A 57,671-nucleotide genomic window follows, 5' to 3' on the forward strand; every position below is an offset into this window, starting at 1 on the left:
AGCAGAATTGCACGGCGTGCCCTGTGTGGCAATCCCCTTGCTGCGTGGGCCGGTTGGTCGTACATATGTGCCTGCACGAAAAACGCGAAAGACGTGAAGGGCTGACAAACGGTCAGTCTTTCGTGCGCGGGCGACAGAAACTCAGCCTTTCGGGCATGCCTTGGCGAGCGCGCTACGAACCCGAACCGCTCAATCGCGCTTGGATTTCGCCGACCTCCGCCAGCGTCTGAGCGCCAGGATCGTCATTACGGCCACTGTCAGCCAGGCAGCGACCACGACGGCTGCGTGCGCAATCGAAGGTTCCGCGATGAACGCGCCGATCGCCACGAGGGAAACCTGCCCGGGGATCGTCGCAACTCCACTGGCGATCAAGTAGTCGCGCTGGGATACGCCGAAGGCGCCGCTGCCGTAGTTCACGGGCCAGTAGGGGAGCCCCGGCATCAACCGCAGTACGAAGACTGCGCTGAGTCCGGAGTCCTCCAAGTGCTTCTCGACCGTGGTTGCGTGGCGACCGAGCAGTCGCTTCACCGTCGCCGTTCCGAGCCCGCGCGCGAGCCAATAGGCGATCCAGCATCCGATCAGTGCGCCGATGACCGACAGGATGCTGCCTTCGACAATGCCGAACAGGATGCCGGCTGTTACGGCCATGATCGTGACCGGAATGGGCGTGATCGCAACGACTGCATAGAGCGCGACGAACACGATCCAGGCGGCGCCTCCCCATCCAACGAGACGTTCCTGCAGCTCGTCGATCGACGGCAGTTTGACGTTGAACACCAGCCACACCATGCCGAGCACAACGAGGCCGAGCAGCGTGTTGCGCAGGAGTGTGCCCCAGCGCGGCCCGTGCGAGGAGTGCTGTTCGGCCGCCGTTCGATCCTCGGCGGCGCTGTGTTCTTCGGTCACCTGACCATTCTAGGTTCGCAAGGTCAGACCAACCGTGATGGCCAGCAGCACCACGCTCTGCCAGACTGACGGGGTCATGACGAAAGAACAGCGGCCGGACTACGAAACTCACACGTTGATCGAGGCTGCCGCTGCCGCAGACGTTACGGGCTGGGGCTTCTCCTGGCTCGATGGGCGGGCGACAGAGGAGCGACCGCCGTGGGGCTATGCGAAGTTGCTCGCGAAGCGCCTACGCACTGCACGGGTCGCCCTCGACCTCGATACGGGCGGAGGGGAAGTCCTGAACGAGGCGCCGGTGCTGGCCGTCGAGCAGCACGCGACAGAGGGATGGCCACCGAATTTCGAGGTCGCGTGTGCAACGCTCGGCCCGCGCGGAGTGCAGATACATGCCACTGACCGCCATCAGCCGCTGCCGTTCGCCGATGCAACGTTCGATCTGGTCACCTCGCGGCATCCCGTCACGCCTCGGTGGTCGGAGATCGCGCGCGTCCTGGCACCGGGTGGCGAGTACTTCGCACAGCACGTCGGCCCCGCCTCAGCCGATGAACTCACCGAGTTCTTCTACGGTCGGACGAGCTCCCGCGATCGCAATAGTCGTGCTCCCGACGTCGAGACTCGCGCGGCGAATGCTGCCGGCCTGGTCATTGACGAGTTGCAGACGGCACGACTGCGCATGGAGTTCTTCGACGTCGGCGCCGTCGTTTGGATTCTCCGCAAATGCGTGTGGTGGGTACCCGACTTCGACGTGGTCACCCACACGGGCCGATTGCTGGCAATGGATGCCCATATCCGGCGCGAAAGAAGCTTCGTCGCGTACTCGAGCCGGCACCTCGTGCGCGCCCGCAAGCCCTGCAATCTTCAGCCTCGAAACGAGGACGCGAGCGGATCCGATGTCCGCCGCTAGTCAGCGCTTGCCGACTGCATCGTCTGCTGCCACCGATCAAGTAGGCTGCCCAGCTGATCGACTTCCGCGTCTGTCAGTCCGGCAACGAGACTTTCGTCGGTTGCCAGTACATGAGCTGCGCTCTCTTCAACCAGCCGATGACCCCTTGCGGTCAGTTCAACTTCAACACGCCGATTGGCGAGCGAGCGACGAGTGACGAGCCCCGCGCCTTCCGCCTTCGCAACGCGTTGCGAGATCGCGCCGGCGGTCACGAGGCACACGTCCGTCAGCTCGCGTGTTGTCAGCGTGTATGGCGTTCCTGCTCTGCGTAGGGAGCTGAGAAGATCGAGGGTCGCGGCATCGATGCGGTGTTTCGAGAGCGCTTCTTCTCTTGCCTGCCGCAGGCTCCGGCCGATGACTTTGACGGATGTGATCAAAGCGATGGATCTGGTCGGGACACCCGGAAGCTCGCGCTGCCAAGCGTCGGAGATATCGCGCGGTGTCGCGCGGGGAAGTTGATTCTGCATGGAGCTCCTTGTTTAGCGCTAAACAAAACTGTACCGTTTAGTGCTAAACAATATAGGAGGGGTTATGAACCGTACAGTGTTGATTACGGGCGGAAGCGGCGGGATCGGTCGTGCCATTGCCGAGCAGTTCATCAGGGCCGGAGACGATGTCCTGATTACCGGCAGAAGCGACGACATCGCGTCTTCGGCTTCCGGACTGGGAGCAACCGGTGTGAGACTCGATCTCGAAGACATCGCGTCGATTGACGAGTTACCGACGATCCTCGCTTCAGGGGTCGACGTCATCGTCAATAACGCTGGAGGGTTCGCGGCCCCTGCTCCCGCAGCTGACGCTGACCTTACTGCCTTTGCCGAGTACTGGCACCGGAACCTGCGCGTCAACGTGGTCGGTGCAGCTCTAGTCACGCGGGCGCTCGAGGACCACATCAGCCCCGGTGGGGCAGTCATCAGCATTGGTTCGATCGGCGCGGAGTATGCGGGAAACCCCTACTCGGCGTCGAAAGCGGCGTTGCAGGCTTGGAACGCCGGAGTATCCGAGCGGCTCGGCGCGAGAGGCATCACGGCGAATGTGGTCGCTCCCGGATATGTCGAGGGCACCAACCTTTTCGGCGGCCCTCTCGGCGCGGGCCGTCGCACGGCGCTCGTTGAACGTACGCACACGAAGTGTGTCGGCAAGCCAGAGGACATCGGCTCGATCGTCTCTTTCCTCGCATCACCGAAAGCGAGACACATCACCGGTCAGACGATGCACGTGAACGGAGGCGCACACACGACCCGTTAGACCCCCGCCCACGGGTCCGGAAGGGGACGGTGCTGTCAAGGCCTCTGCGACGGGTGCGGTGCGCAAGTAGGCTTTGAGCGCGGTGGCAGTTCGACGCAACCGAGCGATGGGAGCAGAGATGTCGATCGACTTCGCGCTGCGCAGCGAGTACGCGACAGCGCTTGAAGAGCTGACCGTCCCTTGGCAGGCGGTGCGCCCGGAAGAACCGAAGCTGCGGGTACTCAACGAAGAACTCGCAGCCGAGTTCGGGCTGGACCCCAGCGTGCTGCGAACCGAATCGGGCATCCGGTTCCTGCTCGGCAATGAGCTGCCCGAGCAGGCGAAACCGGTAGCGCAGGCGTACGCGGGACATCAGTTCGGGTTCTACGCCCCGAGACTCGGGGACGGCCGAGCGCTGCTGCTGGGGGAGCTCACCGACGTGCACGGACGCACGCGCGACATCCACTTGAAGGGTTCCGGCAGAACGCCGTTCGCACGCGCCGATGGCTTTGCGACGATCGGGCCGATGCTGCGCGAGTACCTCATGGGCGAAGCGATGCACGCCCTCGGCATAGCGACGACGCGCGCGCTCGCTGTCGTCGAAACGGGGACCTCGGTTCGTCGCGAAGCGGAGTTCTTCCCAGGTGCAGTGCTCGCACGCGTTGCGAGCAGTCACATCAGGGTCGGAACATTTCAGTACGCACGATCAACCGGGGACGAGGCGCTGCTGGAGAAGCTCGCAGATTTCACGATTCAGCGTCACTACCCGCAGCTCGAAGGGAATCCGAAACGCTACGAGGAGCTCGTGGAAGCCGTCGCAACGGAGCAGGCGAAGCTGCTCGCTTCGTGGATGCTCGTCGGATTCGTGCACGGCGTCATGAACACCGACAACACCTCACTCGCCGGTGAAACCATCGATTACGGTCCCTGCGCCTTCATCGACGACTACGATCCGGGTGCCGTTTTCAGCTCGATCGATCACCAGGGTCGCTACGCCTTCGCGAATCAGCCCGGCATCGCTCTCTGGAATCTGTCTCGTTTCGCCGACAGCCTGTTGCCGTTGCTCGCCGACGACCAGGATGCCGCTGTCGAAATCGCCGAGGGCCGCGTGCGAGTGTTCACGAGCGTCTACGAGGCCGAGCTCCTCGCAGGGATGCGCCGCAAGCTCGGTATCGCGGATGCCACCGACGCGGAGATGGGGGAGGCCGCACGGCCGATGCTCGCTCGGTTGGAGGCCGAAAGCGTCGACTACCACCGGTTCTTCCGGGCCCTCGCTCACGCCGCGCGCGGCGAATCGGCAGCCCTCCATGCACTGTTCACGGGGGAAGAAGGCATTGGCGAATGGTTCCAGACGTGGCTCGGTCTGAGCCCGGACGGGGATGCGATGGACCGTGTGAACCCCGTCTATGTGCCGCGGAACCACATCGTGGACGAAGCCCTCGTCGCGGCGACGGAAGGCGACTTCGAACCCTTCTCCCGGCTCCTCGAAGTCCTCGAGCATCCCTTCGAGGAGCGGCCCGGCCTCGATCGGTACGCGGCTCCGGCACCCGAAGGCTCATGGCCGCACGTGACGTACTGCGGCACATGAGCCGACGAGATTACTCCGCTCGCAGGATGATGCTGCCGACCGACACCTCTGCATCGACCACGTGTGGGCTGCTGGGGTCGGTTCGTAGCGTCGAGTCGATGCTGCCCACCGAGGCGTCGCGACTGAGGCTGTAGAGCGCGTCGGGGAGCGTGACCGTCGCATCGCCGACGGAAACATCGACATCCACCAGCGCGGGCGTGCTGCCGGTCAGCGCAACGTCGGCAGTTCCGACCGAGACCGAGATATCGGCGGTCTCGACATCGCGCAGCGAGACATCGGCCCTCCCTGTCTCAACCGTCACGTTCAGCGTCTCTGCTTCGCCGAAGGCGATGGCTTCTCCTGCTCCGACGCGCACATCGAGGGAGCGAAATGCACCGTCGATACGAAGGGCCCCTGCTCCGACTTCGGCTTCCGCATCCAGTGACCCGTTCAGCGTGTCGGGCAGTGTCAGGACCGCGGAGTCCGACCCCGCGTTGCAGAAGATGAAACACCAGCCTCCGAAGGGGCCGCGCCGCTGGTCGACAACGAGGGTTTCGCCGTTTCGATCGAACTGCCAATTCGTGCCGTGAGCCTCGAGGGTCGCCTCGCTGACGTTACCGAACTCGACGGTCAGCTGCGTTGCGGATGCGTTGACATCGAGTTCCGTAATCCCGCTCGTATCGAGCGACTGTGCCGAGTCTCCGCCGTCGGCAACGCTCCAGACACTGCCGGCCGTCGCCACAGCGGCCGAACCGCCCACGCCCACGAGCGTGAAGGCACCGATTACGGCCGTCGTGATTGCGACCGTCTTCGCAGCCGTTGACCGTTCTTGTCGTGTGTCCGCAGACGGTGTCGAGATCTTGGAGGAGTCGTTGTCGTTCATGATTGCTGTCCTGTCTGGTGCGCAGAGCCCTGCGTGCCGTGGGTTTCGATGTGTACGAGTGCCGCCAGCACCCGCCGGTTCCCGGCTTCCGGCTCGAGCTCGAGTTTCTGGAAGATGGCGGTGACATGCTTTTCGACACTGGCCGCAGAGAGGAAGAGCATATCCGCGATGGTCTGATTAGACTTCCCCTCGGCAAGTGCCGCGAGAACCGTGCGCTCGCGATCGCTGAGTCGCTGCATGCGCTGATCCTGATTGCGACGAGTGAGCAGCTGGGAGACGACTTCCGGATCCAACACGGTTGCACCGGCCGCGATCTGCTCCACCGAACCGATGAATTCCGTGACGTCGGCGACGCGATCTTTGAGGAGGTAGCCGAAGGCGCCGCCCGATGCAGAGATCAAATCGCTTGCGTACCGCTCCTCGACGTACTGCGAGAGCACCAGGATGGGCAGCTCCGGACGCGTCCGTCGAAGCAGCAGAGCGGCTCGAATGCCTTCGTCGGTGAAGGTCGGAGGCAGACGAACATCGAGGATGCAGAGCTGAGGGGCTGTCCTCTCGACCTCTTCTGCCAGCGTTTCCGTGTCCGAGAGTGCGGCAACGACTTCGTGTCCGGAATGCTCGAGCAGTCGGGCAATACCTTCGCGGAGGAGTACGGAGTCTTCACAGATCAGGATGCGCATGGAACGGTCACCTCCAGTGCCGTCGGGCCGCCGTTCGGGCTGTCGAGTCGCGCGGTGCCGCCTGCAGCCTGCACACGATTGGATATGCCGTCGAGTCCGCCACCGGGTTGGACGACTGCGCCGCCGACGCCGTTATCTTCGACTCGAGCCCAGAGCGTTGCGTCATCTCGCAGGCGGACGGTCACTCTGCACGAGCTCGCTCTCGAGTGTTTGGCTGCGTTCGTGAGTGCCTCGGAAACCGCGAAGTAGACGGCGGCTTCTGCATCCCTCCCGACCCTGTGCGGCATTTGCACATCGAGTTGAATGGGGACGTGCGATCGTCCTGCGAGCGCCGAAAGTGCGGCATCCAACCCGCGGTCGTCCAGCACGGAAGCGTGGATGCCGCGAGCGAGTTGTCGCAGCTCCGTTATGGCGGCCTTCGTGGAGGTGTGTGCTTCGTCGATCAATTGCTTGGCCGCCGTCGGGTCCTGTTCGACCTGCTGGCTGGCCAGCCCGAGCGTCATTCCAACCGAAACGAGGCGGGGTTGGACCCCGTCGTGCAAGTCGCGTTCGATGCGGGTGCGCTCGACATCCGCGGCACGAACCGCACCTTCTCGCTGCCTTGCCGATGTGCGTGCGCTCTGCTCGAGCGTGCTGACCCTGGCCACGGAACCGATGATGCCTATCGAAATCGACCGGTGCAGCAGCGACGTAACGACGACCAGCACGGGAGCGAGGATGGCGCCGATAATGCCCAGCACGAGCAGGGTCGTGGAGGTTGCAGCCGACGAGCCGAAGAACACGCCCCAGACCGACGAGAGCGACCAGGTTTCCGGTACGCCCATCAGGCCCAGCACGATCGCCCCGATCGAGACGATGAACAGATGCACCATGGCGATGAGGAAGACACCGAGCGTACTCGCGATGAGGAAGTTCGCGAGCGCAGCCCACATTCGTCCGTCGATCGTCTGCCGCAGGAAGGTCATGACGTATGCCTTGAACCCCGGCTCGCTCTGCTTTCGGAGGCGCAGGGGAGGCGCACCGAGTAGGTATAGGCCGTCGACGCGCGTGGTCTCGAGCCAGGCGACGCCGAAGATGGCGTAGACCAGGCCGACCAGTAGCAGCAGCCCGATACCGAGCACGAGGATCAAGCTGACACCGGCGGAAAAGATGCCGATGAGGATGCTCAGGACGGCCCATCCGAGGGCGCCCATCGCGGCGAGATGAAGAATCGTGGTTGGGATTCTGAGCGGCGAGCGCACGGCTTTCCGTGGCGCGACGTCGGTCTTGGTCGTTGTCATGGTTCCAAGCTACGGCTGACGCAGGTTTGGGGCTACAGGGGAAGCCAGACAACTCCTTCGGGTTTTCCCGAATCGGATGACAGCATCCGACGAGCGCGGGTGAACCGCTACCGTTGGCAGCTATGGAGAGAACACGGATGCTCGGGGACGCTCGTGCCGAGTCGTGACGCTCTTGAACGGCACCAGGTCTGGATCTATCTCGCCGCCGTGGCCGTCGGGTTGGTCGTCGGCGTCGCCGTGACGTCGTTCGGTGACCTTGGCGAAGCGCTGGTCTGGCCGGTGCTGGCGGCGCTGCTGTACGCGACGTTTACGCAGACGCCGCTCGCTTCGATTCCGGCGGCGTTCAAAGATGTCCGCTTCCTCATGACTGCGCTCCTGGGTAACTTCGTGTTCGTACCGCTGCTGGTCTGGGCGATCGTTGGGTTCATGCCGGATGATCAGCCGCTGCGCCTTGGATTGTTCCTGGTACTGCTCGTGCCCTGCACCGACTGGTTCATCACCTTCAGTCAGCTCGGGGGCGGGGATGTGGCGAGGGCGACAGCACTGACCCCGGTGACCCTGCTCCTCCAGCTGCTCCTCCTGCCGCTCTATCTCGTGCTGCTGACGGGGATCGATGTCTCGTCGATCTTCGCACCGGCCGATGTCTGGCCCGGGTTGCTCATCGTGCTGGTTCCGCTCGTGCTCGCGGCCGCCACCGAGCAGCTCGCGAAACGGTTCCCGATACGCAGTGGCATCGATCGACTCGGATGGTTGCCGGTGCCGTTGCTGGCCGTGGTGATCTTCCTGGTTTCCTCATCACACGCCGACATCCTCGGCGACGTCATCGGGCTGCTGCCGGCAGCGGGGGCCGCACTCGTCTTCCTTGCGGTGAGCCTCGTACTGGCCAAAGCGCTCGCGTTGGCTGCCCGGCTGCCCGTGCAGCACGGACGGACGCTGGCATTCTCCTTAGGCACCAGGAACTCGTTCCTCGTGCTGCCGTTCGCCCTCGCGCTGCCCGCTGGGTGGGAGGTGAGCGCGATCGTCGTGGTCATGCAGTCGATCATCGAGCTGCTCGGGATGCTGTTCTTCCTCTGGTTCGTTCCCCGCGTACTGTTCCGCGAGCGTTCAGGCTGATCCAGCTATTCGCCGCGCTCCGGTGCCGTCAGCACGCGCAGCAGCACCGGTCGCGTAATGCTCACGCCGGTCAGCAGCATCAGGATGCCCGCAGCCAGGAGCAGAACAAGTGTCGCGGAGGAGATGGGAGACATGATCAGCATCATCAGGACGAGCACGAAACTGAGCAGCGACGCCGCAGCGGCCGAGCCGGCCACTGCGACGAACGCGGGCATCATGACCTCTTCTCTGCGCATCCGCATCAGGGCGCCGCGCGGGATTCCGAGTCTGTCGAGGGCGACGAAGAGTTCTCGACGCTCCAACACGGCCGCCGACTGAGTGATCGCCACCTGACACCCCGCGACCAGGAAGGCGATGACGATCGCCGAGAGCAGCATCGTCCTGGCATCGGCGAACATCAGCAGCTGGTCGTCGGTCATGATCTCCCGGCTATCGCTGGCTCGGATCACATCGAGGTACCCCATCATGGCCACCGCGGGAACCATGATGAAACTCGTCAGCGCGATCGCGGAGACCTGGCGCCAACTCGCCTTCGGATCGTCGGCGATGCTGCGCATGGCGATCAGCCGAGCACCGTCGGACGTGCGTCTTGCGCGGATGCGGGCTGTCGTCGCCACGATCCACGGTCCGACGAGTCCGAGCACGCCCATGACGGCGAGCACGGCCAGCGCGAGCACGACGAAGACCACGGCGAGACCCCACTCGGGAGACACGACCTGCGTGAGCAGTGCCGCACCGACGATGACGGCAGCGCCGAGCACGATGCGCAGCCAGCTCAGTCTCGGAGCGTCGCGTCGGATCCGGACGCCGAGCGGGGAGATGGTTACCCGGCGCAGACCGGCCATCGCACTGCCCATGGCGATCACCGTGAGCGCGATCGGGATCACCGCCCGGACGGCGATCGGCAACGCGAAAGCAGAAGGTGTCGAGGGCTGCCCGTAGATCGTCAGCGCAGAAAGTGCGAACGGCAGCGCGAGCGATACGGCGGTGCCGGCCGCGATGCCTATTGCGGCGATGAGCGTCGCCTCGGCCAGCGCCGTCCTCCTCACCCGTGCCGCGGACACGCCCAGCAGGCGCAACGTCGCGAGCCGATCGTCGCGGCTGCGGGCCGTGAGACGGGCGGTCGCCGTGCCGAGCGTCGCGAGCGGAACGAAGACGAACCCCACGAGCACGATCGCGAGAACCGGGTAGCCGATTTCATCCGACGGCACCCGCAGGAACGCTGCCGTGAGCATCGCGACGCCGAAACTCAGCACCGTTGTCACCGCAGATGCCGTCAGTTGCAGCCACGCGAGCGACGGATCCCTGCGGGTCGCCGCGGCGAGCATCCACATGGCCGTCATACCGGCCGCTCGATTCGGCCATCGCTGAGGCGCACGATCCGGTCGCAGCGGGAGGCCACCCGGTCGTCGTGCGTGACGATCACGAGCGCCCTGTTCTTCGCTCTGCCCAACTCCAGCAGCACGGTCAGCACGTCGTGGGCCGTGAGCGAATCGAGAGCGCCGGTGGGTTCATCCGCGAAGACGATGGACGGATCGGTCACGATCGCTCTCGCGATCGCGACACGGCTCGCCTGACCCCCGGAGAGCTGCCCGATCCGGCGATTGCCGAGACCCTGCAGTCCCAGATCGCGCAATGCTTCTTCCGCCGTTCGGTGAGCTTCACGTCGCTGCACACCCTGGAACAGCAGCGGCAGAACGATGTTCTCCATCGCTGTCAGCTCGGGCAGCAGCAGACCCTGCTGGAAGACGAAGCCGAACCGTCGCAGACGCAGGGCGGAACGATCGTCATCGTGCATACCCGTGAGATCGACTGCCTCCGTGTCGGGTCCGGGCCGCATCAGGACACGCCCCTCTTCGGCCGCGAGCACACCCGCGAGAACGTGGAGCAGTGTCGATTTACCGGAGCCGCTCGGCCCCATGATCGCGACGGCCTCGCCCCGATCCAGCGTCAGCCGCGCATCCGAGAGCGCGAGCGTAGTGCCGAATCGCCTGCTCACGCCGTCGGCGCGGAGCATCCAAGCCTGATCCGAGATCCCTGACTGATCCATGTGCCGCCTTCCTTCGATGACGACGTTACGGATGCCGGTGACGCGGTCACTACCAACCAGGGGTGGAATCTCGTACGGCACGCGGACGCCGAACGCGATGCTTCGCTAGCATGACTGCGACCGGATCGCTAGGCGAGGAGGGAATCGTGACGACAGAGGGCCTGCGCGTGGAAGCCGACGACTTCCGGCGCCCCGCCCCTCGGCCGCTCGCTTGGCTTCGCCGTCATCCGACGGTGGTGGATGCGGGTGTCACGGTCGTCGCCTGCGCACCGCACCTGATGGGTATGGTCTACCGGCACGGCGAAGTCGGCTGGTGGGGCTACCCCCTCATCGCCGTCACCGCCATTGCGCTGCTGCTGCGTCGGCGCCGACCCTTCGCGGTGCTCATGATCGTCGCCGTCGCGTGCGCGCTCAGCCCACTCGTGCAGCCGGGCTTCATATTCCCGATGCTGCCGTTCTCCTTCGCTCTTTTCACCGTCGCAACGCGTCAGACTGCGCCGCGCGCGGTTGCCGGCTACGCTGTGGCGGTGCTCGTCACCGTGCTCATGACGGTGCCGTATTCGCTGAACGGGCTCACGCCACCCCTCTTGTCGCTCACCGACCCGTTCTCGCTGCTTGCGCTCGCCGCCGGCATCGCGGTGAAGAGTCGCCGGGATCGCCGCGAGAGGCTGGCGGATACGGTGAACCGGCGAATCGATCACGCAGCCCTCGCCGAACGAAGCCGTATAGCCGCCGAGATGCACGACGTGGTCGCGCACTCGCTCACCGTCATCGTTTCGCTCGCCAACGGTGCCACCAGTTCCTGGCGGAAGCATCCTGAGCAGGCGGTAGCGGCGGTCGAACGAATCGGCGGTATCGGCCGCGACGCCCTCGACGAAATGCACCGTACACTCAGCCTGCTCCGCGACTCGGATGAGGAACTCGACGAGCAGCTCCACCGATCCGGCGGCAACCTTCCCGCGCTCGACGAACTCGCCGCGCGCTTCGATGCTGCCGGGTTGCCCGTCGCGGTACATCGCTCGGGGCCGGATATTCCTGCCGATACCGCTCTCCGACAGGCCGTCTATCGGATCGTGCAGGAATCGCTCACCAACTCGCTCAGACACGCTACGAACCCGACCGGGGCGAGAGTGACGCTCGACACGGCCGAAGACACTATCGTCATCACGATCGAAGACGACGGCGAAGCGGTGAAGAAGCCGATCGCGCCCGGGTACGGGCTCGTCGGCATTCGCCAGCGAGCTGCCTCCCTCGGAGGACGTGCGGAGTCAGCCCCGCACGAAGGGGGCGGTTGGCGAGTCGTCGTCGAGCTCCCTGCGGGGGCGTGTCGTGGCGGTGCGAACGATGACTGAGGCCGAGCGCGTGATTCGTGTGCTGCTCGTCGATGATCACGACCTGATCCGGACCGGGAACGCTCTCGTGCTGAGTGCGAGCGACGACATCGAAGTCGTGGGGGAGGCGGCAAGCGGCGAGATCGCCCTCCTGCAGGCCGCTCGCCTCGAGCCCGACGTCGTACTGATGGACGTGCGGATGCCCGGTATCGGCGGCATCGAAGCAACGCGCCGGATCACCGTGGCGAACCGCAGGACGAAAGTCATCGTGCTGACCACCTTCAATCTCGACGCGTACGCATACGGGAGCCTCGACGCGGGTGCCAGTGCGTTTCTGCTCAAGAGCGTGCAAGCCGACGAGCTGACCGATGCGATTCGAACGGTCGTCGCGGATGACGCCGTTCTGGATCCCGCCTCGACGAGAAGACTGATCGAGGCGCACACTGGTGCCGCGGAAGGCGGTGCAGTGCATCCCCGATCGCTGCTGTCGCCTCGCGAATACGACGTGTTCGTCGGCGTGGCGAACGGGCTGTCGAACACGGAGATCTCCGAACGGCTCTTCCTCGCCGTGCCGACGATCAAGACGCACATCAACCGCATACTCTCGAAGCTCGGGGCGCGCGATCGCGTGCACCTGGTGATCCGCGCCTATCGGCACGGCATCGTCGCTCCGTCGTGAGCAGTGCGTGCGGTCACGCGCGACCGACGCGCCGTTCCGAGCCTTTACTTGGTGCGCCGCAAGAACTTGACTGCGCCGGCGTTCGTGAGCACGACGCCCGAGATCACGATGGCTCCGCCGAACAGCTGCGCTACGGAGTACTGCTGACCGGAGACGATCGTGAATACCGCAATGTAGACCGTGATCAGATTCATGAACACGCCCGCGGCGCTGGCCGGCAGCGTGACAAGCGCCCGATTCCAGAGCACGTACGACAACACTGACGGGAACACCGCGATAAACAACAGCGACCAGAGCCCGACCCGTGAGTCAGGCAGTGTCGGACCTCCCGAAGCAATGCTGATCGGTGCCAGCACCGCGATCGTGATCGCGGCTTGAACGGCCGTCGCGGTAATCGGCGGTACCTTCGGAGCCATTCTGCCCACGATCGTATAGGCGCTCCAGACCACGATCGCACCGATCATCAACAGCTCGCCCGTGCCGAAACCGGCCCCGAGTAGCCTTGCGGCGTCGCCATCGGTAAGGACGATGAGCACTCCGATCAGTGCCAGCAGCACACCGCTGATTCCACGCCGGCCGAGACGCTCGCGGAGGAGAAGGGCTGCAGCGACAGCAATGAGCGCCGGGTTGAACGCATTGATCAGTGAGGCGTTGAACGGTGTCGTGTGCTCCAACGCGGCGTAGAGCAACATGTTGTATCCGAGGAGCCCGAGCATGCTGCTCGCAATCAACCACGGCCACGTCCTCAACACCATGCGCCAGTCGGGACGCTCGACAATCTGTGCGATGAGCGCCAGCGGCACAAGGGCGATGAGCCAACGCAGCAACACGAGACTGAGCGGATCCACCTGTGCAACGGCGATCGCTCCGAGCACGTAGTTGCCCGCCCAGAAGAGCGTTGCTCCAAGCAGCGAACCGATCGCGATGATCGAGTGACGCTGCATGCCGACCCTTTCACAAGCGCTCGGTCGTTGGATCCGGGGCTCGAACAGCCTATCCGGACAAATGCACTGTTGCACTGTTGCGATGAGCGCTCCGGCAGTAGCGTTGGGGGCATGACTGACAACTACCCGCAGAACAGCCAGCCTGCGTACGCTCAGCCCGTTTACGACGTCCACGCCGGCTATGGCGGTCAAGACGGCTACGGCACGCCCCAAGAGCAGACGCCACGCGGCAAGGGCATGGGCATGACATCCCTGATCCTCGCGATAGCGGCACTCGTGATCGGCATGGTGCTGGCGATCGTTTGGTCCGTCATCATGGCCGATTACGTTACTGCGGCCGCGACAGGAGCCATCGCCACGACCGATGCGATCCCGGAAGATGCGCTCGTGACCGCCGGCATCGTGCAGACCGGGTTCTTCCTGCCGTCGCTCATCGGCGTTGCCGCAATCGTATTCGGCATCATCGCAATGGTGAAGAAGAGCGGTCGCGGACTCGGGATATTCGGCCTGATCCTCGCGATCGTCGCACCACTGCTGTGCTTCATCACATCGATCGTCGTCGCGATGGTCGCTGCCGGCTAGACGCTCCGCTGCGCGAGCGGATCGGCAGCAGCTCCTAACGGAATCGAACTTTCGGTTTGGAGGGCGGCAGGAAGATGGCGCCAACGAGCATCGCGAGCAGAATCAGCCCGAGGACCATGAACACGAGGCCGTTCCATCCCGCCCACTGAAAGAACAGCCCGCCGAGAAATCCGAACACACTGGAGCCCGCGTAGTACCAGAGATTGTAGAGCGCGGTCGATTGGGCGCGCCCCTGTCGAGGGTACGAACCGGCCCAGCCGGAGGCCACGGAGTGCGAGCCGAAGAATGCGGCCGTGAACACGATGAGGCCGAAGACCACGACCCCGAGGTTGGGTACCAGCATCCATACGAGCCCCAGGCACGCGAGAAGATCGCAGCCGAGCTTCACGCCCTTGCGGCCGCGCATCCCCGCGAGTCTGCCCGCGAGGGGAGAGGAGATCGAGCCCGCGAGGTACGCGAGGAAGACCATGGAGGCGAGCCAGACGGGCAGCCCGAACGGTGCTTCCGTGAGGTGATAGCCGAGGTAGTTGTAGATTGCGACGAAACCGCCCATCAACAGCATCGGCTGAATGTACAGGCCGATCAGCACCGGGTCGCGCATGTGGCGGAACGCATTGCCGAAGGCAGACGAGATCGCCCTGCCGAGCCCGGCATCCCTTCCCGCTGGAAGAAATCCCTGCGGTGACGGGGTGAGCAGTACGAACATGAGCGCCGCGAAAACGGAGAGCCCGGATACCGCGAGGAAGCCGGACTGCCACGTGCCGGTCAATTCACCGAGCGGACCCGCGATGAGTCTGCCGGAGAGGCCGCCGATCGTGTTGCCGGCGATGAACGTACCCACCGCTGCCGCTGCGTCGAGTCGATGCACCTCTTCATTGAGGTAGGCGACGGCGACGGCCGGAACTCCGCCGAGCGCGAGCCCCTCGAGTACACGGACGGCGACGAGCAGTTCGAACGTCGGCATGAGGGTCACGAGGAAGCCGAGAATCGTTGCCGCGATCACTGCAATCGCTATGACGCGCTTTCGTCCTATCCGATCGGCGACGATCGACCACGGCAGCACCGAGACCGCGACACCCAGTGTTCCCGCGGACACTGCGAGGGAAGACTCCGCGATGGAGATATCGAAGGCTTCGACCAGTTGCGGCAGGACCGCCTGCGGGGCATACAACTGTGCGAAGGTTGCGACGCCGGCAAGGAACATCGTCAACTGGATTCTGCGATACCTTCCTGTCCCGCGTCGATAGCCGATCCAGGTCGTACCCGTATCGGAGAATCCATGGGAGCCCACCGCACCAGCCTAGCCGTCTGCATGCGTCATGCTCTCCTCAACGCCGTCCAGCAGCGTCAATCCGCTGAGAGAGCGGACCGTGAGAAACTTGGGGCGTGACAGCGATGAATTCCTCAAGGCAAGTCTGGGACCTCATGAGTACGGATGAGCGCACGCTTGCCGAATTCATGCTGAACGCCGACGGCCTGATCGGGGCGGCACGTGCTCACCAGCATCTGCGGGACACCGGCGCGAGTCTCAGTCAGGCAACGGTCTCCAGGATGCTTCTTCGACTCGATGAACTGGGTGTCACGGAGGCGGTGGGGCGTGGTGGCCGGAGGTTGACCGAGACCGCCCGTCTCGTGCTCGTTCGAGCTTCGCAGCACCGCCGCAGGAATCAGCTGATCGACGATATTTTCGACGAGGCCGATCGTTCGGAACTTATCGATCTCCTCTCACTGAGGAAGATCATCGAAGTCGAAGCGACGACGCTCGCATGTGACCGCTCCGACGACAGCGACCATCTCGCATTGCTGACGAACTTAGCCGCATACGACGACCACTCGTTGTGCGGCGGGGACTTCTCCAAGGACGCGATTGAGTTTCACGTGCTGCTCTGCAAAGCAACGCACAGCGCTCCGTACGCTTTGATCGCCGAAGCGCTGTACCCGGAGATGCACAGGCTCGAGCCTCTGATCGTGGCGGCGGCCCACAGAGCCGGCGAGCGCAGCCGTTCCAGCGCTGAGCACGCGGCAATCGTGCGGGCGATCATACGCGGGGATGCGGAGGAGAGCCGTCGACTGACCGCGGAGCACTTCGACACGATGATCCATTGGCTCGCGGCGCTGTCGGAATCTGAATTCGCCGCGCTGGTCATGCGGGCCGAGGAGGAGACTGAGCGATAAGTCGCTTCATCATTTTTGAAACGCTGCTTCCTCACATTTGAGGATGATGTGTTAGCGTGGTGCCACTTCAACGATGAATACCGACTCCGGCGGTATGCGGAGCGAAGCGAGGCACCATGGCATCACGGCAAACTACATCCGATTCTCGACCTACTGGACATGAGCTGCGACGTGCGAGGAAGGCGGCAACGGGCGCGTTCGTAGGTACTTCACTCGAGTTCTACGATTTCTACATCTATGCCACGGCTTCGGCCCTGGTGTTCGGCACGGTCTTCTTTCCCGAGAACGAGAATCCGTTTATCGGAACCATGGCGGCGTTCGCGGTGTTCGGGGTTGGATTTTTCGCCCGTCCGCTCGGTGCCATCGTCATCGGCCATATCGGTGATCGGCAGGGGCGCAAGAAAGCGCTGATCATCTCGCTCATGGTCATGGGCATCGCAACCTTCCTGATCGGTTTCATTCCCAGTTATGACCAGATCGGACTCTGGGCGCCGGGTGCGCTCGTCGTGCTGCGATTGATTCAGGGGTTTGCCATCGGGGGCGAGTGGGGCGGTGCCGCTCTGATTTCCACCGAGAGCGCACCGAAGGGAAGGGTCAACTTCTTCGGTTCCTTCACCCAGCTCGGTTCTCCGGCAGGAACCGTGATGTCATCGGGCATGTTCGCGCTGGTCGGTCTGGGAGGACACGACATTCTGGAGGCATGGGCATGGCGCGTGCCGTTCTGGTTTGCGGGTGTGCTGGTGGTTGTCGGGCTCATTCTGCGGGTTCGGCTCGAGGAGTCACCGGTGTTCCAGAAGGCGGTCGGCGAGCAGCAGAAGCGGAAGCTTCCGTTCGTCGACGTATTCCGGAAGGAATGGAAGTCCGTACTCGCAGGAGTGTTGCTCGTCGCCCACGGAATCGGTGGCTTCTACGTGACGGGAACCCTGTTCTTGTCGTACGCGACACAGGGCGAGGGCCTCGAGAGCTCACCCTTGCTCATCGGGCAGACCATTGCTGCGGCCTCCAGCTTCATCACCTTCCCGATCGTTGCCGCAATGGCCGACAGAATCGGCGAGCGCAAGGTGCTGATCATTTCAGCGGTACTCGTGATCATCTTCGCGGCGCCGCACTTCTTCGTGGTGGCGACCGGCGATTACGTCCTGATCAGTCTGATGCTGGTCGTGACGCAGACGGCGGGCGCGGGCGCGTGGGTGTGCATCCCCGGCTTCCTCGGGCGGGCGTTCGCTCCCGAAACCCGGTACACGGGTATTTCGCTCGCCTATCAGATCGCTTCGATTCTCTTCGGTGGCATTCTGCCCTCCGTCGGTGCTGCGATTCTCGCCGCGACGACAGGAGCCGTGCTCGGCCCGGTATTGATTCTTGTCGGCCTCGCCGTGCTGGTCATGATCGGCGCGGTGCTCGTACATCGAATCGTAAAGGAACGTGAAAACGCATGAATTCCACTGTTGAATACACCGCTCCCTGGGTTATCGCCTTCCAGGATGGCGAACACCGCTTGCTGAGGAACGGATCGATTGTCGTCGAGGGAGATACCGTCGTGCACGTCGGCCGCCCCGGCGAGGTGCGTGCCGACAGGACGGAGCACACCAACAGCATCATCGCCCCCGGGTTTATCTCTATGCACACGCATATGCAGGAGTCTCCGGCAGACAAAGGCATTGCCGAGGACATGGAGAAGCGGCAGTTCTGGGGAACCAACCTCATCGAAATACTCCCGCCCAGGGCGAAGGCGCTCACCGTCGATGACATGCACGCGTGCACCAGAGTGTCGATCGCGGAGCACCTGCGCACGGGAGCCACGACCGTTATGCAGATGGGCGTCGAGAGCGACTATGTTGCGAAGAAGTGCGAAGAGATCGGCCTGCGTGCGTTCATCGGCGAGTCCTATCGATCCGGGGAGTGGTACACAGCAGACGGCAAGAACGTGGAGTATCGCTGGTTCGACGATGATGGTCGCGGCGCGTTCGAAAGTGCGTTGAACTTCGCGCTGCAGCACCGCAACGCGTCGGGTGATGCGCTGGTGACGGGATTCCTGAACCCGTCCCAGGTTGACACGTGTTCCGAGGAGCTGCTGAGGAGCACGCGCGCCGCAGCAGATGAGCACGACCTGCTGATGCAGATCCATGCCGCGCAGTCCTATTCGGAATTCCACGAGATGACCCGACGCCATGGCAGAACGCCGATCGAGTGGCTCGACGACATCGGATTCCTGAGCGAGCGGACGCTGATCGGTCACGGACTGTTCCTCACCGGCACCAGCTGGACGAATTTCCACGGTGATGATCTCGGGCTGCTCTCCCGCTCCGGCACGACAGTCGTCTACAACCCCTGGGTGTTCGCCCGCAACGGCATCGTCATGGAGTCCTACGACAGCTATCAGCGAGAAGGCGTTGATGTGTGCCTCGGAACGGACACTACGACGCAGTCGATGCTGCTGTCGATGCGATGGGCCTCGATCATCACGAAGGTGTTCGAGCACCGTGCGGATGCTGGTGAAGCCAGAGATGTCTTTGACGCTGCAACCGTGCGCGCAGCGGATGTGTTGCGAAGGCCCGACCTCGGTCGTATCCAGAAGGGTGCGAAGGCGGACTTGGTGTTCTGGAAGACGGACACTCTCACGATGATGCCGAGCCGTGATCCCATCCGCACGATCGTCTACTACGCGGAGCACGACGACATCGACCGCGTGATGGTCGGAGGACGATTCTCGCTCGAGAACGACGTTGTGAGGGGTTTGGACGAGATGGCCGACCGTCGAGCGCTGCAGGAAGCCGCCGAACGCATATGGGAGGGATGGCCGCAGCACGATTGGGCGAATCGCACCATGGATGAGCACGTGCCGCTCAGCTACCCGCTGTTCGAACAGCGCGGTTAGAAGGGGATGCCGGCTTTTCTCAGTCGTCGCCGGGCACGGCCGAGGGGCTGTGGATGTGCATCCTTGCCCCCGCGTCGTTGAAAATGCTCAGCACGGATGCGGGCTTGCCGCCTGCAGCGGACATCGCGTGCGGGATCGCGGTGTCGAACTCTGCCGCTTCGCCTCGCCCCATGACGACGTCCTGCTCGCCGAGCCGAAGTCGTAACCGACCGGTGAGTACGTACACCCACTCGTAGCCGTCGTGCACGCGTAGATCGGGCAGTTCGCGCAGTGGGGGATAGGTGATCTTGTACGTGTGTATCGGTGAGTCTTCTGGCGCGAGAGGAGCGATGATGAGCCCGTCGCGGCGGATCGTCGGTCTGCGCACTCGCGGATCCGTGGACGGGGGTCGTACGAGGTCGTCGATTCGAACGCCCAGTTGCCGGGTGAGAGGGAGGAGCAGACCGAGTGTTGCTTGCCGTTTCCCTGACTCCAACCGTGAGAGCGTGCTCGCGGACATCCCGGATCGGGATGCTAGATCGTCCAGCGTCCAACCGCGTGCCAAACGCACCGTTCGAAGGCGTGCGCCCACCTCTGCCAACTCGTCGTGCACAGCAGCTCCCATCGTCAACACATCGCTTACCTTGCCATTATTGCAAAATGGTTTGCCAATGTGTCATCTCAGAACGAGACTTGTTCCATGCAGAATCTTTCGAAAAGCAAGCAGTGGGATGCGATCGTCGTCGGAGGAGGGGCCGCGGGGTTGTCAGCCGCGCTCATGCTCGGCCGTGCACGCCGTAGCGTCCTGATCATCGACGCGGGTAGCCCGCGTAACCGCTTCGCAGCGCACATGCACGGTGTGCTCGGTCATGAGAATACGCCCCCTCGCGAGCTCGTGCAGCGAGGGCGCGAGGAAGTCGCGTCGTACGGCGGACAGTTTCTCGATGCGGAAGTCACGGGGGTCGACGCCGCAGCGCACGGTGTGGAGGTGTCGCTCGAAAGCGGGGAACGGCATATGGCCCGCGCGTTGATCGTGGCCACCGGCATAACGGATCGCCTTCCCGAGATTCCCGGCCTCGCCGAGCGCTGGGGCATCAGCGTCTTCCACTGCCCGTACTGCCACGGCTGGGAGGTTGCGGACGCAAGGCTCGGCGTGCTTGCGACATCGCCCATGGCAGTGCATCAAGCGCAGATGGTGCGCCAGTGGAGTGATCGCGTAACACTGTTCGCAGGTGCGGGAGGCGTAGACGACGACGTGCGTGAGCGGCTCGTCAGCAGGGGCGTCGTCGTGATTGATCAAGAGGTGACGAGCGTTGTCGGCGATGGCACGGCGATCAATGCTGTGACAACCGCGGACGGCGCCGCAACGCCGATCGATGCGATCTTCACGGCACCGACAGTGCAAACGCACGACGGCTTCCTGGCGACGCTCAACCTTGAACGAGAGGAGTCGCCGTTCGGAGCGGGATCTCTTATTTCGGTGGATCAGGTCGGCAAGACCAGCCTGGATCGCATTTGGGCGGTCGGCAACGTCGTGAACCCCATGGCGAACGTGCCGATGGTGATCGGCGCGGGCGCGTTTACGGGAGCTGCCGTCAACGGAGTGCTGATCGAAGAGGAATTCAACCTGGCCTCTGTCGGAGGTTCGGAGTAGGCTGGAGGAAATCACCGGGAGCTCGCGAGAGCAGCACCGCGTGTCGCACATCCGCTTCGCGAAAAGCTCCGTACAGTGAACACGAAGCTTCAATAACAACTTGAAGGTTCGGAAGGAATGGACCGTGGAAGAGTTCGAAGGCACCCGCATCGACGTCGGCATGCTGTTCACCGATGGCCTGCCAGATCAACGAGACGCAAGCGGGTACCGCGGTGCGATCGCGGCCGAAGCCGCCGGTATCACCTACCGTCAGCTCGACTACTGGGCACGTACTGGGCTCGTCGAGCCGACTATCCGGACCGCGCACGGCTCCGGCTCGCAGCGACTGTACTCCTTCCGCGACATCCTCGTACTCAAACTCGTCAAGCGACTGCTCGATACCGGCATCACGCTGCAGCAGATCCGCGTCGCCATTCAGCAGCTGCACGAGTCGGGCTTCCACGATCTCGCGCAGATCACGCTGATGTCCGACGGCGCGAGCGTCTATCTGTGCACCTCCAGCGACGAGGTCATCGACCTCCTGGGTCGTGGCCAGGGAGTCTTCGGGATCGCCGTCGGAACCGTTCTGCGCGAGGTCGAGTCGCAACTGGTCGAACTCGATGCAACACCTGCTGAAATGCAGGTCGATGAACTAGCGGAGATGCGAGCTCGCAAGACACGAGCTTCGTAGAGCCGTAGAGCTTGGGGGAGGCGCCGAATACGGTGCCTCCTTCAATACGTTCTGCCGAGCTTACGCAATGCAAACTTCTCGGTCGCTGGGCGACGACACGCCGTGAAAACGCGCTCCCAACGCCAGGAGACCGAGAAGTTGACGGAGCAGAACCCGGGTGGAAGCGAACTTTAGGAGTTCTTGTCTTCCGCGTCAGGTTCTTCCGCGAGCTCGGAGATCTGCGCGGCGGCGGAGGCGTCCTTGCCCGCTGTCGGAGTCATGCCACGGCCACCCGCCGGCGCGGTCGGCGCCTGCTGGAAGTGATCCTGCACGTACTGCAGCAGCTCATCGAACTGGGCCGCCATTTCCTGGGCACCCTCACCGGGCCACACGTGCAGCGGTCTGGCCGCGCCCTGGGCCTGCTGCATCGATGTGCGCTCGGGAAGAACGACGTCGAGCACGAGCGGCCCGAACATGTCCTTGAGCTCCTGCACGCGGTACTGATGCTCGAGCGACTGCGGGCGAGCGCGGTTGACAACGATGCCGACGGGCTGCAGACGCTGCGAAAGACCGCGTCGGATCTCCTCAATGGCGCGCAGCGCGCGGTCCGCGGCGGCGACGGAGAACAGCCCGGGCTCGGTCACGACGAGAACCCGATCGGAAGCCGCCCATGCGGTACGCGTGAGTGCGTTCAGGCTCGGGGCACAGTCGATCAGCACGAGGTCGTATTCCGACTCGACGGTTGCGAGAGCGGTCTCCAGGCGCCAGATCTCCTTCAGCGTCGGATGGGGTCCGTCGAAGTTGATCGCGGACGGGCTGCCGATGAGAACGTCGATCTTGCCGCCGTGGCCCGATGTCCAGCCGGAAGGCACGATGGCCTGCTGGACGGTCTTCTCCTTGGGGTTCGCGAGCACATCGGCGACATTGAGGCGACCGGAGATGTCGATGTCCATCCCGGTGGATGCATCCGACTGAGGATCCAGGTCGACCACGAGGGTGCGGAGACCCTTCGCGAACGCCGCGGAGGCAAGGCCAAGTGTCACGGTCGTCTTACCGACGCCGCCTTTTAGTGAACTGACTGAGAGTACGTGCACGACAGAAAGCCTAGCGCGACTACTCTTGAGAGACGTCGTCACGTGCCGATAGCGGGGAATTCGTTCCGCGACGTGCACTAAGCAGTGAGGAGCAGCGTGTTCGAGAAAATCCTGGTAGCGAACCGAGGCGAGATCGCCATCCGTGCGTTTCGTGCAGCCAATGAACTGGGCATCAAAACGGTGGCCGTGTTCGCCCACGAAGACCGCTATTCCCTGCATCTGCAGAAGGCGGACGAGGCCTACCAGTTAGGAGAACCGGGGCACCCGGTTCGGGCCTATCTCGACGTCGACGAGATCATCCGCGTGGCGAAGCTCGCTGGGGCGGACGCGATCTATCCCGGCTACGGATTTCTCTCAGAGAATCCAAAGCTTGCTGCCGCTGCCGCGGAAGCGGGAATCGTGTTCGTCGGCCCTCCAGCACGTGTTTTGGCAATGGCTGGAAACAAGGTCACGGCGAAAGAACACGCGATCAGCGCGGGCGTTCCGGTGCTGCGTTCGACAGAAGCGACGACAGATGTGGATGCGCTGCTGGCAGGTGCCGATGACATCGGCTTCCCCGTCTTCTGCAAAGCGGTCGCGGGAGGAGGCGGTCGCGGCATGCGACTCGTCGAGCGTCGTGAGGAACTCGCGGCCGCGCTCGAAGCAGCGATGCGCGAGGCCGACAGCGCATTCGGCGATGCCACGATGTTCATCGAGCAGGCGGTCGTGCGTCCGCGACACATCGAAGTGCAGATCCTGGCCGACGCCGCCGAGAACACGGTGCACCTGTTCGAACGCGACTGCTCGGTGCAGCGGCGGCACCAGAAGGTCGTCGAGCTCGCACCGGCGCCGAATCTCGGCGACGATGTGCGCGAGGCGCTGTACCGGGATGCCGTCGCGTTCGCCGAGTCGATCGGCTACGTGAATGCGGGCACGGTCGAATTCCTGCTGGAGACGGCCGGCGAGAGGGCCGGTGAGCACGTGTTCATCGAAATGAATCCGCGCATCCAGGTCGAGCACACCGTGACGGAGGAGGTCACGGACGTCGATCTCGTGCAGTCCCAGATCCGAATCGCGGCAGGTGAAAGTCTCGAAGAGCTGGGGTTGACGCAGGACGTCCTGACGTTGCACGGAGCCGCGTTGCAGTGCCGCGTCACGACGGAGAACCCCGCAGACGGGTTTCGCCCTGACACGGGGCGCATCACGGCATACCGCTCGCCGGGCGGCGCCGGAGTGCGTCTCGACGGCGGCACGATCAACCCCGGAGCAGAGATCAGCCCGCACTTCGACTCGATGCTCGCAAAGGTGACCTGCCGCGGACGTGACCTGGAGGCGGCAATCCACCGTGCGCATCGCGCAGTGAGCGAGTTCCGCATCCGCGGTGTCGCTTCGAACATCCCGTTCCTGCTGAATCTGCTCGAGAACGAGCAGTTCCGTGCCGGTGACGTGTCGACGCACTTCATCGACGAGCACCCGGAACTCACGACGATCCAGCCACCGAAAGACCGGGCATCCAAGGTGCTGTCGTGGCTTGCGGACGTCACCGTCAACAAGCCGCACGGTGAGGCGAACGGCGTCATCAACCCCGTTACCAAGTTGCCGGAAATCGATCTGGAAGCTGCAGCACCGGCGGGCGCCAGACAGCGGCTGCAGGTCGTCGGGCCCGCCGCGTTCGCTCAGGAGCTCCGCCACCAGGAGGCCCTCGCCGTCACCGACACGACCTTCCGTGATGCGCACCAGTCACTGCTGGCGACGCGCATCCGCACGAAGGATCTCGAAACGGTCGCCCCGTACGTTTCCAGGATGACGCCGGAACTGTTCAGCGTCGAAGCGTGGGGAGGGGCCACATACGATGTCGCCCTGCGATTCCTCGGTGAAGACCCGTGGGAGCGCCTTGCACGTCTGCGGGAGGCCATGCCCAACCAGAACCTGCAAATGCTGCTGCGCGGACGCAACACGGTCGGGTACACGCCGTACCCGGTCGAGGTGACGAGCGCGTTCGTACACGAAGCTGCGCAGACCGGCATCGACGTCTTCCGCATCTTCGACGCACTCAACGATGTCGAGCAGATGCGCCCGGCCATCGACGCGGTACTCGAAACCGGAACTTCGATTGCCGAGGTAGCGCTCTGCTACTCGGGCGACCTGCTGAACCCGAACGAGGACCTGTACACCCTCGACTACTACTTGAGACTTGCCGAGCGGATCGTTGCAGGCGGGGCGCACATCCTCGCCATCAAGGACATGGCAGGGCTGCTGCGAGCGGGAGCCGCTTCGAAGCTCGTCGCTGCGCTGCGCAGCAGGTTCGACCTGCCCGTGCACCTGCACACGCACGACACGGCCGGCGGACAGCTCGCGACCCTGCTCGCGGCGGCCGAAGCGGGCGTCGACGCGGTCGACGTAGCGAGTGCGGCGATGTCGGGCACGACGAGCCAGCCGTCCCTGAGCGCACTCGTCGCAGCCGTCGCGAACACGCCTCGCGACACGGGGCTCGACCTCGCGGCGGTCGGGGAGTTGGAGCCCTACTGGGAGGCCGTTCGCAGGCTCTACCGCCCGTTCGAGTCCGGCCTGCCCGCACCGACCGGCCGCGTGTACCACCACGAGATTCCGGGCGGTCAGCTCTCGAATCTCCGTCAGCAGGCGATAGCACTCGGGCTTGCCGACCGCTTCGAAGACATCGAGAACTGGTACGCCGAAGCCTCGCGCATCCTCGGCCGGCCGACCAAGGTGACGCCTTCATCGAAGGTCGTCGGGGATCTTGCGCTGCAGCTCGTCGCGCAGGGTGTCGACCCCGCCGAGTTCGAAGCCGACCCCGGGAAGTTCGATATTCCCGACTCGGTCATCTCGTTCATGGCGGGCGAGCTCGGCGATCTGCCGGGCGGATGGCCCGAGCCGTTCCGCTCGAAGGTGCTGGAGGGGCGTACCGTGAAGTCTTCCATGCAGGAGCTCACCGACGAACAGAGCGCACGCCTGCGCGAGCCGGGCCAGGATCGTCAAGACGCGCTCAACGAGCTGCTCTTCCCCGGGCCAACCGGTGACTTCAAGAAGACGGTCGAGGCGTACGGAGACCTGTCCGTCGTCGACACGATCGACTACCTCTACGGGATCCAGCAGGGCGACGAGCACTCGGTCGGCATCGGCAAGGGCGTCACGCTGAGGGTCGGGCTCGAAGCCATGGGGCAGCCGGATGAAAGCGGCATGGTGACGGTTATGACCGTGCTCAACGGCCAGTTGCGCCCCGTGTACGTACGCGACCGATCCGTCAAGGTCGTGGAGGAATCGACGGAGCACGCTGACCCGTCGATTCCCGGTCACGTACCCGCTCCTTTCGCTGGGGCCGTCACCGTGCAGGTCGAGCAGGGCGACGCAGTCGGAGTCGGCGACACGGTCGCTACGATCGAGGCGATGAAGATGGAGGCCGCGATCACGGCCCAGGTCGCCGGTATTGTCGAACGGCTTGCGATAACCGGTACGAGGCAGGTCGAGGCAGGCGACCTGATCGCCGTCATCGCGGAGGGGGAGAAGTAATGCCACACGTCGAGCTCGCCGTTCTCGGGGCCGGTAGCGGCAACACAGTGCCCGGAAAGGCCTGGAAGGGGAGAGACGTAGCGCTCTTCGACGACGGCGAATGGTTCGGGGGCACCTGTCTGAACGCAGGTTGCATCCCGACCAAGATGTTCGTGCGCGTCGCCGATATCGTGCTCGAGGCGCAGCACACCGGGCTCGGGCTCGACGGCAGTGTTCCGCATCCCGACTGGCGTGCGGTGCAGGATCGCATTCTCGGCCGCATTAACGAGGTCTCGCTCTCCGGAGAGGCCTGGCGCGACAAGACGACGCGCCTGGTCCGTGAGACGAGCGCGCTGACCGGCGACCGCACGATCGTCACGGCATCCGGTGAAGAGTTCACGGCCGATCGTGTCGTACTGGCAGCGGGATCGCGGCCGCGCCCGCTCACGTGCGATCACGACCCGCGCGACATCCTCACGAGCGACTCCGTCATGCGCATCGATGAACTGCCGTCATCGATGCTGATCATCGGAGCGGGTGCCGTCGCCATCGAGTTCGCCCACGTGTTCGCCGGGTTCGGCACAGACGTGACCATCGCGAGCAGAAGTTCACGTGTGCTGGGCGCCTACGACGACCTTGTGAGTGAACGCTTCACGGAGCTCGCCGGCGACCGCTACCGGCTGATTACGAACGCCTCGCCCGTATCCGTCGAACGGCACGGAGATGTGCTGCGCACCCGCTTCGACAATGGCGAAACGGTCGAGTCTGCGGTCGTGCTGAACGCTTCGGGGCGCATCCCGAACACGGATCGCATCGGCGCCGACCGCTTCGATACCGACGAGTCGAACCGCGTCGTCACCGACGATCGGATGCGCGTGCTGCATGATGGCACTCCCGTTGAGGGGGTCTACGCGCTGGGGGACATCACGAGTCACTTCGGGCTCAAGCACGTCGCCAACCATCAGGCGCGCGTTGTCGAGGCGCAGCTCGCGGGTCGGGATGAACGCGACAGGTTGCAGCCCGTGCCGGGAGCACTCTTCGCGGGGCCGGAGGTGGCGCACTTCGGGCTAGAGGCCCGCAATGCTCCTGCGGATGCCGTCGTCGTGACGCAGGAGTACGGATCCACCGCATACGGCTGGGCGTTGGAGGATACGACATCCTTCGTGCGCCTCATCGTCGGTCGTGACGGGGCACTGCTGGGAGCTCACATTCTCGGGCCACAGGCGAGCATTCTGCTGCAGCCACTCGTGCAGGCGGCGTCCTACGGGCAAACGGTGCACGGGCTCGCCCGCGGTCAATACTGGCCGCATCCCGCGCTGACGGAAGTCGTCGAGAACGCGTTGCTGCAGGCAGAAGAGGCTCTCGCGGCAGAAGGAACGGCATGAGCGTTCGTGAGATCCGCGTGTTCGGCGACCCCGTACTGCGTTCGGTGTCCGAGGAGGCGCGACTCGATGACCCGGCGCTTGCCGATCTCGTGACCGACCTGCTCGATACTGTGCAACTGCCCGGTCGCGCGGGCGTTGCGGCGCCGCAGATAGGAGTCGGCGTTCGCGCTTTCAGCTACCTGGTCGAAAATCGTCTCGGTTACGTGCTGAATCCGCGCCTCGTAGAAACTCGCGGCGAGCCGGAGCCCATCGACGAAGGCTGCCTTTCGGTGCCGGACTTGGGGTTCATGACCCCGAGATATCCGTGGGCGCGAGTCGAAGGCACCGATCTCGACGGCAATCGTGTCGAGCTTGAGGGCGAGGGAGTGTTCGCGCAGATGCTGCAGCACGAGTGCGCACACCTCGACGGTCGGCTCTACATCATGGAACTCGACAAGGAGACCAGGATGCGCGCTATGGAGGCCATTCGCAACGCACCCTGGTTCTAGGGTTGCGGGCGATCAGCCCATGCTGATGCCCGCAGGGGTCTCCTTGTCGTACATCGCTTCGATCTGCTCCGCGAAATCGGCCACGACGTTGGCGCGCTTGATAGACATCTTGGGCGTCAGGTGCCCCGAGGCTTCCGTGAAGACGTCCGGCAGGATGACGAAGCGACGAACGGACTCGGCTCGAGACACCGCCTGGTTGCCGCGGTTGACCGCAGCCTTCAATTCGTCGATGATCCTTTCGTGAGTCATCGCGTCTTCTATGCTCATGTTCTCGTCCATGCCGTTGTTCGCGAGCCACTTCGGCAGCATTTCGCGATCCAGCGTGACGAGCGCCGAAACGTACGGCTTCTGCTCACCGACGACGACGACCTGATCGACGAGAAGATTCGCGCGGATCGGGTCCTCGATCTGCGTCGGTGAAACGTTCTTGCCGCCCGCAGTGATGATGAGTTCTTTCTTGCGGCCCGTGATCTTCAGGTATCCCTCGCTGTCGATCTCGCCGAGGTCTCCCGTCTTGAACCAGCCGTCGTCCGTGAAGACCTTCTGCGTCTCCTCGGCGTTATTCCAGTACTCCTTGAAGACCGGAATGCCGTTGGCCTCGACCTCGCCGTCCTCTGCAATGCGGAGCCCCGTGCCGGGGAGCGCAGGTCCGACCGTGCCGATCTTGAAGTTGCCGGGCACGTTCACCGAGACCGGGGCCGTGGTTTCGGTGAGGCCGTAGCCTTCGAGGATACGGATGCCCAGCGAGCGATAGAAATGCCCCAGGAACAGACCGAGCGGTGCTGAGCCGGAAACCGCGTACTTGACGCGTCCTCCCATGGCCTTCTTGAGCTTGCCGTAGACGAGAATGTCGAAGAGCTTGAAACGCATCTTCAGGCCGAACGGAACCTTGCCCGCATCGAGGGCCTTCGAGTGCTCGACCGCGACGTGGGCGGCCTTGCGGAAGATCTTGTCCTTGCCGCCTGCAGCTGCCTTCTGCTCTGAAACGTTGTAGACCTTCTCGAATACGCGAGGCACGGCAAGCAGGAAGGTCGGCTGGAAGGTGCCCAGCGATTCCACGAGTTTCGTCGTGTCGGGCTGGTGCCCGACCTTGACACCCGAGTGCACTGCGAGCACCGAGATGAACCGGGCGAAGACGTGGGCGAGGGTAACGAAAAGCAACGTTGAGGCGCCCGGCTCGACGACCTCTTTCAGGTCGACTGCTGCGTTGCGGGAGAGTTCTACGAAATTCGCGTGCGTGAGCACGACGCCCTTCGGCCGCCCTGTTGAACCGGAGGTGTAGATGATCGTACCGATATCGGTGCTGACCGCCTTCGTGCGGCGTCGCTCGACCTCATCGTCGGTGACGTCCGCGCCGAGCTCGGCGAGGTCGTCCAACCCGCCGTTCTCGATGATCCATGGCTCGTGCCGGATGTTCGCGACGCTTGCTTCCGGGATGTCGCTGTAGCGGCCGGAGAGCTCGTCGTTCTCGACGATGACCCACTGCGTGTCGCCGTCGGTGATGATCCACTCCATCTGGGAAGGGGAGCTGGTCTCGTAGATCGGCACCATGATCGCACCGGCGTAATGAATCGCGAAGTCGACGACGCTCCACTCGTAGCGAACCTTGCTCATGAGGCTGACGTGGTCTCCGGGCTGCACGCCGGCGGCGATCAAGCCTTTTGCAACCGCGATAACCCGCTGCTCGAACTCCGCGCTGGTGATGTCACGCCATCCATCGCCTTCAGGCACGGCAAAGAGCGGGGCGTTGGGCGACTGTTCTACACGAATCCTCAGCAGATCGGCAATGTTGGCGTTCGGATCGGCTTTCACCACGGCTGGGCGGACGTCCTTGTCAGACACGAGTGCTCCTTTGCGCTTGAGGGGTTGTTAATAATCCTAGTGTGCTTAACGGTGCGTCATGTACCGGGCGCTACGCTTTACTGCGGGAGGTAACCACTTGTTCTACTGGCTCTTGAAGCACGGCATCGTCGGACCGTACTTCGACACCGTGTTTCGGCCATGGGTTGTCGGAGAAGAGAATATTCCGAAGAGCGGCCCCGTGATCATCGCGGGCAATCACCTGAGCGTCATCGATTCGTTCGTCGCTCCGCTCGTGATGGAACGGCGCGTCTACTACCTCGCCAAGTCCGACTACTTCACCGGTCGCGGCATTACCGGCAAGTTCACGAAGTGGTTCATGCAGGGAGTTGGGCAGCTGCCCATCGACCGCTCGGGTGGCAAGGCGAGCGAAGCGAGCCTCAATACGGCGCTGAAGGTGCTGGGGAGGGGTGACGTGCTCGGCATCTATCCCGAGGGAACTCGCAGCCCCGACGGCAAACTGTACAGGGGTCGAACCGGCGTCGCGCGCATGGTGCTTGAAGGACAGGTCCCGGTTGTTCCGTGCGTCGTCATCGACACCGAACGTGTCATGCCACCGGGGCAGCGACTCCCGAGGGCGGCGCGCATGGGCGTGATCTACGGCAAGCCGCTCGACTTCTCGCGCTACTACGGAATGACGGGGGATCGATTCATTCTGCGCTCGATAACCGACGAGATCATGTACGAGATCAACCGCCTCGGCGAGCAGGAGTACGTCGACGTGTACGCGACGAGCGTAAAGGCGAAGGTCGAGGCCGAGCGTAACGCGGCGAAACGGTCACGTAAGCGCTCCAGACGCCGATAGGATAGGCGGTTGGAGAGGAGTACAACACAATGAGCGATTTCCAGGCCGTCACCCATACTTCGAGCACAGTAGCGGGCCTCGACGCCTATCGCGACCTCCCCATCAAGCAGCAGCCTGCCTGGCCCGACGCAGCAGCAGTAGAAGCGGTTCGCAACGAGCTCTCGACGCAGCCGCCGCTCGTGTTCGCCGGTGAGGTCGACAGACTTCGTTCCAGGCTCGCGGAAGCCGCAGAGGGCAACGCATTCGTGCTGCAGGGCGGCGACTGCGCGGAGACCTTCGCAGCAGCCACGGCTGACAACATCCGCAACCGGGTCAAGACGATCCTGCAGATGGCGATCGTCCTCACGTACGGCGCCGCGATGCCGGTTGTGAAGATGGGCCGTATGGCCGGCCAGTTCGCGAAGCCGCGCTCGAGCGATTCGGAAACTCGCGGCGACGTCACGCTGCCGGCATACCGGGGTGATGTCGTCAACGGATTCGACTTCACGGAGGAGTCGCGCACAGCGAACCCGCGACGCATCCTGGACGGTTACCACATGGCCGCCTCGACGCTGAACCTCGTGCGTTCCTTCACGAACGGTGGTTTCGCCGACATCCGCGAGGTGCACCAGTGGAACCGCGGATTCGCGGCCACGACCGCGTTTGAACGGTACGAAGCGCTGGCGGGCGAGATCGAGCGCGCACTGCGGTTCATGGAGGCCACCGGCACCGACTTCAAGAACATGAAGACGGTGGAGTTCTTCACCGGCCACGAGGGCCTGCTCATGGATTACGAACGGCCCATGACCCGCATCGACTCGCGCACGGGCCTCGCCTACAACACGTCGAGTCACTTCCAGTGGATCGGCGAGCGCACTCGTGAACTTGACGGAGCGCACGTCGACTTCTTCTCGCGCATCCGGAATCCGATCGGCGTGAAGCTCGGGCCGTCCACGACGCCCGAGACGATGAAGGCGCTCGTCGACAAGCTCGACCCAGAGCGCGAGCCCGGTCGTCTCACGTTCATCACGCGGATGGGCGCGGGTCGCATCCGTGATGTCCTCCCCGGTCTGCTGGAAGCGTCGAAGGATCTCGATTCGAAGCCGCTGTGGATCACCGACCCCATGCACGGTAACGGGATCACGACTGCGAACGGGTTCAAGTCCCGTCGCTTCGACGATGTCATCGACGAGGTGCGCGGCTTCTTCGAGGCCCACCGCGAGGCGGGGACGTTCCCGGGCGGTGTGCACGTCGAGCTCACGGGCGACGACGTGACCGAGTGCCTCGGCGGGGCTGAGCGCATCGAGGAGCTCGACCTCGAGAACCGCTACGAGTCGCTCTGCGACCCCCGCCTGAACCACAGGCAGTCACTCGAGCTCGCCTTCCTCGTGGCCGAGGAGCTGCGCGCGCTGTAGCGGCGCGACGAGAGGGGGCCCTGCGCGGCCCCTTCTCAGTGCTCGCCGACGACCGTAATGGTGGAGCCCTCAGGAACTTCGGTACCGATCTCGGGGTCGGTGCTTTCGACGCCGAACGCGCCCCACAGCCGTCTGACCTGAATGTCGGTTTCCGGCACGACGTCGAAGCCCAGATCCTCCAGCTCGGTGATTGCTTCCTGGAACGTCATATCCGAGACGTCGGGTATTTCGATCAGCGGGGGACCGAGCGAGATCACGAGCGTCACCGTGTCGCCTTCCCGAACCGGATTGTCCGGGACCTGCACTTCTATGACGTCGCCCTCATCGACATCGCGACTGTGCTCGGTATCGATCGAGACTTCGAGATTGACGTCGTGCAGTGCGGATGTCGCTTCTTCCTGCGACTGGCCGGCCTGGGCGGGAATCCCTCCGAGGGAGAGGATGTAGCCCATCGCGGTGCGCTCTTCTATCTCGGTCTCGGGCTCGAACGTCTCGCCTTCTTCGAGCATGCCGACGACGACGGAGCCGCGCTCGACGTCTCGGTTGAACCGTCTGTCGACGAGGTCATCGTCGAAGACGAAGCCGGCGTCCTCGATCGCAGTCTGCGCCTGATCTTCCTGCATACCGACGATGTTGGGGGCAGGAAGATCCTGACGACCGGCGGACACAACGAGCGTGACGACTTCGTCCTTCGGGATGCTCGAACCCGCACCCGGACGCATTTCGAGCACTTCGCCCGCCGGAACATCGTAGTTCGGTTCGTCCTCACGCAAGGGGGTCGATTCGAGGCCCGCGTCGGCGAGCATCTCGACGGCCTGCTCGTACGTGGCTCCCGTGGTCTCCGGCAGATCGATGCGGGCTCCTGGCCCGATACTGAGCCACCAGCCGGTAATGCCCAGAGTGACAGCGATGACGAGTGTCGCAGCGAGCCAGACGAGTCCGCGCCGACGCCGAGCGGTCGTCTTCCTCACCAAAGTCCCGGGAGCACCGCTGACGGGTCCCGGTTCTTCCGTGGTTCCTATTACGGCAGGCGCTTCCGCTGTGCTCGCCCGCTCGACGGCTCGCGTCGTCGCCTGTGTATCCGTCGCCAGCAACAGCGTCTGCTGCTGCTCGGTTATGCCACCACTGCGAACATCCTGCACGTGCTTCAGGAATTCTCCGGCGTCGGAGGGGCGCAGCTCGGGGTCGCGCTGCGTCGCCCACTCCACGATGAGATCCAGAGAGCGGGGGATGCCCGGCTCGATCGTCGACGGCGCGGGCACTTGCTCGTTCGCGTGCTGGTACGCGATCTGCATCGGCTGCTCTCCCGTGAAGGGCTGCTTGCCCGTCAGCATCTCGAAGAGCATGATGCCGACCGCGTAGATGTCGCTGCGCTTGTCGGCTTGCCCGCGTGTCACGAGTTCGGGGGAGAGGTAGGCGATCGTGCCCAGCAGCGCCTTGCCCGTTGCCGTGTTCGCCGAGGCCGCGCGAGCGAGCCCGAAGTCGCCGATCTTGATGCGGCCGTCGTTGGCCAGCAGGATGTTCTCCGGCTTGATGTCGCGGTGAACGAGGTCCGCCTTGTGCGCAGCCGCGAGCCCCGCAAGAACGGCTTCCGTCACCTGCAGCGATTGCTTGGGGGTGAGCGCACCGTGTTTCAGCAGGTAGTCGCGCAGCGTCATCGACGGGACGTACTCCATCGCGAGGTAAGCGACATCCCCCTGGGTTCCCTGGTCGAAGACACTGACCAGATTGGGGTGTGTGAGCCGCGCCGCGGCCTTCGCCTCCTGGATGAAGCGGTCGCGGAAATCCTCGTCGTCCGCAAGGTGCGGATGCATGACTTTCAGCGCGATCGTGCGTTCGAGACGCTCGTCGGTCGCCGCGTACACGGTCGCCATCCCGCCACGCGCGACGCGCTTCGACACCGTGTACCGATGGTCGATGAGTCGACCGATCAGCGGATCACGGATGTCTTGAGTCACGTCATGAGTGTAGGCGACGTCGCCTTGGCCTGCGCTGAGGGCACACCGTGGCACAATGAGATGGTGACGACCGAGCGCAACTGGCTGACACTGCAAGACATCGGCGAGCGGACAGGATTGCCGCGTGGCAGGCTGCGTCGTCTCGTCGAAGATCACGTGCTTCCTGCTGTACGGCGGAACGGGCAATTGTCGGTTCCGGAAGCGTTTCTCGACGGTGACGAGCCGCGTAACGACATCCGCGGCACCTTCGTGCTCCTGCTGGATGCGGGGTTCGAGAACGACGAAGCTATCAGGTGGTTGCTCGAGACGGAGGAGTCGCTCGGTGCCGCCCCCATCGACGCGCTCGCCGCCGGCCGCAAAGCCGAAGTCCGCAGGGTCGCCCAGGCGCTCGCCTAAGAACGCTACCTGGCGCGATCGGTAACGCTGCTGGCAAGCCGCTCGAGCTCCAAAACGCTCGAGCGGGAGAACTCTCCTTCGTGCAGCGACTCGAGCGCTTGACCGACAGCGCGTTCGATCATGTGCTCGACGCGCTCAACCGCGCCAGAGGATCGAATCGCGTCCTGCAGCATCGAGATCTGCCTGTCATCGAGCGAGTCATCGCCCAATAGTTCGTCGAGCAACACCCGAACGTTTGCGGGCAGCTTTCTCCTTGCGATCTCGACCAGGACGGTGCGCTTGCCTTCACGCAGATCGTCGCCGGCGGGCTTGCCGGTGACGGACGGATCGCCGAATACGCCCAGCAGGTCGTCGCGCATCTGGAAGGCGACGCCGATCGGGAGACCGTAGCCGGACAACGCGCGCAACTGTTCCTCACTGGCACCTGCGATCGTCGCTCCCAGTAGCAGTGGCTCCATGACCGAGTACTTCGCCGACTTGTGAATCGCGACCGTCTGGGCGTGCTGCAGCAGCTCGGCGGGATCCTGGCGGATCCACGCGACCTCCTCCAGAACATCGAGGAACTGGCCTAGTGTGACCTCCTCGCGCATCCGCCTGTACACGTCGTGCGCGGCATCTCCGTGCTCGAGTTCCCTCGTCGTGGTGAGCACGAGGTCATCGGCCCAGTTCAGGAGCAGATCTCCCAGCAGGATCGCGGCGGAGCGTGACCAACGTCCCGCGTCACCGACCCATTCGGACTCACGGTGCAGCTGTTCGAAGGCTCTGTGCGTCGAGGGTCGGCCGCGCCTCGTATCGGAGTCATCGATGATGTCGTCGTGCACAAGAGCCGCAGCATGAAACAGCTCGATGGCGGCGGCGACGCTCACGATTCCGGGAAATCCCGGGTCGATTTCGCTGCCGGCCGTGTGGTCGGCCTCTTCGCGAGCGGCGACAACCGACTGCCATCCCCAATACACGAATCCGGCACGAACCCGTTTACCTCCTCGGAGGAGTGCATGGGCCTCCTCGCTGAGAATGCCGAGCGCGGGGGAAATCTCCGCGCTTGCGGTGCTGCGCTGTCGTATGAACTCGGCGAGCGCTGCATTGACGCGCTTGGAAAACCGGTTAGTGCTGGACACCCTATGAGTCTACGTGGGCGTATGCACTGTGCGGGCCACGGGGGTATCATGGAAGTAGCAGGACACCCGAGCGATTGGAAGTTGGATGCCACTGTCAGAAGAGGAACAGCGCCTACTCGATGAGATGGAGCGCAACCTCTACAAGAAGGAGGCCGACACGGTATCCGTGTCGTCTGGCCCCCGCACGGTCGATTACACGCGAGTCGCGATCGGCCTTCTGCTTGCGGTTGCCGGCCTCGGCATCATCATCGTCGGCGTAGCCATGAAGCTCATGTTCATCGGCGTTATCGGATTCGCGGCCTCCGTCGCGGGCATCCTCGTGATGATGAGCGCCTCCAAGCCCGCCGATGCGGCCAAGAAGGGCTCCGGGAAGCCGAAGCAGCAGGGTGACAAACCATCGTTCATGGACAAGATGAGCCAGGAGTGGGACAAGCGGCAAGAACGTTAGTTCAGTCCGCTCCACTTCGCTCCACAACGTAAACACGTAAGGCCGGTTCTTCGGAACCGGCCTTTTTCGTGCCCGCGGGTGTAATCCTCCACGGCCCTCCACGTGACTAGCCCGCTGCGCGAGCGCTCGATGCTTCGACAAGAAGCCCCGTTGTGCACGCTTGTCAACTTCTCGGTCGCCTGGCGTTGAAAACTCGTTGTCACGGCGTGTCGTCGCCCAGCGACCGAGAAGCTTTCACGCCAACGGAGACGTGAGAGCATCAGGCTTGGTCGGTTCACGGGATAACCCTCCACCAGTGTTTTCCTGGCAAAAGCCCATGAATTAACGCACATTTCTACCAAGCGGGGAAGAAAGTGGAGTAAAGTGGTGGAAATCGGATCGGCTGCAAGCGGAAGGGAGGCTGCGATGTTCCTCGGCACGCACTCTCCGAAGCTCGACGACAAGGGCCGCATCATCCTTCCCGCCAAGTTCCGCGACCAGCTCGGCTCGGGCATCGTGCTCACCCGCGGGCAGGAGCGCTGCATCTACGTCTTCAGCGCGGTTGAATTCGAACGGGTGCACGAGCGCATCCGGCAGGCGCCCATGACGAGTGCGGGAGCACGCGACTTTCTGCGCCTCTTCCTATCCGGCGCTTCCAGCGAGTCGCCCGATTCGCAGCACCGCATCTCGATTCCCGCCAACCTGCGCGATTACGCGGGGCTGGCCAAGGAGCTCACGGTCATCGGCGTGGGCGACAGGGCTGAGATCTGGGACACCGAGACCTGGAACTCGTACTACACCGAGCGCGAGAGCGCATTCGCATCGCAGACCGAGGAGGTGATCCCCGGCGTGTTCTGACCCCGGATTGTGACCCTCAGCTGCGTCGTGAAGCATCTTCCCCAGCGGCACGGCGCGGATGAGGATCAGGATTCGGGAAGCCGGTTCTTATGGCAACCAGTGACCTGCACACACCAGTCATGCTCGATCGCTGCATCGAGCTCCTCGCTCCCGCGATCTCTCGCCCGGGCGCCATCGCGATCGATGCCACGCTCGGGATGGGCGGGCACTCGGAGGCGATGCTCGAGCGGTTCGAGGGCTTGCAACTGATCGGTATCGATCGCGACCCGGATGCGATTCGCCTCGCGGGCGAACGGCTCGGGCGCTTCGGCGACCGTGTCACGCTCGTGCACGCGGTATACGACGAACTCGATCACGCACTGCAGAGCGCAGGCATCGAATCGGTCGAAGGCATCCTCTTTGACCTCGGTGTCTCGTCCCTGCAGCTCGACGAAGCCGATCGAGGATTCGCCTACGCGAAGGACGCACCGCTCGATATGCGCATGGATCAGACGGGCGAGCTGACAGCAGAACGCATCATCTCCGACTGGAGCGCTGCCGAACTCGCCAGGATCTTCCGCGATTACGGTGACGAACGACTCGCTCTGCGCTACGCCCAGCACATCGTGGCGGCTCGGCAGGAGTCTCCTGTCGACTCGAGCGCGAAGCTCGTCGATATCCTGCAGGATGCGACGCCCGCCAGGCTCAAGAACGCCGGGCATCCTGCCAAGCGCGTGTTCCAGGCGCTGCGAATCGCAGTCAATCGCGAGCTCGAAGTGCTCGAAACAGCGCTTCCGGCAGCGCTCGAGGCGTTGGCCGTCGATGGTCGCATCGTCGTCATGTCGTACCAATCGCACGAGGACCGCATGGTGAAGCGCGTGCTTCGCGACGCGACAACGTCGTCGTCTCCCGCGGGCCTACCGGTCGAACTTCCCGAGTACGCGGCAGAGTTCACGCTCCTCACGCGCGGTGCGGAGCGGGCCGCCGGAGAAGAGCAGAGCAGCAATCCGAGATCCATTCCCGCCCGTTTGCGAGCAGCGCAGCGCGTAGGCGTTAGGAGTCGTCGATGAGCACAGCAGTCAAGAAGACGGTCACGCCGCTCGAGCAGCCTGAGTCGCGGCCGAACGAGCGACGTCGGTTCACCGCACTGCCCAGGCTCGCCCCTCGCCGCGGGCCGAAGCTCGTGCACGGTGTCGTTGCGCTCTCGGGCCTCATCGCGATCGTCGTCGCGCAGTTGATCATGTCGGTTGCCCTCTCCGACGGCGCGTACGAGCTGCGCGCGCTGCAGCTCGAGCAGGCACAGGCTGAACGTACCCAGCAGGGGCTGCAAGAACAGGTCATCGCGCTCGAATCTCCGCAGCATCTCGCGATGTCGGCGGAGGCACTGGGGATGGAGAACGGTGATCAGCGCCAGTTCATCGAGCTGTCGACCGGAAGTGTCACGACGGGCCCGGATGCATTGCACGTCGAGAACGGATCCGTCGTCGCCGACGGCTCCCGGCTTGCCGTGCCGAACGAACTCGTGATGTCTGAGAACGAACTGCGTGAAGCGCGCCAGGGTCGGGCCATGGATGACCAGCGACAGCGCGAGTCGGACGGGTATCCGGGCATGCTTCTCCCTGCCGAGGGCGTGGCGAGCCAGGAGTAACGGGAGTTCCGGAGTACCGTCTATCGCGACGTGCACCGAATCGAGAGAGGCGCCATGGCCAAAAGAAGGGCCTTCGATATTCGCAACTCCGTGCGTTTGCGAACCCTTTTCGTGGGCATTTCGATCGCCGCCCTCCTGCTTGTCTTCATCGTCCGTCTCACCGACATCCAGGTCGTGCGCGCCGCTGAACTCAATGAGCAGTCGGATGAGCGGCGCACGCAGACGACGACGCTGTACGGGGCACGTGGCGACATCGTCGACTTCAACGGCGAAACCATGGCGACGAGCGTTGCCCGCTGGGACGTCACGATTTCTCCTCAGTACACCCGCGATGTCGAGCTGGAGGACGGCACCGTCGTCAGCGTGGGGCAGGTCCTGCGAAGTCTCGCGGAGATCACGGGCCAAGACCCGAACGCCATGGCGACGGCCATTCAGAACGAGCTCGAGCGAAACCCCGAGTCCGACTATCTCGTACTGTCAAGCGGCTTGACGGTCGACCAGTTCGAGCAGGTGCGTCTTCTGCGTTCCGACTGGAACCTGCCGTACATGATCCTGCAATCTCGGCCGGAGCGCACGTATCCGCTCGGATCCGTCGGGGGCAACATCCTCGGGTTCGAAGGCTCCGACGGCGAACCGCTCGCGGGCATGGAGCTGATAGAGGATGCGTGCCTTGCGCCCGAGGACGGGAGCCGACTGTTCGAGCAGGCTGCGGACGGGACTGAGATTCCGGGTACGGTGCGTGTCAACGAACTACCGCAGGACGGCGGAACGCTTGAGCTCACGGTGGACAGTGGGCTGCAGTATTCCATGCAGCAGGTGCTGGCGCAGTACACGGAGGACTTCAGCGCTCGCGGAGCGACAGCTATCGTCCTCCGCGCGGACGGCACGATCGCCGCGGTCGCTGAAACGCCCAGCGTCGATCCGAACCATCCGATAGGTGTCGACCCCGACTATCGGGGCTCCCGCAGTTTCACGGAGGCCTACGAGCCAGGGTCCACGTTCAAAACCCTCACGATGGCCGCCATGATCGATCAGGGGATCGCGACGCCGACGGATGAATTCGTCGTACCGTACGAGTACCGGCGCGGAGACGTCTCGCTGCACGATTCGTTCAGGCACCCGGAGATGCGCTGGACTTCGACCGGCATCCTCGTGCATTCCTCGAACGTCGGCATGGTGATGATGGCCGATGATCTCGACCGTGAGGTTCTCTACAACTACCTGGATCTGTTCGGCTTCGGTCAGGTGACGAACGTCGAGTTCCTCGGCGAGCAGGCGGTTCCGCTGAACGATCCCGGTTCGCTCGACCTGCAGACCCGCGCGAACCAGATCTTCGGCCAGGGCATCGCTGTGACGCCCATCCAGATGGCGAGTTCGTTCTTGCCGTTCGCGAATGACGGGATGCGCCCGGCGCTTCGTCTCGTGGAATCGTGCACGACCGCCGACGGCGAAGTCATCGTTCCCGAAGCACCGGATCCCGTGGAGGTGATCGAACCGGAGACAGCGGACTCGCTGCTGGCCATGATGGAACGCGTCGCAACCGGTGGCAGCCGCGACACCGCTGTTATCGAGGGGTACAACGTCGCACTGAAGACGGGAACGGCAGAGGTTGCTCGCGCAGACGGAAGCGGATACGACTCCGACCAGTGGATCATCTCGGCAACGGGAGTCCTGTCTTCCGACAACCCGGAGTACGTGATTCACGTCATGATCGATCGGCCGACGCCGGAAATGCGCACGACGGGAGCCTCGCCGCTCTTTCACGATATTGTGAATCTACTCATCCGCCACTACAGCATTCCACCCAGCTCGGAGGAGCCATCGGACCTGCCGGTGGAGTGGTGACCTGACAAGGAAAGGAACCCGACTTGGAGGGCCCTCATACTGCATCGCCCAGGCCAGAACACCTGGGCGGACGCGCACTGTCGACCCTGGTCGACGACTTCGAGCTCACGGTTGAGGGTGACCCGGACGGGGTAGAAGTGACCGGCATCACGATCTCCTCGAAAGACGTACGACCCGGTGACATCTTCGCGGCGTTGCCAGGGCTCAACGTGCACGGTGCATCCTTTGTCGACCAGGCCGTCGAGGCCGGTGCCGTTGCGATCGTCACCGACGATGCGGGCACCGAGCAGATCGACGTTCGCGTGCCGGTCATCACGCTGGAGGAGCCGCGGGCCTCGCTCGGCGAGCTCGCCTCCTGGGTGTATCGGAATGACGGGCACACGATGCGGTTGTTCGGTATAACCGGCACGAACGGTAAGACGACGACCGCGTTTCTGCTCGAGTCGCTACTGCGGAACCTCGGCTTCGAAACCGGGCTCTCCACCACCGCGGAGCGCCACATCGGTGACGAGATCGTGACCAGTAAGCTCACAACCCCCGAGGCGAGCGAGTTGCACGGCATGATCGCGAGGATGCGCGAAGTCGGTGTTCGAGCGGCCGTGCTGGAGGTGAGCGCACAGGCGATCGAACGCTATCGCGTCGAGGGGATCCGATTCGACGTCGTCGGCTTCACGAACCTCACGCACGACCACCTCGATGACTACGGCACGATGGAGGACTACTTCAAGTTCAAGCTCGACCTCTTCACACCGGACAGAGCGGAGCGCGGTGTCGTTTGCCTCGACACCGACTGGGGCAGGCGACTCGTCGAAGAGACGCGGATCCCGGTCACGACGATCTCATCGAATCGTGAAGACGGCGCCGACTGGGCCGTGGAGGTGTGGGAGGAGACCGCGGAGTTCACGTCGTTCACCCTGACGGGGCGTGACAACAGGACAATCGAAGTCACGATTCCGTTCATAGGTCGGCACATGGCGATGAACACGGCACTCGCGATCCTGATGCTGGTGGAGGAGGGCTTCGACATCGATGCGATAACCGAGGCGCTCGACCGCGGAATCCTCGACGCGATTCCCGGCCGACTGGAGCGGGTGTCGGGCGAGTCCGGTCCGCGAGTCTTCGTTGATTACGGTCACAGCCCCGACGCTTTCGAGCAGAGCCTGAAGGGATTGCGAGCCGTGGCACCGGGGCGCCTCGTCATGATCTTCGGTGCCGATGGAGACCGTGATGCGACGAAACGCCGTGACATGGGTCGTATTGCGGCCACGAATGCCGACGCAGTGGTCGTGACCGACTACAACCCCCGGTTCGAAGACCCGGCAAGTATCCGCGAGCAAGTCCTCGAGGGCGTGCGAGACGTCGAAGGCGCGGAATTCTATGAGGTCAGCCCCGAGGAGGATGCGATCCGGAAGGCGATCGAGGTCGCCGGCGAAGACGGAACGGTGCTCTGGTGCGGCCCCGGCGAAGTCGACTACCGCGAAGTGCAGGGCGTGGATGACCCCTTCAGCGCGAGAGAAGAGGCGCGCAGGGCACTGCGCGAGGCCGGGTGGTCCGAATGATCCCCATGACCGCATCCGAAATCGCCACCGCCGTAGGGGGAGAATTGCACGGCGACGGGGATCGGTTGCTGTCCGGCAGCGTCGAGACCGATTCGCGCGAGATCTCCAACGGGAGCATCTTCGTCGCTATGCCGGGGGAGGTGACGGACGGTCACCGCTTCATTCGTGCCGCGGCCGAAGCTGGTGCGGCTCTGATCATTGCTGAACGACCGCTGCAAGACGATGAATCCAGCCTTCCGCACATCGTGGTCGAGAGCGGGCTCAGCGCCCTCGGCGCTCTGGCGGGAGAGGTCGTTCGCCGCGGCCGCGAAGGCGGTGATCTGACGATCATCGCCGTTACCGGCTCGAACGGCAAGACCACGACGAAGAACATGCTGCAGGCGATTCTCGAACAGCACGGGCCGACGATCAGCCCCGTGAAGTCGTTCAACAACGAGGTCGGCGGGCCCATGACGATGCTGAGGCTGGAACAGGACACCCGATACCTCGTGCTCGAAATGGGCGCAAGCAGGGTCGGCGATATCGCGTCGCTCATCGGCATGGCGAAACCCGACGTCGGGGTCGTGCTCAAGGTGGGTCTTGCGCACGCGGGCGAATTCGGCGGAGTGGAAATGACCGAGCGCGCTAAGAGCGAGATGGTGACCGAGCTCGCCCCGACGGGCACCGCGATCCTGAACTTCGACGATGAGCGCGTCCGTCGCATGGCGGAGCTGACCGACGCATCCGTGCTGTGGTTCGGAACCGAGAACGAGACGGGTCTGCGTGCCGCGGACATCGAGACGACGCTCGACGGCACGACCTTCACCCTGTTCTCCGACGACTCCGTCAGCGCGGCGGGGCTGCCCGTCACCCTCGGAATTCTCGGGGAGCACCACGTCATGAACGCTCTCGCAGCCCTTGCCGTGACTCGCGCCCTGGGCCTTGACCTCCGCCGAGCGGCGGATGCCCTTGCCGGGATGCTGCGCGCGGAACGCTGGCGCATGGAGCTGCTGCGTCCGGCGTCGGGGGCCATCGTCATCAACGACGCCTACAACTCGAGCCCGGACTCCGCAAGAGCCGCTTTGCAGACGCTCGCGCACCTCGGCAGGAGCAGCGGCAGGCGATCTTGGGCGGTGATCGGCGAAATGGCCGAACTCGGTGACGTGGCCGTCGAGGAGCACGACAGACTCGGGCGGCTCGTCGTACGGTACGGCATCGACAAGCTCATCGTCGTCGGTCAGGGTGCGAAGGCCGCGCATATCGCAGCGGAGGCCGAGTCTTCGTTCGGCCAGGACACCGTGTACGTTGAATCTGCAACCGAAGCGCAGGAACTTCTGTCAACGCTCGGAGAACACGATCTGGTGTTGGTGAAGTCCTCGCTGTCGGCGGGGCTGAAAGAGCTCGGCGACGCCGTCGGCGAGCAGGACGAGGAGTAGCAAGAGGATGTATGTGCTGATCTTTTCGGCTTTCCTGGCCTTCCTGATATCCATTGCCGCGACGCCGCTCGCGATTCGACTGTTCCGCCGCATCGGATGGGGACAGTTCGTGCGTGAGGACGGCCCCGACAGTCATCACACGAAGCGCGGGACACCGACGATGGGCGGCATCGTCTTCACCTTCGCGACAGTGCTGGGCTATACGATCGGGAAGCTCGTCGCCTGGAACCCGCCATCGCTTTCGGCACTGCTGATCCTCGGGCTCATGGTCGGGATCGCGCTGATCGGCTTCCTCGACGACTTCACGAAGATCTCGAACCAACGATCTCTTGGTCTGACCGGGTGGGCGAAGATCGCCGGGCAGGTCATTGTCGGAACCGTCTTCGCGATCCTCGCGCTCTTCCTCCGGGACTCGGAGGGCAGGACTCCGGTCTCGCTCGCGATCTCAGGAGTCCGTGACATTCCGTGGCTCGATCTGGCACAGTTCGGCATCATCGCGGGCACGGTCCTGTACGCGCTCTGGGTGCTGTTCATGATCGTCTCGACCTCCAACGCCGTGAACGTCACTGACGGCCTCGACGGCCTCGCGACCGGGGCGAGCATCATCGCGTTCTCAGCCTACGTCTTCATCGGGTTCTGGCAGTTCAATCAGTCCTGCTTGCAGTACGGGGGAGGCGGAGCGGTCAATGACGACATGTACCGCTGCTACGACGTCAGCGCGCCCCTCGATATCGCGATCGTCGCATCCTGTATCGTCGGAGCACTCATCGGCTTCCTCTGGTACAACACGACTCCCGCGCGCATCTTCATGGGTGATGTCGGTTCGCTCGGCCTCGGCGGCGCTCTGGCGGGTATGGCCATTCTGACCCACACCGAACTGCTGCTCATTCTCGTCGCGGGCCTGCCGCTCATCGTCACGGGCAGCGTCATCGTCCAGCGCGCCTACTTCAAGCTGACAAAGGGAAAGCGCATCTTCCTGATGAGCCCGATCCACCACCACTTCGAACTCAAGGGATGGGCAGAGGTCACGATCGTCGTGAGATTCTGGATCATCGCAGGGTTGTGCGTTGCAGCAGCGGTCGGTCTCTTCTACCTCGAGTGGGTGACGCATCCGCGTGGTTGACCTCAATGCACTCACCACGTGGCACACGGAGGCATGGCGAGACGTACACGCCGTCGTATTCGGCGCAGGAGTTTCCGGTTTCTCCGTCGCCGACACACTGACGGAACTCGGTGCGCAGGTCACGGTGATCGATACCAATCCCGATGAACAGCGCGCCGCGCTGCTGGACGTCATAGGTGCGCAGCTCGTGATCGCCGAGGCCGACGATCCCCCTCAGCAGATCGACTCGGCCGACATCGTCATCACCTCGCCGGGGCTGCCGCCGCACCACCCGTGGCTGCAGCGTGCTGCTGAGCTGGGCATCCCCGTGTGGGGCGACATAGAACTCGCGTGGCGAGTTCGCGACAAGGTGCGCGCAGCCGACTGGCTGGTCGTCACCGGCACGAACGGCAAGACGACGACGGTGCAGCTGACGGCCCACATGCTCCTGCGGGCCGGATTCAAGGTCGCCCCCGTCGGCAACATAGGAACACCCGTTCTGGATGCCGTGCGCGATCCGGAAGGCTTCGATGTTCTCGTCGTCGAACTGTCGAGCTTCCAGTTGCACACGCTCGGGGAGATCAGTCCGCACTCCGCGGCGGTTCTGAACATCGCCGACGATCACATCGACTGGCACGGCTCATCCGAGGCGTATCGAGATGCGAAGGCGAAGGTCTTTCACCTCGTGCGCCACGCGGCCGTCTTCAGTCTCGACGACCACGCGACGGAGCGCATGGTCGAAGAAGCGGATGTCGTTGAAGGCGCACGGGCGATCGGCTTCGGGACCGGAATACCCGGGCCGAGTGACTTCGGCATCGTCGACGACGTTCTCGTCGACCGCGCCTTCCTGGAAGACAGGCACACGAGCGCCCTGGAAATCGGCGCGCTCGAGGACCTCGAGCAGGGCGGGCTCCGCAGCCCGCACATGGCTCGCAACGCGCTCGCAGCTGCGGCGCTCGCTCGCTCGTACGGTGCTCCCGTCGAAGCCGTGCGGGATGCGCTGCGCACCTTCCGCCCCGACGCTCACCGCACGCAGCGACTGGGGACCATCGGCGGTGTGGAGTACGTCGACGACTCGAAGGCGACGAACCCGCACGCCGCGTCCGGATCGCTGACCGCGTTCGAGCACGTCGTCTGGATCGTCGGCGGGCTCTTGAAAGGCGTCGACATCGAACCGCTCGTCGAACGCGTCGCGCCCAGACTCCGCGCGGCGGTCGTGATCGGGGCGGAACGAGACGCCGTCCTCGGCGCGTTGCGGCGACACGCGAGCGAGGTGCCCGTCGTGGAGGTCGACGAGGTGGACACTGAACACGTCATGCAGTGTGCCGTTGAGCGCGCCAGTGAATTCGCGGCACCCGGCGACACGGTGCTCCTGGCACCCGCCGCCGCATCCATGGACCAGTTCGTGAGCTACGCGGATAGAGGAGACCGGTTCCAACAGGCCGTACGGGCGAGAGCAGCGAAAGAAAGGGGCGGTGCCGATGAAACGGGACACTCCGACCCCGCTGCAGGAAGCTGACGAAAGTGGCTTCGCCGTCCGCGTCACGCAATCGGCAAAGTCGGTAGCCGCAAAAGTTCTGCCCGTCTCCAGCGGAGCAACGGCGCTGCTGTTCGGTGTCGTCATGTTCCTCGTGACGTTCGGCATGGTGATGGTCTTCGCAGCATCGAGCGTTGACTCGGTTCGGTCAGAGCAGGGCCTCTTGAGCGTGGTGCTCCGTCAGGGGCTGTTCACGTTCTTCGGCATCCCGCTGATGCTGGTGGCTGCGCGAATGAAGGAGAGCTTCTATCGACGCCTCGCCATCTGGGGTGTGATACTCGGAATCGGCCTGCAGAGCCTAGTGTTCACACCGCTCGGCGACGAGTACGGTGGCAACCGCAACTGGATCAGGATCGGAGACGTCGTTTCGATTCAGCCCAGTGAGTTCGTCAAACTCGCCCTCGCCGTATGGATCGGCTACGTGCTCTCTCGCAAGGGCGCGAAGGTGCGTGAGTTCATTCCGGCCTGGATTCCGATTGCGCCCGTTGCGATTCTTGCGATCGGCCTCGTCATGCTCGGCCGTGACTTCGGAACTGTCGTGATCATGGTGGCGCTCGTATTCGGGGCAATGTTCATCGCCGGTGTGAAGATCCGACATCTGCTGGCGCCGCTCGTCGTCGTCGCGGCCGTCGCCGTTCCGATCGTGCTCTCGAGCCCGAGCCGTGTTCGCCGCATCCAGCACTTCTTCGACGGATGCACGGAGGCGGAATACTACGCGGGGTGCTGGCAGCAGTTGCACGGAACATGGGCGATGTCCGGAGGGGGTGTGCTCGGCGTCGGCCTCGGTAATTCGCGCGCGAAGTGGAACTGGCTGCCGGAGGCGGACAGCGACTACATCTTCGCGATCATCGCGGAGGAGCTCGGACTGATCGGCGCGATCACGGTACTCGCGCTCTACGCGGTCATGACCTACGCGTTCATCCGTATCATCAGGGAGGCCACGTCGCAGTTTACGAAGATCGTGACGGGAGGGATCATGGTCTGGATCGTCGGTCAGGCGTTCGTGAACATCGCCGTGGTTCTCGGCCTCCTCCCAGTACTCGGTGTTCCTCTGCCGCTCGTCTCGGCGGGCGGCTCCCAGACGCTTGCGACGCTCTTGGCGATCGGCGTCGTGCTTGCGCTCGCCCGCTCCGACCGACAGTCGATCCGGGAGGGCGATACCCCTGAAGACGTTATGCTCGCAGTTCGAGCGGAAGGACGCGCGTGACGACTCTGCTATTCGCCGGTGGTGGAACCGCCGGTCACGTAAACCCATTGCTTGCGACCGCGGACAGGATGCGGGAGCAGCGTAAGGACCTCGAGGTTCTCGTACTCGGGACCCGCGAAGGACTCGAGGCCGACCTCGTGCCGGAGCGCGGGTACGAGCTGCTCACGATCGAGAAGCTGCCGTTTCCGCGTCGTCCGAACGTGTACGCGCTCCGCTTTCCTCCTCGGTGGGTGCGTGCTGTGCGTCAGGTACGGCGCATCATCCGTGAGCGCGGCGTTGCAGCGGTCGTCGGCTTCGGCGGTTACGCTTCCGCTCCCGCGTACCGTGCCGCGAAGCTCGAAGGCGTACCCATCGTCATTCACGAGGCGAACGCGGTACCGGGTATGGCGAACAAGCTCGGCGCGCGTTGGGCGGAGGCCGTCGGCGTTTCCTATCGGACGACGCCCATGACGGGCAGCGAATTCGTCGGGATGCCCCTGCGCAGTGAGATCACCGACCTCGATCGCGCAGGGCTGCGCGAGGAGGCGAGAGGGTCGCTCGGGCTCGACGCCGATCGTCCCGTGCTGCTCGTGACGGGAGGTTCGCAGGGCGCCCGCAGCGTCAATAGAGCCATTGTCGACGCTGCTGACGACATAGTCGCTGCGGGTTGGCAGGTCCTCCACCTGTCCGGCGGCCGACAAACGGACTTCGAACCCGCTGAGTCCGAGCACTACGTCGCGATCGAGTATCTCCGCGAAATGCACCTGGCGCTCGCCGCTGCCGATTTCGTCGTCTGCCGAGCCGGCTCCCTGACCGTCGCGGAACTCGGTGCTGTGGGATTACCGGCGGTCTATGTACCGTTGCCTTACGGTAACGGCGAGCAGAGAAGGAACGCGCAGGATCAGCTGGATGCGGGAGGTGCTGTGATCGTGAAGGACGAACGGTTCACTCCCGAGTGGATTCGCGGCGAACTCGTGCCGCTGCTGCGCGACGCCGGCGAAGTCCGGCACATGGCGGAGCGTAGTGCGGCCGCCGGAGTGCGTGACGGAGCCGATCGTATGGCGGCCCTCGTGGAACGGGTGATTGCATGATCAAACCAGACCTGACGACGCCCATTCCCGAAACGATCGAGCGGGTGCATTTCATCGGCATCGGCGGCAGCGGGATGTCCGGCATCGCGCGCATGATGCTCGCCAGCGGAATTGCGGTGACGGGCTCGGACCGCGCCGACTCCGAGACCGTGCGCGAACTCCGCGAGCAGGGCGCCGAAATCTGGGTCGGACACGACGGCCAAAAACTGCCCGACGTGGACGCAGTCGTCGTCACGAGCGCTCTGTGGCCGGACAATTCCGAACTGGTCGCCGCGAGAGAAAGGGGCGTACCAGTTCTGCACAGGTCCCAGGCACTGCATCTGCTCGCCCGGGGTCACCGCCTCGTAGCCGTCGCGGGTGCGCATGGAAAAACCACCTCGACGGGAATGCTGGCTGCGGCGCTGCACGCGCTCGACGCCGGTGCCGGATTCGTGAACGGGGGTGTCGTCGCGGGTCTCGGCACCTCGTCCGCGCACGGAGACGGCGAGCTTTTCGTGCTCGAAGCAGACGAGTCCGATGGCTCTTTCTTGATGTACGACGTTGCTGTTGCGCTGATAACCAACATCGATACCGACCACTTGGATCACTACGGGTCGGAAGAAGCGTTCGATAGGGCATTCGCTCGTTTCGCCGACGACGCTAGCGAGACCGTGGTGATCTCCGGGGATGACGAAGGTGCCAGCAGAGTGCGTGCGCTGATGCACCACGAACGCGTTGTGACGTTCGGTCGCTCCGAGGATGCCGACGTCAAACTGGTGGACGTGTCCCTTGTGCCGGAGGTGACGTTCGCGCTCGAGTATCGCGGCACTCGTTACCCGGGGAGTGTCGGAGTCGTTGGTGAGCACAACGCGCTGAACGCGGCCGGAATCTTCGCAGTGCTCGTGAACCTGGGCTTCGAGCCGCGCGAGTCGATTGACGCGATTGCGGCTTTCAAGGGAACGGGGCGTCGCTTCGAGTCGCACGGGAGCGTCCGCGGCGTCGACGTGTACGACGACTACGCGCACCATCCCGTCGAAGTCGAAGCCGCGCTGAAGGGCGCCAGAACGGCAACGGAGGGGCGTATCATCGCCGTGCACCAGCCGCATCTGTTCTCTCGTACCCGTGACATGGCCGATGAGTTCGCCGCGGTGTACGAGCGGCTGGCGGACCACACGGTGATTCTCGACGTGTACGGAGCCCGAGAGGATCCCATCCCCGGTGTAACGGGCGCGCTCGTCGCCGACGCGTTTGAGGAAGTGTCGAAACGCGACTTCATCGCCGATTGGCAGGCGGCCTCCGAGCGCGTCGCCGAGATCGCCCGCGAAGGTGATCTCGTCATGACTCTTTCGTGCGGCAATGTCAACCTGATCATCCCGCAGTTGAAAGGCGCCCTGGCTGCGACGGATGCCGGCTCACAGGGCAGGGGGAACGCGTAGGTGCGCAGACCCGAGTACCGTTCCCCGGCCCGCTCCGTGACGGAGCGGGTCGATAAGGAATTGCGCGACCGTAGCCGCGAAGAGGTCGAGCGCGAGGCTGAGCTCGCTCGCGAAGAGCAGCGAGAACTCCGACGCACTGCGAAAGAGCGAAAGCGAGCCGAACGGAAGGACCTGCGTCGCTTCACAGCGGCCAAACGGAAACGGCTTCGCAGCTGGTTGATCGGGTTCGGGGTCGTAGCGGTCTGCATAGGGATACTCGTTGCGCTCGTGACGACCCCCGTCATGTCTGTTCGAGAGATTCGGGTCGAAGGTGCCGACCGTGTGAGCGAGGCCGAGATCCGGGATGCGCTCGAGGATCAGCTCGGTACGCCCATAGCGCTTGTCAGTGATGAAGAGGTCGGCGAGCGATTGAGCGGCTTTGTCGCGCTCGAATCCTATGCGGTTGACCTGGCGCCACCGTCGGCGATCGTGATTCGTGTGCACGAGAGGGTGCCGGTTGCGCTCACGGAGGACGGTGATCTCATCGATGCAGCGGGAGTCAATCTTGGTGAACCTCGCGAGGGCGAGGGTGACCTCCCTACGATCGTCGACATCACGATAGGGGGCGAAACCTTTGCTTCCGTGTCTCGCGCACTCGTCAATCTTTCGCCGGAAATGCTCGAGCGCGTTGAAACCGTGACGGCGGAATCTCCGCAATCGATCAGCCTGACGATCGACACCGGTGAGACGGTCATCTGGGGAGGCCCCGAGCAGTCGACACTGAAGTCCGACACGGTACAGGTGCTGCTCTCGAGCGACGCCGTGAGCGGCCGAATCATCGATGTATCCGCGCCCGAACATCCCGTTGTTCGCTGATTTGAGTGCCGAATTCACTGAGGCGGACTTTTCTTGCCTTCGCGGTCGCGACACTCCGGCGTGTTGACCGCATGGGCGGGTCGCCGGGCCGTAGCGTCGATCCTGACAGACAACCGTGAGGGAAACTCTAACCTTAAACCAGAGGTTGAAACTTCTCGCGAACGACACGCAATCGAGGGGTCGGAAGTGACATCGAACCAGAATTACCTCGCCGTCATCAAGGTGGTTGGCGTAGGAGGCGGCGGAGTAAACGCCGTCAACCGCATGATCGAGATCGGTCTGCGTGGCGTCGAGTTCATTGCGGTGAACACCGACGCGCAGGCGTTGACGTTGAGCGATGCCGACGTCAAGCTCGATGTCGGACGTGAGCTCACGAAGGGGCTCGGCGCGGGAGCCGACCCGGAGATCGGTAGGCGCGCGGCCGAAGATCATCAGGAAGAGATCGAGCAGGCGCTGTCGGGCGCCGACATGGTTTTCGTGACGGCGGGCGAGGGCGGTGGTACCGGAACCGGTGGCGCACCCGTCGTTGCGCGCATTGCGAAGAGCCTCGGGGCGCTGACCGTCGGTGTCGTTACGAAGCCGTTCTCCTTCGAGGGGCGCCGTCGCCAAGCACAGGCGGAGTCGGGCGTCGAAGCCCTCAAGAACGAGGTCGACACGCTTATCGTCGTTCCGAACGATCGGCTGCTGGAGATCAGCGACATGGGCCTCTCCATGGTGGAGGCATTCGAGACGGCGGATCAGGTGCTGCTCGCCGGTGTTCAGGGGATTACAGACCTGATCACGACACCGGGTCTCATCAACGTCGACTTCGCGGACGTGAAGTCCGTTATGCAGGGTGCGGGAAGCGCGCTCATGGGTATCGGGTCGTCGCGCGGTGCTGATCGTGCGATCAAGGCCGCCGAGCTCGCGATCGCGAGCCCGTTGCTGGAGGCCAAGATCGATGGTGCACACGGCGTCCTGCTCTCGATTCAAGCGGGCTCCAACATCGGCATCATGGAGATCCAGGAAGCTGCGAGCCTTGTGCAGGAGGCAGTGCACCCGGAGGCGAACATCATCTTCGGCACCGTCATCGACGACACGCTCGGTGACGAAGTCCGCGTTACGGTCATCGCCGCGGGATTCGACGGAGGAGGCCCGCACGCGAAGGAGGACTCGGATCACCGGGAGTTCGACACGGCGCACAACGCCATGCTCGGGTCACGGGCCGAAGAGGAACAGAGCGAGCAGGATGCGACAGGCGAACGTCGCCCGGTTCCCGTCCCGCCGCAAACGGTTCCAGAGCACCTGACCGGGCCGGTGCAGCCGCTCGAGGCCACCGCGGACGAGGACGAAGACGAGTTCCTGCCGGACTTCCTGAAGTGATGTCGGCAGGGGAGCGGCTGGATCAGTTCAGGGCCGAGTTGCGCGAAGCGAGCGCCGGCCTTGCAACGGCTCCAACCCTGATCGTCGTCACGAAGTTCCACCCCGATGAACTCGTGCGCGAACTCTTCGAAGCGGGCCAGCGCGATTTCGGTGAGAATCGGCACCCCGAGGCGCGAAACAAGCGTTCCGGGCTCGATGAGGAAGACGCGGTCTGGCACTTCGTGGGTCAGCTCCAGCGCAACAAGGTGCGTCAGGTCGCACGCTACGCCGACGTGCTGCACGCCGTGGACCGACAAGAGATCATCGAACTGCTGGAGACAGGGGAGGACATCCCGACCCGTGACGCGTTCCTGCAGATCAACCTCACCGACGATCCGGGCCGCGGTGGCATCGATGACGCCGGCTTCGAGGCACTCGCGGAGCGAGCTGTCGAGTCGTCGGCCGTTCGCGTGCTCGGCGTTATGGCCGTTGCGCCGTTGGACGAGTCGCCGGAGCGGGCGCACGAGCGCGTAGCCGGTTACTCGGAGCGACTGCAGCGCGTCGCGCCGGAAGCTTCCGCGATCTCGTCCGGTATGAGCTCCGATTGGCGATCCGCTGTGCAACACGGCGCGACACACCTCCGGATCGGCACGGCAATCACGGGTTCGCGCCCCGTCAGCCCGTAGCCTGTTTGACACACCCCTGAAGGAGGCATCCCATGAGCAACGCACTCAAGCGGGCCGCGATCGCACTCGGCTTCGCAGAGGAAGAGGAACTCGCTGCCGAGGCCTCGAACGCTCGCAGTGAATCCAGAACCGACGACAATGAAGCGACGACGGAGACGACGCCGGGGCCGGCGAACGTTACTCCTTTGCGCCGAGCGCCGCAGCAGGTGAACGAAATGCACGAAATTCTGACGGTGCACCCGCGCCAGTACAAGGACGCCAAGGAGATTGCCGGGGCGTTCCGCGACGAGATCCCCGTCATCATCAATCTCTCGCAGATGACCGACAGTGATGCCCGCAGGCTGATCGACTTCGCTGCCGGTCTCACGCAGGGCCTCAACGGCAAGATTGAGCGAGTCACGACCAAGGTATACTTGCTTTCACCCGAATCGGTTACCGTTTCGGGCTCGCGTGAATCGGAAAACGACACCGATTCTTCAGTCTTCAACCACTAGGGGGACGGTCTGTCCGTCGTCGGATTGGTGATCTTCTGGATCGCCAGGGTGTACTTCTATATTCTTTGGGGTCGCGTCATCATCGATTTGGTAGCTGCCCTCAAACGGGATTGGAAACCGAAGGGGTTCGTCCTCGCCATTTCGGTATTCCTGTTCAAGCTCACTGACCCTCCGGTCAAGTTCCTGCGGCGGTTCATCAAACCCGTGCGCATCGGACAGGTCAGTCTCGACCTGTCCGTTCTGATCCTCTTCATCGTGCTCATCGTTCTTATGAATGTTGCGTCACTCATCGCCATGATGTGACCTGCTCGCGCGAGCGGGTATGGTGTGTTGAGCACGTTTACGACATCGAAAGGCACGGACATGGCACTCACGCCTGACGACCTCCTCACCAAGCGTTTCGAGGAAACGCGTTTTCGCGACGGCTACGACCAGGACGAGGTCGACGACTTCCTCGATCTCGTCGCGAACGACTGGCGATCCGTCATCGCCGAGCGCGATGCGCTCAAGGAGGAGAATGAGCAGTTGAAGGCGCAGATCTCCGGCGGCGTAGCAGAAGCGCCTGTCCAGTCTGCTCCTGCTCCCATCGATTCCGCCCCCGCCGCTCCCGAGCCGGCCGAGGAGCAGCAGGTTGCGGCGCCGGAGGGCCCCGACTACCAGCCGTCCGCCGACTCCAGCGTGAGCCTCCTCACGATGGCGCAGCGTCTCCACGATGAGCTCGTAACCGAAGGTGAGACGCGGCGCGACAGCCTCGTCACCGAAGGTGAGCAACAGCGCGATGAGCTCATCACCAATGCTCAGAACGAAGCGAAGCAGCTCGAGGATCAGGCGCTCGTGCGTTCCGAGGAACTCCAGCGTCAGTTCGAGACGCAGAAGGCGTCGCTCGAACAGCAGCGCTCGGATCTGCAGGAGAAGATCGACGAGCTCAAGAGCTTCGAGCGCGACTACCGTCTTCGCCTGCGCGGCTACATCGAGAGCCAGTTGCGCGACCTCGACCGTACCTCCTCGCTCGGCAACGTCGCTGTCGACGGCGACAACAACAACTGACTCCGGTGACGGAGGGCAGTCCCACCAAGCCCGCGCGGTCCGTCTCGTGGTGGCACCTCGTGCTGCTGTTCGCGGTTGCCGTGGCTGCCTGGAGCCTCGACTTCTTCTCGAAGGAGTGGATTCTCGCAAACTTTGCGGAGGGCGAGTCCAGGCAGGTCGTGGGGGAGGCCCTCCGCTTCACGTTCGTGAGAAACCCGGGGGCCGCGTTCTCCCTCGCGAGTGGCATGACCTGGATCTTCACGATCCTGGCAGCAGCAGTCGCGATCGGTATCGTCGTCGTCGCTCCACGCCTGCGCTCTATCGGCTGGGTGCTCGTGCTGGGAGGTCTGCTCGGCGGCACGACGGGCAACCTGTTCGACCGGCTCACGAGGGAGCCCGGCGCGCTGCAGGGGCACGTCATCGACTTCATCCACGTATGGGGTTTCCCCGCCATCTTCAACGTCGCCGATATCGCGATCTGTACGGCGATGGGCGGGCTCATTCTCATGATGCTGCGGGGCACGAATCTCGACGGTTCGAAAGCGGCGTCCGACGAACCTGAACCTGCAGCGGACGTGGAAGAGAGCGAGCGCCGTGGAGAGTAGGTTCCTGCAGGTTCCGTCAGGGCTCGACGGTGTGCGTGCCGATGCAGGTATCGCGAAGCTGCTCGGGCTGAGTCGAACGACCGTCGCAGACGTGCTCGCGGTCGGCGGCGCGACCCTGGACGGTGCAACGCTGGGCAAGTCGGACCGGCTCACCGCCGACGCATGGCTCGATATCAGCTGGGAGCCGAAACGGCCGCCTCGCGTCGTGCCCGTCGATGTCCCGGACCTGCACATCGTGCACCAGGACGCCGATATCGTCGTGATCGACAAGCCCGCAGGAGTCGCCGCCCATCCCTCGATGGGCTGGACGGGGCCGACCGTGCTCGGGGCGCTTGCGGCAGCGGGTTTCGATATTACGACGTCGGGCGCTGCCGAACGTCAGGGCATAGTGCACCGCCTCGACGTCGGCACGAGCGGCCTCATGGTCGTGGCGAAAAGCGAGCGCGCCTATACCCATCTCAAGGGGCTCTTCCACGACCGGCAGGTACGCAAGGTGTACCACGCGGCCGTCCAGGGGCATCCCGACCCGCTGCTGGGCACGATCGATGCGCCGATCGGGCGTCATCCAGGTCACGAGTGGAAGTTCGCCGTCACGGAGAACGGCAAGCCTGCTGTAACGCACTATGAAGCCATTGAGGCTTTTCGCCACGGGAGCCTTGTCGAAGTTCACCTCGAGACAGGCAGAACGCATCAGATCCGCGTGCACATGTCGGCGAGGCACCACCCGTGCTTCGGCGACACGATGTACGGAGCGGACCCGAAAATCGCGTCGTGGCTCGAGCTCGACCACCAGTGGCTGCACGCGCTCGAGCTCGGATTCGAGCATCCGAATGGAGAAGAAGTCTCGTTCAGGGCCGAATACCCGAAAGAACTCACGACCTCCCTGGAGAAACTGCGCGCGGCGCACTAATGAGCCCTGAGTCCTTCGTAGACTGGAGGCAGTATGGCTGACTCATTCGCGCACCTGCACGTGCACACGGAGTATTCGATGCTCGACGGAGCGGCGCACATCGGGCCGCTCGTCAAGGCTGCCGCTGACATGGAGATGCCGGCGATCGCCATGACCGATCACGGCAACATGTTCGGCGCCTACGAGTTCTGGAAGGCTGCTCGCGGAGCCGGCGTGAAGCCGATCATCGGTACCGAGGCGTATCTCACGCCCGGTACGCATCGCAGCGACAAGAGCCGAATCAAATGGGGCGACTCGTCGTCGGGAGGCGACGATGTCTCCGGCGGGGGCGCATATACGCACATAACTCTGCTCTCGGAAACCACCGAGGGTATGCACAACCTCTTTCGTCTTTCGTCGCTGGCCTCGCTCGAGGGGTACTACTTCAAGCCCCGCATGGATCGCGAGCTGCTGCAACGATTCAGCAAGGGCATTATCGCTACTACGGGATGCCCATCCGGGGAGGTGCAGACGCGCTTGCGCCTCGGTCAGTACGAGGAAGCCGTGCAGGCAGCGGGGGAGTTCCAGGACATCTTCGGCAAGGAGAACTACTTCCTCGAACTCATGGACCACGGCCTCGACATCGAACGCCGAGTGCGCGACGACCTGCTGCGCCTCGGTAAAGAGGTAGGCATCCCGCTTTTGGCGAGCAACGACCTGCACTACACGCACGCGGACGACGCGAAGAGCCACGACGCGCTGCTCTGCGTTTCGACGGGCTCGACGATCAACGACCCCGGCCGCTTCAAGCTCGATGGCGGTGGGTACTACCTCAAGTCGCCCGCCGAGATGCGTCAGATCTTCCGTGATCTTCCGGAAGCGTGCGACAACACCCTCGCTATCGCCGAACGGTGCAACGTCGAGTTCGACGAGTCGGCGAACTACATGCCGCGTTTCGAGGTTCCCGACGGTGAGAGCGAGCAGTCGTGGTTCGTGAAAGAAGTACAGCGCGGTCTAGAGCAGCGGTACGGCGGCAGCGTTCCAGATGCCGCTCAGGAGCGCGCGAACTACGAAACCGATGTCATTCTGTCGATGGGGTTCCCCGGCTACTTCCTCGTCGTCGCCGACTTCATCAACTGGGCCAAGGAGCAGGGTATCCGCGTCGGCCCCGGGCGAGGGTCCGGAGCGGGGTCCATGGCCGCGTACGCGCTCGGGGTCACGGGCGTAGATCCACTGGAGCACGGACTTCTGTTCGAGCGGTTCCTGAACCCCGAACGCGTCTCCATGCCCGACTTCGACGTGGACTTCGACGAGCGCCGGCGCGGTGAGGTGATCAAGTACGTCACCGACAAGTACGGTGTCGATCGTGTCGCGCAGGTCGTGACCTACGGCACGATCAAGACCAAGCAGGCGCTCAAGGACTCCGCCCGCGTGCTCGGGCATCCGTTCGGGATGGGTGAGAAGCTGACGAAGGCGCTGCCCCCGGCGGTCATGGCGAAAGACATTCCGCTCGCCGGCATCGTCGACGAGTCGCACAATCGCTTCAAGGAAGCGGGGGAGTTCCGGGCTCTCATCGACTCGGACCCGGAGGCTAAAACGGTGTTCGAAACCGCACGCGGTCTCGAGGGGCTGAAACGACAGTGGGGCGTGCACGCCTGTGCCGTCATCATGTCGAGCGCAGAACTGCAGAGCGTCATCCCCGTCATGAAGCGCGAGCAGGACGGCGCCATCATCACGCAGTTCGACTATCCGACCTGCGAGTCGCTCGGACTGCTGAAGATGGACTTCCTGGGGCTGCGAAACCTCACGATCATCGACGACGCTCTCGATAACGTGCAGATGAACCGCGGCCACAGGCCCGTGCTCGAGGATCTCGACTTCAACGATCGACCCGCATACGAATTGCTGTCGCGGGGTGATTCGCTCGGTGTCTTCCAGCTCGATGGCGGGCCCATGCGGTCGCTGCTGCGTCTACTCAAGCCCGACAACTTCGAAGACATCTCCGCGCTTATCGCGTTGTATCGTCCCGGCCCCATGGGTGCGAACTCGCATACGAACTACGCGCTGCGGAAGAACGGGCTGCAGGAGATCACACCGATCCATCCCGAACTCGAAGAGCCACTCTCCGACATCCTCGATACCACGTTCGGCCTCATCATCTATCAAGAGCAGGTCATGGCGATCGCTCAGAAGGTTGCGGGGTTCTCGCTCG

The 57,671-nt window shown here is 63.8% G+C and carries 53 protein-coding genes and 1 pseudogene (1 of these 54 running past the window's edge); 39 read left to right on the forward strand and 15 right to left on the reverse strand.

The features are described from left to right. Positions 1-189: 189 nt before the first annotated feature. Positions 190-906, reverse strand: a complete 717-nt coding sequence (locus tag Q0O95_RS01790) for a TVP38/TMEM64 family protein (RefSeq protein WP_293694738.1) — start codon at positions 904-906, stop codon at positions 190-192. Between the two features lie 76 nt (positions 907-982). On the opposite strand from Q0O95_RS01790, the gene Q0O95_RS01795 reads away from it, so the two are divergent. Then, entirely contained in the window at positions 983-1,810 is an 828-nt protein-coding gene (locus Q0O95_RS01795; RefSeq protein ID WP_293694740.1) for a methyltransferase domain-containing protein, read from the forward strand. Here Q0O95_RS01795 and Q0O95_RS01800 read toward each other — a convergent pair. Beyond that, on the reverse strand, positions 1,807-2,316 hold the full coding sequence (locus Q0O95_RS01800) for a MarR family transcriptional regulator (RefSeq protein WP_293694742.1): 510 nt from the start codon (positions 2,314-2,316) through the stop codon (positions 1,807-1,809). The genes Q0O95_RS01795 and Q0O95_RS01800 overlap by 4 nt on opposite strands. 64 nt (positions 2,317-2,380) lie before the next feature. Here Q0O95_RS01800 and Q0O95_RS01805 point away from each other — a divergent pair, with 64 nt between their 5' ends. Both Q0O95_RS01805 and Q0O95_RS01810 read left to right on the forward strand, forming a co-directional pair. Next, complete coding sequence (locus Q0O95_RS01805; protein ID WP_293694744.1) at positions 2,381-3,097, forward strand: SDR family oxidoreductase; 717 nt, start codon at positions 2,381-2,383, stop codon at positions 3,095-3,097. Between the two features lie 106 nt (positions 3,098-3,203). Further along, positions 3,204-4,664, forward strand: a complete 1,461-nt coding sequence (locus Q0O95_RS01810) for a YdiU family protein (protein WP_293694833.1) — start codon at positions 3,204-3,206, stop codon at positions 4,662-4,664. 10 nt (positions 4,665-4,674) lie between these two features. On the opposite strand, the gene Q0O95_RS01815 is transcribed toward Q0O95_RS01810, so the two are convergent. The 3 genes from Q0O95_RS01815 to Q0O95_RS01825 are packed head-to-tail and all read right to left on the reverse strand — an operon-like array spanning position 4,675 to position 7,486. Next, on the reverse strand, positions 4,675-5,526 hold the full coding sequence (locus Q0O95_RS01815) for a DUF4097 family beta strand repeat-containing protein (protein ID WP_293694745.1): 852 nt from the start codon (positions 5,524-5,526) through the stop codon (positions 4,675-4,677). Next, positions 5,523-6,206, reverse strand: a complete 684-nt coding sequence (locus Q0O95_RS01820; RefSeq protein ID WP_293694747.1) for a response regulator transcription factor — start codon at positions 6,204-6,206, stop codon at positions 5,523-5,525. Before Q0O95_RS01820 ends, Q0O95_RS01815 begins: the two co-directional genes overlap by 4 nt. Next, entirely contained in the window at positions 6,194-7,486 is a 1,293-nt protein-coding gene (locus Q0O95_RS01825) for a sensor histidine kinase (protein WP_293694748.1), read from the reverse strand. The genes Q0O95_RS01820 and Q0O95_RS01825 overlap by 13 nt, the downstream gene beginning before the upstream one ends. A 153-nt stretch (positions 7,487-7,639) precedes the next feature. Between Q0O95_RS01825 and Q0O95_RS01830 the strand changes: the two genes are divergently transcribed. Beyond that, complete coding sequence (locus Q0O95_RS01830; RefSeq protein ID WP_293694749.1) at positions 7,640-8,599, forward strand: arsenic resistance protein; 960 nt, start codon at positions 7,640-7,642, stop codon at positions 8,597-8,599. Between the two features lie 5 nt (positions 8,600-8,604). On the opposite strand, the gene Q0O95_RS01835 is transcribed toward Q0O95_RS01830, so the two are convergent. Further along, positions 8,605-9,942, reverse strand: coding sequence for a permease (locus Q0O95_RS01835; RefSeq protein ID WP_293694751.1), 1,338 nt, complete (start codon positions 9,940-9,942; stop codon positions 8,605-8,607). Next, on the reverse strand, positions 9,939-10,649 hold the full coding sequence (locus Q0O95_RS01840; protein WP_293694753.1) for an ABC transporter ATP-binding protein: 711 nt from the start codon (positions 10,647-10,649) through the stop codon (positions 9,939-9,941). The genes Q0O95_RS01835 and Q0O95_RS01840 overlap by 4 nt, the downstream gene beginning before the upstream one ends. 146 nt (positions 10,650-10,795) lie before the next feature. Between Q0O95_RS01840 and Q0O95_RS01845 the strand changes: the two genes are divergently transcribed. Beyond that, positions 10,796-12,001: a sensor histidine kinase gene (locus Q0O95_RS01845; RefSeq protein ID WP_293694755.1), complete on the forward strand. Its 1,206-nt coding sequence runs from the start codon at positions 10,796-10,798 to the stop codon at positions 11,999-12,001. Further along, on the forward strand, positions 11,994-12,659 hold the full coding sequence (locus tag Q0O95_RS01850) for a response regulator transcription factor (RefSeq protein ID WP_293694757.1): 666 nt from the start codon (positions 11,994-11,996) through the stop codon (positions 12,657-12,659). The genes Q0O95_RS01845 and Q0O95_RS01850 overlap by 8 nt, the downstream gene beginning before the upstream one ends. A gap of 44 nt (positions 12,660-12,703) precedes the next feature. Here Q0O95_RS01850 and Q0O95_RS01855 read toward each other — a convergent pair whose 3' ends face one another. After that, positions 12,704-13,603, reverse strand: coding sequence for a DMT family transporter (locus tag Q0O95_RS01855; RefSeq protein ID WP_293694759.1), 900 nt, complete (start codon positions 13,601-13,603; stop codon positions 12,704-12,706). A gap of 111 nt (positions 13,604-13,714) precedes the next feature. Here Q0O95_RS01855 and Q0O95_RS01860 point away from each other — a divergent pair, with 111 nt between their 5' ends. Next, positions 13,715-14,185: a hypothetical protein gene (locus Q0O95_RS01860; protein WP_293694760.1), complete on the forward strand. Its 471-nt coding sequence runs from the start codon at positions 13,715-13,717 to the stop codon at positions 14,183-14,185. A gap of 34 nt (positions 14,186-14,219) precedes the next feature. Here Q0O95_RS01860 and Q0O95_RS01865 read toward each other — a convergent pair whose 3' ends face one another. Continuing rightward, entirely contained in the window at positions 14,220-15,476 is a 1,257-nt protein-coding gene (locus Q0O95_RS01865; RefSeq protein WP_293694761.1) for an MFS transporter, read from the reverse strand. Positions 15,477-15,610: 134 nt separating this feature from the next. On the opposite strand from Q0O95_RS01865, the gene Q0O95_RS01870 reads away from it, so the two are divergent. From Q0O95_RS01870 to Q0O95_RS01880, 3 genes are all read left to right on the forward strand, one after another. Beyond that, complete coding sequence (locus Q0O95_RS01870; RefSeq protein WP_293694762.1) at positions 15,611-16,360, forward strand: FCD domain-containing protein; 750 nt, start codon at positions 15,611-15,613, stop codon at positions 16,358-16,360. Between the two features lie 116 nt (positions 16,361-16,476). After that, positions 16,477-17,796 carry an MFS transporter gene (locus Q0O95_RS01875; protein ID WP_293694764.1) on the forward strand — a complete coding sequence of 440 codons (1,320 nt, stop codon included), beginning with the start codon at positions 16,477-16,479 and terminating at the stop codon, positions 17,794-17,796. Next, complete coding sequence (locus tag Q0O95_RS01880) at positions 17,793-19,235, forward strand: amidohydrolase family protein (protein ID WP_293694766.1); 1,443 nt, start codon at positions 17,793-17,795, stop codon at positions 19,233-19,235. Before Q0O95_RS01875 ends, Q0O95_RS01880 begins: the two co-directional genes overlap by 4 nt. Before the next feature lie 19 nt (positions 19,236-19,254). On the opposite strand, the gene Q0O95_RS14060 is transcribed toward Q0O95_RS01880, so the two are convergent. Continuing rightward, positions 19,255-19,602, reverse strand: a complete 348-nt coding sequence (locus Q0O95_RS14060) for a cupin domain-containing protein (RefSeq protein ID WP_366516429.1) — start codon at positions 19,600-19,602, stop codon at positions 19,255-19,257. 36 nt (positions 19,603-19,638) lie between these two features. Beyond that, positions 19,639-19,839: pseudogene (locus Q0O95_RS14065) on the reverse strand (helix-turn-helix transcriptional regulator); the annotation flags it as partial. Between the two features lie 75 nt (positions 19,840-19,914). Here Q0O95_RS14065 and Q0O95_RS01890 point away from each other — a divergent pair. Beyond that, entirely contained in the window at positions 19,915-20,868 is a 954-nt protein-coding gene (locus Q0O95_RS01890; RefSeq protein WP_293694768.1) for an NAD(P)/FAD-dependent oxidoreductase, read from the forward strand. 160 nt (positions 20,869-21,028) lie between these two features. Continuing rightward, entirely contained in the window at positions 21,029-21,538 is a 510-nt protein-coding gene (locus tag Q0O95_RS01895; protein ID WP_293694837.1) for a MerR family transcriptional regulator, read from the forward strand. A 170-nt stretch (positions 21,539-21,708) separates the two neighbouring features. On the opposite strand, the gene Q0O95_RS01900 is transcribed toward Q0O95_RS01895, so the two are convergent. Then, positions 21,709-22,611 (reverse strand): ParA family protein, encoded by a 903-nt coding sequence (locus tag Q0O95_RS01900; RefSeq protein WP_293694770.1) that lies wholly within the window; start codon positions 22,609-22,611, stop codon positions 21,709-21,711. Positions 22,612-22,707: 96 nt separating this feature from the next. Between Q0O95_RS01900 and Q0O95_RS01905 the strand changes: the two genes are divergently transcribed. The 3 genes from Q0O95_RS01905 to Q0O95_RS01915 are packed head-to-tail and all read left to right on the forward strand — an operon-like array spanning position 22,708 to position 27,970. Beyond that, entirely contained in the window at positions 22,708-26,118 is a 3,411-nt protein-coding gene (locus Q0O95_RS01905; protein ID WP_293694771.1) for a pyruvate carboxylase, read from the forward strand. Then, entirely contained in the window at positions 26,118-27,482 is a 1,365-nt protein-coding gene (locus Q0O95_RS01910) for an FAD-dependent oxidoreductase (protein WP_293694773.1), read from the forward strand. Before Q0O95_RS01905 ends, Q0O95_RS01910 begins: the two co-directional genes overlap by 1 nt. Further along, entirely contained in the window at positions 27,479-27,970 is a 492-nt protein-coding gene (locus tag Q0O95_RS01915) for a peptide deformylase (protein WP_293694775.1), read from the forward strand. The genes Q0O95_RS01910 and Q0O95_RS01915 overlap by 4 nt, the downstream gene beginning before the upstream one ends. Before the next feature lie 12 nt (positions 27,971-27,982). On the opposite strand, the gene Q0O95_RS01920 is transcribed toward Q0O95_RS01915, so the two are convergent. Then, entirely contained in the window at positions 27,983-29,812 is a 1,830-nt protein-coding gene (locus Q0O95_RS01920) for a long-chain fatty acid--CoA ligase (RefSeq protein WP_293694776.1), read from the reverse strand. 97 nt (positions 29,813-29,909) lie between these two features. Between Q0O95_RS01920 and Q0O95_RS01925 the strand changes: the two genes are divergently transcribed. Beyond that, positions 29,910-30,635: a 1-acyl-sn-glycerol-3-phosphate acyltransferase gene (locus Q0O95_RS01925; protein WP_293694839.1), complete on the forward strand. Its 726-nt coding sequence runs from the start codon at positions 29,910-29,912 to the stop codon at positions 30,633-30,635. A 29-nt stretch (positions 30,636-30,664) separates the two neighbouring features. Beyond that, positions 30,665-32,029, forward strand: a complete 1,365-nt coding sequence (locus Q0O95_RS01930; RefSeq protein ID WP_293694778.1) for a class II 3-deoxy-7-phosphoheptulonate synthase — start codon at positions 30,665-30,667, stop codon at positions 32,027-32,029. Positions 32,030-32,064: 35 nt separating this feature from the next. Here the strand turns inward: Q0O95_RS01930 and pknB are convergent, their stop codons facing one another. Further along, entirely contained in the window at positions 32,065-33,987 is a 1,923-nt protein-coding gene (pknB, locus tag Q0O95_RS01935) for a Stk1 family PASTA domain-containing Ser/Thr kinase (RefSeq protein ID WP_293694780.1), read from the reverse strand. A gap of 3 nt (positions 33,988-33,990) precedes the next feature. Between pknB and Q0O95_RS01940 the strand changes: the two genes are divergently transcribed. Beyond that, positions 33,991-34,383 carry an Rv2175c family DNA-binding protein gene (locus tag Q0O95_RS01940; RefSeq protein WP_366516427.1) on the forward strand — a complete coding sequence of 131 codons (393 nt, stop codon included), beginning with the start codon at positions 33,991-33,993 and terminating at the stop codon, positions 34,381-34,383. Positions 34,384-34,388: 5 nt separating this feature from the next. Here Q0O95_RS01940 and Q0O95_RS01945 read toward each other — a convergent pair whose 3' ends face one another. Further along, positions 34,389-35,501 (reverse strand): polyprenyl synthetase family protein, encoded by a 1,113-nt coding sequence (locus Q0O95_RS01945; protein WP_293694782.1) that lies wholly within the window; start codon positions 35,499-35,501, stop codon positions 34,389-34,391. An 85-nt stretch (positions 35,502-35,586) separates the two neighbouring features. On the opposite strand from Q0O95_RS01945, the gene Q0O95_RS01950 reads away from it, so the two are divergent. From Q0O95_RS01950 to dnaE, 21 genes are all read left to right on the forward strand, one after another. Continuing rightward, positions 35,587-35,949, forward strand: coding sequence for a DUF3040 domain-containing protein (locus Q0O95_RS01950; RefSeq protein WP_293694784.1), 363 nt, complete (start codon positions 35,587-35,589; stop codon positions 35,947-35,949). Positions 35,950-36,354: 405 nt separating this feature from the next. Continuing rightward, a complete protein-coding gene (mraZ, locus tag Q0O95_RS01955) occupies positions 36,355-36,786 on the forward strand; it encodes a division/cell wall cluster transcriptional repressor MraZ (protein WP_293694842.1) in 432 nt (143 codons plus the stop codon). A gap of 89 nt (positions 36,787-36,875) precedes the next feature. Further along, positions 36,876-37,835 carry a 16S rRNA (cytosine(1402)-N(4))-methyltransferase RsmH gene (gene rsmH / locus Q0O95_RS01960; RefSeq protein ID WP_293694785.1) on the forward strand — a complete coding sequence of 320 codons (960 nt, stop codon included), beginning with the start codon at positions 36,876-36,878 and terminating at the stop codon, positions 37,833-37,835. After that, positions 37,832-38,413 carry a hypothetical protein gene (locus tag Q0O95_RS01965; RefSeq protein ID WP_293694787.1) on the forward strand — a complete coding sequence of 194 codons (582 nt, stop codon included), beginning with the start codon at positions 37,832-37,834 and terminating at the stop codon, positions 38,411-38,413. The genes rsmH and Q0O95_RS01965 overlap by 4 nt, the downstream gene beginning before the upstream one ends. Before the next feature lie 54 nt (positions 38,414-38,467). Next, positions 38,468-40,258 carry a penicillin-binding protein 2 gene (locus Q0O95_RS01970; RefSeq protein WP_293694789.1) on the forward strand — a complete coding sequence of 597 codons (1,791 nt, stop codon included), beginning with the start codon at positions 38,468-38,470 and terminating at the stop codon, positions 40,256-40,258. Between the two features lie 23 nt (positions 40,259-40,281). Continuing rightward, entirely contained in the window at positions 40,282-41,817 is a 1,536-nt protein-coding gene (locus Q0O95_RS01975) for a UDP-N-acetylmuramoyl-L-alanyl-D-glutamate--2,6-diaminopimelate ligase (protein WP_293694790.1), read from the forward strand. A gap of 5 nt (positions 41,818-41,822) precedes the next feature. Further along, positions 41,823-43,232 (forward strand): UDP-N-acetylmuramoyl-tripeptide--D-alanyl-D-alanine ligase, encoded by a 1,410-nt coding sequence (gene murF / locus Q0O95_RS01980; RefSeq protein WP_366516428.1) that lies wholly within the window; start codon positions 41,823-41,825, stop codon positions 43,230-43,232. Positions 43,233-43,239: 7 nt separating this feature from the next. Continuing rightward, entirely contained in the window at positions 43,240-44,355 is a 1,116-nt protein-coding gene (gene mraY / locus Q0O95_RS01985) for a phospho-N-acetylmuramoyl-pentapeptide-transferase (RefSeq protein WP_293694793.1), read from the forward strand. After that, the gene (murD, locus tag Q0O95_RS01990) at positions 44,348-45,853 is read left to right on the forward strand and encodes a UDP-N-acetylmuramoyl-L-alanine--D-glutamate ligase (RefSeq protein ID WP_293694795.1); all 1,506 of its coding nucleotides are present in this window, start codon (positions 44,348-44,350) and stop codon (positions 45,851-45,853) included. The genes mraY and murD overlap by 8 nt, the downstream gene beginning before the upstream one ends. Next, the gene (gene ftsW, locus Q0O95_RS01995; RefSeq protein WP_293694797.1) at positions 45,816-47,078 is read left to right on the forward strand and encodes a putative lipid II flippase FtsW; all 1,263 of its coding nucleotides are present in this window, start codon (positions 45,816-45,818) and stop codon (positions 47,076-47,078) included. The genes murD and ftsW overlap by 38 nt, the downstream gene beginning before the upstream one ends. After that, complete coding sequence (gene murG, locus Q0O95_RS02000) at positions 47,075-48,148, forward strand: undecaprenyldiphospho-muramoylpentapeptide beta-N-acetylglucosaminyltransferase (RefSeq protein WP_293694799.1); 1,074 nt, start codon at positions 47,075-47,077, stop codon at positions 48,146-48,148. Before ftsW ends, murG begins: the two co-directional genes overlap by 4 nt. Then, the gene (gene murC / locus Q0O95_RS02005) at positions 48,145-49,563 is read left to right on the forward strand and encodes a UDP-N-acetylmuramate--L-alanine ligase (protein WP_293694800.1); all 1,419 of its coding nucleotides are present in this window, start codon (positions 48,145-48,147) and stop codon (positions 49,561-49,563) included. The genes murG and murC overlap by 4 nt, the downstream gene beginning before the upstream one ends. Continuing rightward, complete coding sequence (locus Q0O95_RS02010) at positions 49,564-50,418, forward strand: FtsQ-type POTRA domain-containing protein (RefSeq protein WP_293694802.1); 855 nt, start codon at positions 49,564-49,566, stop codon at positions 50,416-50,418. 186 nt (positions 50,419-50,604) lie between these two features. Beyond that, the gene (ftsZ, locus tag Q0O95_RS02015) at positions 50,605-51,780 is read left to right on the forward strand and encodes a cell division protein FtsZ (protein WP_293694803.1); all 1,176 of its coding nucleotides are present in this window, start codon (positions 50,605-50,607) and stop codon (positions 51,778-51,780) included. After that, positions 51,780-52,445 (forward strand): YggS family pyridoxal phosphate-dependent enzyme, encoded by a 666-nt coding sequence (locus tag Q0O95_RS02020; RefSeq protein WP_293694844.1) that lies wholly within the window; start codon positions 51,780-51,782, stop codon positions 52,443-52,445. The genes ftsZ and Q0O95_RS02020 overlap by 1 nt, the downstream gene beginning before the upstream one ends. Positions 52,446-52,477: 32 nt before the next feature. Beyond that, the gene (gene sepF / locus Q0O95_RS02025) at positions 52,478-52,939 is read left to right on the forward strand and encodes a cell division protein SepF (protein WP_293694805.1); all 462 of its coding nucleotides are present in this window, start codon (positions 52,478-52,480) and stop codon (positions 52,937-52,939) included. Positions 52,940-52,966: 27 nt separating this feature from the next. After that, positions 52,967-53,242 (forward strand): YggT family protein, encoded by a 276-nt coding sequence (locus Q0O95_RS02030; protein WP_293694807.1) that lies wholly within the window; start codon positions 52,967-52,969, stop codon positions 53,240-53,242. A 60-nt stretch (positions 53,243-53,302) separates the two neighbouring features. Further along, complete coding sequence (locus Q0O95_RS02035) at positions 53,303-53,986, forward strand: DivIVA domain-containing protein (RefSeq protein WP_293694809.1); 684 nt, start codon at positions 53,303-53,305, stop codon at positions 53,984-53,986. Between the two features lie 5 nt (positions 53,987-53,991). Continuing rightward, positions 53,992-54,570, forward strand: a complete 579-nt coding sequence (lspA, locus tag Q0O95_RS02040) for a signal peptidase II (RefSeq protein ID WP_293694811.1) — start codon at positions 53,992-53,994, stop codon at positions 54,568-54,570. After that, entirely contained in the window at positions 54,560-55,480 is a 921-nt protein-coding gene (locus tag Q0O95_RS02045; protein WP_293694813.1) for an RluA family pseudouridine synthase, read from the forward strand. The genes lspA and Q0O95_RS02045 overlap by 11 nt, the downstream gene beginning before the upstream one ends. A 33-nt stretch (positions 55,481-55,513) precedes the next feature. After that, on the forward strand, positions 55,514-57,671 hold the 5' portion of the coding sequence (dnaE, locus tag Q0O95_RS02050; RefSeq protein ID WP_293694814.1) for a DNA polymerase III subunit alpha. Its footprint extends 1,349 nt past the window's final position; the window shows 2,158 of its 3,507 coding nt (coding positions 1-2,158); its start codon is at positions 55,514-55,516; its stop codon lies beyond the right edge, outside the window.

This window comes from uncultured Agrococcus sp. (genome assembly GCF_945915485.1).
Classification (GTDB): Bacteria; Actinomycetota; Actinomycetes; order Actinomycetales; family Microbacteriaceae; genus Agrococcus.

Coding starts and splice junctions, on each gene's coding strand:
- Q0O95_RS02020 (WP_293694844.1), top strand. CDS start 51,780: ATGTCGGCAGGGGAGCGGCTGGATCAGTTCAGGGCCGAGTTGCGCGAA.
- Q0O95_RS01915 (WP_293694775.1), top strand. CDS start 27,479: ATGAGCGTTCGTGAGATCCGCGTGTTCGGCGACCCCGTACTGCGTTCG.
- Q0O95_RS01805 (WP_293694744.1), top strand. CDS start 2,381: ATGAACCGTACAGTGTTGATTACGGGCGGAAGCGGCGGGATCGGTCGT.
- rsmH (WP_293694785.1), top strand. CDS start 36,876: ATGGCAACCAGTGACCTGCACACACCAGTCATGCTCGATCGCTGCATC.
- Q0O95_RS01835 (WP_293694751.1), bottom strand. CDS start 9,942: ATGACGGCCATGTGGATGCTCGCCGCGGCGACCCGCAGGGATCCGTCG.
- Q0O95_RS01825 (WP_293694748.1), bottom strand. CDS start 7,486: ATGACAACGACCAAGACCGACGTCGCGCCACGGAAAGCCGTGCGCTCG.
- ftsW (WP_293694797.1), top strand. CDS start 45,816: ATGAAACGGGACACTCCGACCCCGCTGCAGGAAGCTGACGAAAGTGGC.
- Q0O95_RS01890 (WP_293694768.1), top strand. CDS start 19,915: ATGCAGAATCTTTCGAAAAGCAAGCAGTGGGATGCGATCGTCGTCGGA.
- Q0O95_RS01840 (WP_293694753.1), bottom strand. CDS start 10,649: ATGGATCAGTCAGGGATCTCGGATCAGGCTTGGATGCTCCGCGCCGAC.
- Q0O95_RS01965 (WP_293694787.1), top strand. CDS start 37,832: ATGAGCACAGCAGTCAAGAAGACGGTCACGCCGCTCGAGCAGCCTGAG.
- Q0O95_RS01880 (WP_293694766.1), top strand. CDS start 17,793: ATGAATTCCACTGTTGAATACACCGCTCCCTGGGTTATCGCCTTCCAG.
- Q0O95_RS01940 (WP_366516427.1), top strand. CDS start 33,991: ATGAGTGTAGGCGACGTCGCCTTGGCCTGCGCTGAGGGCACACCGTGG.
- sepF (WP_293694805.1), top strand. CDS start 52,478: ATGAGCAACGCACTCAAGCGGGCCGCGATCGCACTCGGCTTCGCAGAG.
- Q0O95_RS01950 (WP_293694784.1), top strand. CDS start 35,587: ATGCCACTGTCAGAAGAGGAACAGCGCCTACTCGATGAGATGGAGCGC.
- mraY (WP_293694793.1), top strand. CDS start 43,240: ATGTATGTGCTGATCTTTTCGGCTTTCCTGGCCTTCCTGATATCCATT.
- Q0O95_RS01970 (WP_293694789.1), top strand. CDS start 38,468: ATGGCCAAAAGAAGGGCCTTCGATATTCGCAACTCCGTGCGTTTGCGA.
- Q0O95_RS01930 (WP_293694778.1), top strand. CDS start 30,665: ATGAGCGATTTCCAGGCCGTCACCCATACTTCGAGCACAGTAGCGGGC.
- Q0O95_RS01850 (WP_293694757.1), top strand. CDS start 11,994: ATGACTGAGGCCGAGCGCGTGATTCGTGTGCTGCTCGTCGATGATCAC.
- Q0O95_RS01910 (WP_293694773.1), top strand. CDS start 26,118: ATGCCACACGTCGAGCTCGCCGTTCTCGGGGCCGGTAGCGGCAACACA.
- Q0O95_RS01860 (WP_293694760.1), top strand. CDS start 13,715: ATGACTGACAACTACCCGCAGAACAGCCAGCCTGCGTACGCTCAGCCC.
- Q0O95_RS01800 (WP_293694742.1), bottom strand. CDS start 2,316: ATGCAGAATCAACTTCCCCGCGCGACACCGCGCGATATCTCCGACGCT.
- Q0O95_RS02035 (WP_293694809.1), top strand. CDS start 53,303: ATGGCACTCACGCCTGACGACCTCCTCACCAAGCGTTTCGAGGAAACG.
- Q0O95_RS01810 (WP_293694833.1), top strand. CDS start 3,204: ATGGGAGCAGAGATGTCGATCGACTTCGCGCTGCGCAGCGAGTACGCG.
- murC (WP_293694800.1), top strand. CDS start 48,145: ATGATCAAACCAGACCTGACGACGCCCATTCCCGAAACGATCGAGCGG.
- Q0O95_RS01820 (WP_293694747.1), bottom strand. CDS start 6,206: ATGCGCATCCTGATCTGTGAAGACTCCGTACTCCTCCGCGAAGGTATT.
- Q0O95_RS01870 (WP_293694762.1), top strand. CDS start 15,611: ATGAGTACGGATGAGCGCACGCTTGCCGAATTCATGCTGAACGCCGAC.
- Q0O95_RS01815 (WP_293694745.1), bottom strand. CDS start 5,526: ATGAACGACAACGACTCCTCCAAGATCTCGACACCGTCTGCGGACACA.
- Q0O95_RS01875 (WP_293694764.1), top strand. CDS start 16,477: ATGGCATCACGGCAAACTACATCCGATTCTCGACCTACTGGACATGAG.
- mraZ (WP_293694842.1), top strand. CDS start 36,355: ATGTTCCTCGGCACGCACTCTCCGAAGCTCGACGACAAGGGCCGCATC.
- Q0O95_RS01895 (WP_293694837.1), top strand. CDS start 21,029: ATGCTGTTCACCGATGGCCTGCCAGATCAACGAGACGCAAGCGGGTAC.
- Q0O95_RS01795 (WP_293694740.1), top strand. CDS start 983: ATGACGAAAGAACAGCGGCCGGACTACGAAACTCACACGTTGATCGAG.
- murF (WP_366516428.1), top strand. CDS start 41,823: ATGACCGCATCCGAAATCGCCACCGCCGTAGGGGGAGAATTGCACGGC.
- Q0O95_RS01855 (WP_293694759.1), bottom strand. CDS start 13,603: ATGCAGCGTCACTCGATCATCGCGATCGGTTCGCTGCTTGGAGCAACG.